A 57,671-nucleotide genomic window follows, 5' to 3' on the forward strand; every position below is an offset into this window, starting at 1 on the left:
GTGGGCACAAGCAGGGGATGCTCCTGGAGAATCCGTCCGAGCCGTCGCTCTCACTTTGGTCTTTTTCGAACGACGGAAGTCATGCCCAGCCCTCTTCGAACCAAGGCATGTCATGCGTTGCTCTGCGAGACAGAAGCGTTTGGCGTCACTCCCGAGCACACGAGCGAAAAGCGGTGTCGGGCAGGAACCTCCCTCTGTGTCTCAGGCCCGCTGGTCGTCGATCGAGTAGAGGCAGGAACAAGGGAATCGAGATGCTCAATGGGTCCTTCAGTGCATGGTGGGAGACTATCGCACAGGCGCACCAGGAGTCATGCGTGCGAGAGAAGAACGGCAACCGTCTCCCGAGCCGTGTAGGCCATTGCATCGCGTTGTTTAGTCAGGCAGTGAACGGCGCTCTCGGAGAATCCGCTAAAGCGCTTTACCCGGACTGGTCAAGCTCTGAGGAAGATCGAGAGGCAGCACAGAGTGAACAAGTCCTGTGCGTACCCTCCGTCGTTAGCGGCACAGAGCAGAGGTGGCTCAGAGCAGCAGGGCATCGGAGAGTTTGATGTCACCCTTCTTTTGTTCTATTGGCAACCCGGATTCCACTCCGTTTACAGGGGGTGGAGAGCGGGATTCGGCTTTTAATACCCATCGCGGGAATGCTCCCCTCCATTCTGGGTGAACGCCGCCGTCAGCTCTTGCACCGCATGCAGCATGCCAATGTAGGCGAAGGTGCAGGCTGGACCGATCGTCGAGCCTGGTCCGGGATAGGTCCGTCCCATGACTGAGGCCGTGGTGTTTCCAGCCGCATACAGCCCGGGTATCGGGTGTCCATCCTCTCGGAGAACACGCGCCCACTCATCGGTGAGCAGTCCTCCTTTCGTCCCGAGGTCTCCAGGATAGATCGCTGTAGCGTAGAACGGCGGTCGATCCAAGGGACCCAGGTTCGGGTTAGGTCGGACACGTGGGTCACCATAGAAGCGATCATAAGCGCTGTCTCCACGGTGAAAATCCTCATCCTTACCAGCGATCGCCATGCGATTAAAACGCTCGACCGTTCGCTGGAGCCCCACAGGATCGATGCCACAGCGCGCAGCGAGTTCGTGCAGGGTCTGGGCGCGGACAAGGAATTGCGGTCCAGTCATAGAGCGGGGGGTGACGATCGGCGGTACAAACCCAAACGGGTAAAAACGTCGATGTTTGGAGTCGATGATCAACCAGGCAGGGATGGCCGGAACCGTGCGATGACGTTCGTACTGCCAATGGCCACAGTCGACGTAGGAAGCCGACTCGTTCATGAAGCGCTGGCCGCTGGAATCGACGATGATGCCAAAGGGGAAGGATCGCTCCCACAGGACGAAGAGCGGTCGACCGTTTGGCAGAATTGCCGTCGGTCCCCACCAGGCATCATCGAGAAGCTCAACGGCAGCACCGATGGCCTGTGCGGCACGGATCGCGTCGCCGGTATCGCTCGGCGCGGCGCTTGTCCAGTCGGTCGTGATCGGGTGTGGATGATACCGCTCCCGCATCTCCGGGTTGTGGGCGAAGCCACCAGCAGCGAGGAGCACGCCACCACGCGCTCGCACGCGCACCGTGCGGCCCTGGTGGCGGACGACGGCACCGACGACCCGGTCCCCCTCGACAAGGAGGCCCTCCAGTGGACTCTCGAGCCAGATTGGGATACTCCGTTGGAGACACAGTTGTAACAACTGCCCGACAAGTGAGGCACCAAGTGTCAGCGGGACGCGACCACGCAGGCGATAGGACACAAGACGCCAGAGGACGCGCGCAGCAGTCGCTGCGCCGGCCGGCGTGCGAAGAACAAGCGCGAACTTGGACGCCTCGTTGGTATAGAGGGGTACGCTGGGAAGGTTTGGATAACGGTGGAGACGAGGCAACCATGGCCCAAGCTGCCGCCCATCGAAAATCGCTCCCTCGATTGAGCGACCAAAGGTTGAGCCACCAGGCTTCTCTGGATAGTAGTCGGGATAGCCCAACGAAGGACGCCAGCGGAAGCCTAAGCGCTCGAGAAACTCGACCATCTGCGGTCCGTACTCGAGGAAAGCGCGCCGACGTTCCGGCGATGACGCTGGCCCGACATCGCCAATTACCTCATCCATATACCGAAGTGCCGCCTCAAACGAGTCTTGTAATCCGGCTCTTCGGCTCACCGGATTGTTGGGGATCCAGAGGCCGCCTCCGGACCAGGCAGTCGTGCCACCGACGACGTTGGTCTTCTCGATGACCAGCGGCTCGAATCCATGCTCTTTGACAACGAGTGCACCAACAAGTCCCGCACCACCGGTCCCAACAATGAGGACATCCGTCTGGTAATCGAAATGCGGCATAGCGACACCCCCTGCCGAAGACGAGGTCGTCGGTTGACGCGTGAAGGAGATTTTAGTACTGTGGTTCTGGTTCATCAATCAGAGGAGTTGATGACAACAAGCGCCGAGTGCTGAAAGCCCCTATTGTCGTCCAGTGCGGCAGGGTTGGGACTGCGCCATCGGAGCGACGAGGCAACTCAGCGAGCTGCACCTCTCCGTCCGAAATCTCGAAACGTCGCTCTTGCCACCGTCGGCGACAGCCGTATACTACAGTGAGTGTATGTGGGCGGAAACGCGCCGAGACCCGAATTGAGGGAGGTAGTGGCAACAATGGACCAATACACCACCACGCGAGCCGGGCACGTTGTCACCTTCTGCACCGCGGCGGTGGGAGTCGGTTCTGGTTCCGGTTCGGGTAGCGGTCGCGGCTCCAGTAGTCCCTCCGGTTCCGGTCGTCCCGGATCCAGTTCAGCTGGGTGGGGAACGACCGTCACGTATCCGTCGAACGTTCTGAGATGTGAACCGGAGGGGAACAATGGAACGGCTCATACGACTCGCTCTCGATCTTGATGGTGTCCTCACCGAGCATCCGGCGCCGCTCGCCCAGGCGGCCAACCGGGCACTCGGGATGCAGCTTCCAGATCACGCATTTGTGGATTCGCACGGCTGCAACGTCCCTGAGGCTGTACGGCTTTGGGTCTACGGTCCAGGTGGCCCCGCAGCGTTGCTTGATCCAGCACCAAATGCGCCGCAGCTTTTGCGGCAGCTCTTGCAGGTGCTGGGAAACGACCGCGTGACCATCATTACAGCACGGCCGGATCGCTCACAGGCCACGACCGAAGAGTGGCTACAGCGTCATGGTTTTCCGCCATGCCGGATTGTCTTCACTGAGGACAAAGTCGCAGCCGCCCGCGAACTCGGCGTGACGCACGCGATTGAGGATAGCCTGCGTCACGCGACGCGATACGCGGAGGCTGGTATCACCTGCTTTCTCCTCACGAGTGAGCCCGCCCCAGCTGGAGAATCGCCGTTTGTGGTGCGTGTTCCCGATCTCACCGCTGCAGTCCAGGCGATCCTCCGCCTTGCGGGTGCATCGTTGCCGGTCGTGTCCGGAGACGGAACACTTCCGCGGCGACGGCGCATTGTAGTGAGCGATGTGATTGATCAACGGGCGCGCGAGCGGCTAGCCGCCGAGGCTGATGTGATCGAAGTGGACGGTCGGAACAAAGAAGCGCTGTACGCTGCTTTACGCGATGCCGACGCGTTGATCGTCCGCTCTGAAACCCAGGTGACACGTGAACTCCTGGCCCATGCGCCACGGCTACGAGTCGTTGCTCGGGCTGGTACCGGCGTCGACAACATCGATCTCCAGGCAGCGACTGAAGCGGGAATCTTGGTGCTCAATGCCCCGGGGGCGAATGCAGTATCGGCTGGGGAACATACCATCGCGCTTATCTTGGCCATCTCGCGGTGCCTGATCGAGGCCAATGCCACCACACACGCAGGTCGCTGGGAGCGGAAACGGTTCCGGCCGTTCGACTTAAAGGGGAAGACGGTCGGTATTGTCGGCCTCGGACGGGTCGGCTCCGTCGTTGCGCAACGACTGCGCGCCTTCGAGGTGCGGCTGCTCGGCTATGACCCGTACGTCACCCGAGAGCGCTTTGCGCAGCTCGGCGTTGAGCCGGTGGACTACGAGACGCTGCTTGAACACAGTGATATCGTCACCTTTCACGTACCGGCAACGCCCGAGACACGCCATATGCTGGATGCGCGAGCGATCGCACGCCTGAAGCGAGGGGTCATTGTCATCAACTGCGCCCGTGGTGAGGTCGTCGACGTTCATGCTTTGGCTGAAGCGCTCAAGAGCGGCCACGTGGCGGCGGCCGGTGTGGATGTGTTCCCAGAGGAACCGGCGCACGAAAGTCCTCTTTTCGGTCTGCCAAATGTCGTCGTCACGCCACATATTGGCGGCTCAAGCCGTGAGGCACTCCAGGCCGTAGGGGAAATCATTGCCACAACGACGCTCGCGGCGCTGCGCGGTGAGATTGTGCCGAATGCCGTGAACTTGCCAGCTGCATCGCTCCACGCGCCCGAACTTCTCCGACTGACCCAAGTCGCAGAAGCCGCTGGACACTTGATTGCCGTCTTGCAACCGTCGCGACCTTCAACATTCGAGGTGACGGTTCATGGCCAGGTGGCACCGGATATCGCCGAGCACGTGACTGCTGTCGCGCTGGCGTCAGCGCTCCGTCGCTGGACAGTGCGCCGTGTCACGCCAGTCAATGCGCGACTCGTGGCGCAGGAGCTCCACCTCTTTGTCGACGTGCGGTTCGATACGGGAGCCTCCACGGTGCCAGAGTTCAATTTTGAGGTGGACGGCGATCCGCCACACCATGTGATGGTGCGTTGGGATCACCGGACAGCCGGCATCATGGAGGTTGATCGCTTCTCGCTCGAACGGCCGCTCGCCGGCCACATGCTCATCACGCACCACCGAGATCGACCGGGGATTATTGGCCGCATCGGGACGATTCTTGGACGGTATGACGTGAACATTGCAGGAATGCAGGTTGGCCGGCGTCAGCGAGGCGGTGAAGCGATCATGGTGCTGAATGTTGATGACCCGATCCCTGAGGCCGCGCTGAACGAGATCCTGCAGATACCGGACGTCTGGACTGCGTATGTCGTGTCGCTGCCGGAGCCGGTCGAACCGCCTGTCATCACGCCGGCTGTTCCAGTTGATCGCTGAAGGACGAAGCTTCACACCAGGCGTCGGTAGAGCTCAAGGGTACGCCGGGCAATGACTGCCCAACTGAACTGTTGCTCCACACGGGTGCGCCCATTCCGTCCGAGCCGGTCGCGGAGCTCCGGATCGTCGACAATTCGTTGGATCGCTTCGGCCAGTGCCCGGGCGTAGCCAAGCGGATCGATCGGCTCGCCGGTCACCGGATCGATTTCGAGGTGGACGAGGAGACCAGTCTCGCCGTCAACCACCACTTCGGGGATCCCTCCGACATCGGAGGCGACGACTGGGCACTCGCAGGCCATGGCTTCGAGGTTGATTAAACCGAACGGCTCATAAATCGATGGGCAGCAGAAGACGGTCGCGTGCGAGTAGAACTGGACGACCTCGGTGCGCGGGAGCATTTCTGGGATCCAGACAATACCCCCGCGTTGTTGACGGAGTTCAGCAACGCGGGACTCCAACGCGCGCGCCAGCTCTGGTGTATCTGGCTGTCCAGCCAGCAAGACAATCTGCACATCCGGTGCGAGGTATGGGACGGCGTCAAGCAGATGGAGAATCCCCTTCTGGCGCGTGATGCGTCCGACGAAGAGGACAGAGGGATACCTGAGATCGACGCCAGCACGCTCGAGGGCGCTGGTCTCCTCGGTCTTGCGATAAAGTTCCGTATCGATGCCGTTGTGGATGACGTGCACACGCTCGGGAGGCACAGTGAAGAAACGGAGCACGTCCGCCCGTGTCGCTGCCGACACGGCGATGATCGCATCGGCCGACTCAATTGCGACCTGCTCCATCCAAGAACTTAAACGGTAGGCCGTGCCAAGCTGCTCGGCCTTCCAAGGACGAAGCGGTTCCAACGAGTGAATGGTGAGGACGTATGGACGTTCCCAGAGGAATCGACCCCAAAGCGCTGCCAAGTCGGTGTACCAGGTATGGGCGTGGATGACGTCGGCGTCAATCGGGTCTCGTACCATGAGAAGGTTTCGGGACAGCGCGTCGAGCGCGGGCCAGTGACGCCGGTCCCCACCGCGGCGAATTTCGTCCCAACCGCCATACCCGCGTACCCGCAGATTGGGCTGCTCGACTTCTTGGGCGCCGAAACAACGCACTTCCACCACGATCTCCCGGGCGAGTTCCCGGGTCAGATACTCAACGTGGACACCAGCTCCACCGTACACATGCGGTGGATATTCGTTCGTCAGGACAAGAACTTTCCGGACCATACTGCTCATTCGTTCCCCTTGCCGGGATCGTATCACGCCGTGGCCCCGGCAGGTACCTCACCACGTCTCAGCGCCGGAGTGCGGTAAGCCAGGAGGCGCAATCCGTTGAGCACCACAACAATCGTACTCCCCTCATGTCCGACAACTGCCAGCGGCAAGGGGACACCGCGAAGCAGAATACTCGCCACGAGCACGATAATGACGCCAAGGGCGATGGCGAGATTCTGGACAATGATCCGTCGTGCAGCGCGCGAGAGTTGCACCGCGTAGGGCAACTTCGCGAGATCGTCGCTCATCAACACCACGTCCGCTGTTTCGAGCGCGACATCCGTTCCAGCAGCCCCCATCGCAATGCCAACGTCAGCCGCTGCCAGCGCTGGGGCATCGTTGACGCCGTCCCCGACGACCGCGACGCGCAAGCCGGCCGCTTGCAGCTCACGGACGACGGCAACTTTGTCCTCTGGGAGAAGTCCAGCTCGCCACTCGTCGAGACCCACCTCGCGAGCGATCGCCCGCGCTGCGCGTTCGTTGTCACCCGTCAGCATGATCAGACGGCGCAGACCAAGCCCGCGGAGTTGGTCTATGACATCTCGAGCCACCGGACGCACGACATCGGCAATGCCGAACACCGCGAGCACACGTCCATCCACCACTGCGTAGACTGCAGTTCGGGCACGCTCGCGAAGTTCCGTCGCTGTGTCTCGCAGGCTCGGGGGGATCGACACTCCATGCTCTTCGAGCAGAAGCTCATTCCCCACGAGGACGGTCGAGCCAGCAAGCTCGGCCCGAACCCCACGACCCGGCAGGGCCGTCAGCGACTCAACGCGGTCGACGAGGGCACGGTCGAAAGCGCCGATCGCCTCCGCATGTGCCACAACGGCGAGGCCAAGCGGGTGTTCAGAGCGATACTCCACCGGCGCGATGAGCCGCAACGCCTCAACCGGGTCAACGCCTTCGGCTGGCACAATCTCTGTGAGGCGTGGCTTGCCAACGGTGAGCGTCCCGGTCTTGTCGAAGACAATTGCATCCACGACACCAATCGTTTCCAGCTGAAGCGCCCCCTTGAAGAGGACACCATGCCGCGCAGCGTTGGCCAGCGCTGAAAGGATCGATGCAGGTGTCGAGATCACCAAAGCACAGGGCGAAGCCGCCACCAACAGGGTCATTGCACGGTAGAAGCTGTCGGCAGGAGGAGCACCGAGTGCGACCGGCACGAGGAAGGCGATGGTCGAAGCAACGATGACGCCAACCGCGTATTTCCCTTGAAAGGCTTCAGCGAAGCGCTGGGCACGCGATTTCTGCTCTCGCGCTTCCTCGACGATACGGATGATGCGGGCAAGCGTGCTCTCGTGCACCGAGCGATCGACGCGGATGCGCAGGAGACCACTTGTGTTGAGGGTCCCGCTGAAGACGGGATCACCTGGGCGCTTGTGGACCGGTAGTGACTCGCCAGTAATGGCGGACTGATCGACGCTAGAGTCACCCGCTACCACTGTGCCGTCGATCGGAATGCGCTCGCCCGGTTTGACAATCACTTCGTCCCCCGGTACCAACTCCTCGACCGGCACGAACTCCTCGTGGTCCCCTCTCACAACGAGGGCGGTATCGGGACGCAATGAAAGAAGAGCTCGCACTGCGCGATGCGTCCGACCGAGTGCGTAGTGCTCCAGTGCGTTCCCAAGGGAGAAAAGGAAGAGCAAGATGCCACCTTCAGCCCACGCGTCAAGGAGAGCAGCCCCTGCCGCTGCCAAGATCATCAAAAGGTCAATATCGACCGTGCGCTGACCCAGGGCAAGGAGCGCTCGATACGAGGCGTACGCACCTCCGGCAACATAGGCAGCTACGTAGAGCGCGATAGCCAGCCAGTGTGGCATCCCCGTCCGGTCCGCCAACCAAGCGGCCAGTAACAGCAGAGCTGTTGCCGCGGTACTCAGGAGGAGTCCGTGCTGACGCCACCACAGGACACGCTCCTCCTCTGCAGGGCTGCGCGTGTGAGCAGATGGTCTCACTGGTACGACCAGAGTCAACAAGTCCTCGGGCGATCCCACCCCATTGGCAACGTCAACCGACTGCCGCCCATTGTCACAGCACGGACAGGGGTGTGTCCTGATTCCGTCTTGGTGTTGCCTGAGCACCTCGGCAGCGCGTACAGCAGTGGCGCGAAGTGCTTTCCTGTCTGCTGTTGGGCGGAAGCGAACCACGAGTTGGGACCGCTGAGGATCCCAGGTGACCGCCGCGATGTGTGGTTCAGAGAGGAGTTGTTGGAGGACTGCTTCACACTGGACCGATTCACGTGACAACTGCACTTTCAACCTCATTTCGAAAATGAGAATGAGTCCTATTTGCAACGCGCGTAGTGTACCCCGGCTAGTGAGGGAACGTCAACCCTGTCGGCCGTGATGCCATGCATAGTAATGCGCGAGAGCACTGTGCAGAAAGCGGACAGTCGCGGCAAAAGACGGTTGATTACCCCGCGGTCGTCCTGACCAGAACGAGTTTTTCACCGCAGCACGAGCACGCCTACCCCGTCGCATTTTGTGACGCCAGAGGACAAGTGTTTCTCTGGCCGAAGATTTGGACTGGAAACGGGGCGAGGACCGGGTCGCCCTCGGCTTTGCTGCCTCCCTTCGGCGGAGCTCGTGCCGGTGTCGACGCAGTCAAGGGAATGGTCGGACACTGAGCCGGGAGTTGGATGGGTCGGTTTTTCCCAGTGACGGCCGTGCGAGGTCGTAGGTGGGATGAAGCTCACGCGCTGTTGGCCTTGGGCGTCGTGTAGCAAGGATCTGAGGATCCGACTCCATGTAGGGGTCCAACTGCGTGTTACCTCTTCGGCAGCACGGCGATGGGCGCGACCAACTCCCCAGAGGGGAAAGGGGCGGCGACGTTCTTCACGTAGAAGCCTCAGTTCGCCACCGATCCACGCCTCTCTGCGTCGCCTTCGGTCGCATTACACATTGGCCATGACTCTTGCTCGCTGCTTGTCCCGTCTGAAGCTTCGTGCCAAGCCTGCGCTGCGCGTTGCCAAGGGCTCGGCACTGCTCTCTTTCAGTGTCGCAGACCCTCGCTGCGCTTGCCTGTGAGAAGCTCGATGGGAATTTCCTACAGGACACACCGATCAAGGAAGGGATACCCAGGCTCAACGAGGGTAGAGTCTCCATACTTTTGGATAAGCCGGTCGAAGAACCAGATCCTGGTCGGCTGACCTTTCACCATCCGCACGCGTCCCCAGGTGATGACGCTCGTGTAGACGAGGGCGGAATTGCAAGCAGACGGTCGTCCGGGATGCAGCGGACCGATTTCGGATGCTTCGACACATAGCACCAGATGGCAACGGATATTGCGCAAGAAGTGGCCATCCCCGGCACCGGTATGCCCGGATAGACGAAGACCAAAAGGATGACGTATGGCCAGCCATCCTCGTCGATCGTGGCAACGTGCAGGACGCGTTGTTTGCGAAGCCAGTTACGAGCCTCTGCATCGGGCATGAGCGGCCTTGCGGGACGTATCTTGCCACGAAAGCCTGACCGCAGATCCTGGATATTCATCGCGCCTCTCCCTTGTTACTGGTGACCGCGACAAGTGGTTTGGTATTGTGACGACACAAACTCCAGTCCGTATCTGTTCGCATCCCTCGCTCGTTGGAAGGCGACCTGACGGCGCAGGCGAGTCACGGAAAGATCCCCCGACCACCTCATGAATCTCCATCAACCACGCAGAAGGTGAGGGCAAGCGTCCTTGTATTAGGACGGAGGCGACTTCCAGCGTTGTGGAGACACAGATAGCGGACGACAGCGCTCGCTCCGCCGGAACGCGGTTCACCATGACTAGCAGATGATCGTGCCGATGCGATCAATCCGGGCGGTGAGCACAACCGTCATCGCGTTGCCCCGTGCCTCTGAGGCACTGCGCAGGAGCGGGAGTCAGCCTGGTTGTGGAGAAACGGTGCAGCGGGTGTGGATAAGTCACTGCGGTTGTCCACACCACAAGTAGGAGACATGTGGGCAGGTATGCTGGACCGTGAGGACAGCGGGTGGAGAGAAAAGCGGAGGTGCCAAGATAGCAGCAGGCTTCCCCACAGTGGTTTCAAGGAGCAGGCAACTCATCCACAGCGCGTGAGTGCCTATCTCGGCTTCTCCATGCGCTTTTTCCAACTTTCCCCATTCTCCACGATCCCGACTACGGTGACGGAGTCAATCTTCTACGATGTGCACATGCGTGAACCACAATGAAGGTGCTGGAACATGCGACAATCGTTTGCGAGGTAACGTGGGCGGTGACCGGAAGGAGTCCGACGGTGGAAAAACGATGGGACGTGATCGTTGTTGGTCTGGGAATCATGGGCTCCGCGGCAGCTGCGGCCTTAGCGCGGCGTGGTGTGCGTGTATTGGGACTCGAACAGCATGCACCCTTCCACGCACAAGGGTCATCACATGGGAAGACGCGGATTATCCGTGAAGCATATTTTGAGTCGCCGGAGTATGTCCCATTGGTTCAGCGGGCATATGTGCTGTGGCAGGAACTTGCAGAGCGGACAGGTCGGCCGCTCTTGCGGATCACTGGCGGCGTCAGCATCGGCCGCCCTGATAGTCCATTCATCACTGGCGCGCGGGAGAGTGCGTTGCGCCACGGCTTACCACACGAACTCCTGGACGCCGAGCAGGCAGGACAACGCTTTCCGGCGCTGGCGGTTCCTGGGGAGTTTGTGGCGCTTGTGGAGGGAAGAGCAGGAATTCTCTTTGCAGAGGAGTGTTGGCGTGCGTTCTCTGAGGATGCAACGCGTCACGGCGCGGAGCTGCGTTTCGGGGTTGCTGTGCGGTCATTTGGTGCGGAGGGAGACGGAGTATTTGTCGAGGCCGATGGGGAACGGCTTCTCGCCGAACGTGTGGTGATCACTGCTGGGCCATGGGCTCCGGTGGTGCTGAGCGAGCTCGGGTTGCCGCTGACGGTTCGGCGTGTCTTGGTGGTGCATGTCCTGCCGCATCAGCCAGAGCTGTGTACACCCGACCGACTCCCGATCTTTCTCCTGGACGTGCCGGAGGGGGAGTACTATGGCTTTCCGTTGTTGCCCGAGCAGGGTGTCAAATTCGGTCGGCACGACAGCGGCGAGCCGTGCACGCCAGAAACAGCGCGGCGCACGGTAAGTAATGAGGAAGTTCGGTGGATGACGAGCATCCTTGAACGATACGTGCCGGGTGCAGCAGGTTCTGTGCTGATGAGTGTGACCTGCCTTTATACGATGACGCCAGATGCGCATTTCATCGTCGATCGGCATCCGCGATGGCCTCAGGTGGTGTTCGCGTGCGGGTTTTCAGGGCATGGATTCAAGTTCGCTCCCACGATCGGCGAAGCGCTGGCCGAGCTTGCATTGGAGGGTGGGACGAGATTGCCCATCGGTTTCTTGCGAAAAGATCGCTTCGGGACGACTCAGTAGTACCGGGTGCGGGTACGGTGGTAGGGCGGCGCATGGGGTGGGAGTGCCTGCCCAAGTTTCCACAGTACCCAATCGACCTGCCATGCTGCAGCGTGGTATCCAGCGGCACGGCGGCGAGCAAGAAGTTCATCGACTGCGCAAATCGTTGCGGCACGGATCTCGACTTCCTCGGGGGAGCCTGCGGGGAGTTCTTGTCGTGCATCGATGCGGGCGGCGAGCTGGGGATGATACTCGAGGGCACCGTAATAGCGGAGAACCTGGGGGAGTTTGTAGTCGGCGAAGGCTGTGAGTGCCTCGAGATCGTCGAAGTGACCGAGATCCTGCCCCTGGAAAGCACCCGCGAGGTCGCTGCAGAGGAGTTGGGCGCGCTTATAGAAGGGCACGCGTAGGGTGCCATAAGTTGCGACATCATCAAACGAGGGGAAGACCTGGACGACGAGCCTGACGAGTTGCGTGGCACGGCGACGAGCTTGGCGGATGAGCGTTGCAAAGGTGCCGGCAGAGGCGTTGGACAGACCGTGAGCGACTTCACGGATGTGTGCGATGCGCCATTCCAGAAGAGGGATGGTACCGTCACCAGCGAAGAGGTCGGCGATCTGGCTATCGGTGAGTTGGGACAGGAAGGAAGGGTCGTAGAGGGGGAGGCCGGCATCGAGCGCGCGGCGGAGCGCGGCGGTCAGTGCCCAGTAACCGTCGTGCCATGTCCCGGCGTAGGAGACGCGCCAACGTGGTTCTCCCCAAAAGCAGAAATTGAGGGCATCGAGGAGGAGAACATAGTTGGCAGTCTGGTCGGGAGTACCGCGCCAATGCAGGGGATGATCCCAGTCCGGGAGATCGGGAAGCGGATGGGGCAGCAGAGAAGCAAGCCTGTCAAGACCCTCGGGATGGAGGCGTACCCACCGGGCGCTGGAGAGGACTTGCTGAGCAGCGGCGCGTACTCCAAGTGGATCAGCGGTCATCGACACGGCTGCGCATCCTGTCGGATTGCCAACGAGCGAGCGTACTTCTGGGAGGATTCGGCTACGCGAGGGCCGAACCCGGTTGAGTATACTGGCAGCACCATACCGGGTGAGGATAGGTGTGGAGGGGGCGATGAGCACAATCCCGCTCGCTGAGGCGGTAACCCGAGCCGAGACGGCGCTCGAGCAAGGTCGGCTGGAGGATGCACGGCTATTGGTAGAGGTCATGCGGAGGGTCGCGCCGGAAGCGGTGAGTACTCAACGGCTCTGGGGTTGGTTGTTGCTGCGGCGAGGGGAGTTCGTTGCCGCTGAGGAGATCCTGGGACATGTGGTGCAAGTGAATCCGGAGGATGCGCGAGCCTGGGCGCTGCTTGCGGAGAGCCGGCGAACGCGTGGAGAACGAGAGGAGGCCCGTGCGCTGCTCCAGGTTGCGTGGGAATGTGCACCATGGCAGCGGACGTATGCACAACGATTGGCCGAGTGGTTCGCGGAGGATGGGATTGAGGGGCAGTTGTTCCCCTCAGCAGCGTGCCTGGCGTCATGGTACATCGTGCAGGGATGGTGGGCGCGAGCGAGCGAGGAGTGTCGCGCGGCACTGGAGCAGTTGGGCGAACGATGGGACGTGCGTCAGCGGCTGTGCCTCGCCTTGTGGTGGGGAGGTGCTCGGCGCGAGGCGGTGGGAGAAGCGGAGCGAATCTTAAGCGTGCACCCAGAAATGATAGGGGCGCTCGTGGTGGCCGCACTGAGTGCGCGAGATCGTGGTGACGAAGGGGAAGCGCGACGTCATCGGGAGCTTTTGTGCGAGCTCGATCCTGTAGGAGAAGTGATCGAGCGGAGTGTGCCCATGGAGCGATGGGAAGAGCGGGCGTGGCTCGCTCTGCCGGAACCGATCGTAGTGGAAGAACACTGGCTGGTTGCACCATTGGGGGAGACGGAGCTCCTCTGGGAGTTGCCGAGTGAGGAGGAGTTGGAAGCTGCACGACCGAGTAGCGTGGTGCCAGAGGAGGAGGCTCCGATCCTGAAGGAGATTGAGCGTGCATTGAGCGGGGTTGTCGATGGGAATGAGGGCGGGGGAGAGACGATCCAGTTGATCGGAGAGGCGGCGTGGGGGGAAGAGCATGAGTTCGCGGGGCTACGCGCGGAACTGGACGTTGGATGGACTGGGTTGAGTGAAGAGTGGGGGACTGCGGTTGAGGAGGGGCCTGAGGAGTCGGGGGAGGTACCGAGCGAAGAGGAGCTATCGGGTGTCGTTTCCGGATGGGGTGAGGAGAGGACGGAAGAGAAGGTTGTTGGGGCGAGCGGAGAGGCGGTGAGTGCAGGGGGAATGAGCGAGACCAGTGGGGGTGGCGAGTCCGTGGGATGGGGAACTGGAGAGGAAGTTGGTGGAGCGCGGGAAGATGAAGGGACGGAATCAGAGACGGTATCTGCCGCGGAGAATCGAGGGGACGAGGAAGTAGAGCGAGTTCGCGAGCTCCTGGCGCGCGGTGAAGTCCGGGAGGCCGTACGACGAGCGCAGGTGATGGTGTACCAAGGCAGCGCCGTGGATGAGTTGATTCCGGTGTTGGAACGAATCGTGGCAGAGGGCGGGGCAGGGGCCCGACAGGCAGCGATGACGCTTGGGGCAATTTATCGTCGGCGGGGTGAGGGAGGATTGGCGGCACGATACTATGAGTTGGCGCTGCGGGTGCGTAGCGAGTAGGCTCTGTGTCGAAAAGTGGAGACTGGCAGGCGGGCGCGCGGGCGCCCGCGTCTCGTGACTGGAGGGTAGGAGCGTGGAGCGATCGTTGATCATCGTGAAGCCGGACGCGGTGCAGCGTGGGCTGATTGGGGAGGTGCTGCGGCGCTTGGAGCAGCGGGGCCTGCGGTTCGTGGGCTTGAAGTTGATGCAGATCGACCGCAAGTTGGCTGAGCAGCACTATGCAGAGCACCGGGGAAAGCCGTTTTTTCAGGAGTTGCTGGAGTTTATCACGTCGGGGCCAGTGGTGGTTGGGGTGGTGGAGGGGCCGCGCGCGATTGAGGTGACGCGGAAAACGATGGGCGCAACGGATCCCGCAAAAGCGGAGCCGGGAACAATTCGCGGCGATCTGGCACTGACAATCGGACAGAACGTCATCCACGGGTCCGATAGTCCGGAAAGGGCAGCCTACGAGATCGGGCTGTTTTTCCGTGATGACGAACTGGTGAGCTATGAACGAGCGATCGACCGGTGGATCATGAGCTGAAGGAAGTGTTTCACGTGAAACACACTGGGGGACGCTGCGTCCGTCCCCCAGTGTGTTTGGGTGCACCGTCTCAGCTATCGCTCTGGCGAATGATGAGCGGATGCTTGTGCCATGCGGCGAGCAGTCGTGCAACCTCGTCACGGAGCTCGACGTCGCTGATGCTGAGATCGATTTCCTCAATCTCCTCGTACGGCTCGCCACCGAACCACTCCCGACCGGCTGCCGTATGGACCAGTGTCCGGTGGAGAATCCGTTCGCGCCGCAGTACCAAGCGTTCCCCATCACGCAGAAGATACAGGCCAAATCCAGGTGCCAAGGAAATGCCAACAACCTCCTGTTCCGGATCGTCCAGCAAAACTGGGTAACCCGGCACAGTCCGATCCTCCAGTTGCTCGACAATCCGTCGCAGCATCGGCAACAGCCGCTGTCGCAAGACCGCAAACCCGTCCGGTGTACTCACGCGCCACGCTCCCCACGTTCTCGCCGATATCCCTGTCCGCCAAGCCCAAAGAGGCGAACTCCCCAAGGCACTGCTGGGCCGACTGTGAGGGCCACGATGATCGTGCCAATTCTAAAGGATCCACCCAAACCAATCCCGAGACAGGTGACCTCCACTTCCATTGCCCAGCGGAACCAGCCCACCGACCAGTGTGTCCGTCGTGCCAGATGGAGCCTTACGCTGTCGCACGGCCCCGCCCACAATTGGCCTCGATGTACGTACCGCTTACGATGCCGAGCAGCATCACTGATGCCGTGACTTCGAGTGCGCCACAACCGGTTGCGAGGTCGGAGGTACCGAATTCATCCAACGGATGAGGTCCGTAAAAACGCCAGTAAGGAGAAAATTCGCAATTGTCCCAACACCAGGTGCCACACCCAAAAACCAGCTACCTCCTACCGCAATGATGCTGACCGCGATACTCGCTTGCCCAACCGTGAGCGGTGTGTCACGAGCAATCCCATCGTGCAGGACCATCCCCAAGTACGCTCCGAGTCCGCTCTGCAACGCCAAAACGAGTGCCAGCGCAAACAGGAACAATCCAACAACAAGCAGAGCCCAACGCTGGATCGTCGCGACCCTTTGCTGGCTTGTGCCCGCCCAAACTGCCATCGCTCCCTCTCCAACGCCAACTCTACTGAGCGGCAGTCATCTTGGAGCATCGTCGCATCGCGGCCCATCCAGTCCGCCGTTCGCGAACCGCGCTCCTCGAATACACCCGGCCTGTGATGGCTGCCGAAGACCTCTTGTCTCCTCCTGTCCCCACGCGGGTTCCGTCGTCCGCCGCTTTCCAGGATAACCACTCCCGGCACCGCAATAGCTGCACGCTCCTACAATGACCGTGCGATATTTCCCTCCTACTACATCGGATGAGGCCCACACGGAATTCACAACCTTCCCTTGTGCCCTACCCCGCGCCCCTACTACCTGCACCACCTCGCTCAACTTCACAAACGGCACAGGTCTGAACGCGAAGAACCCTCACGGTGGCGCACCCGTACGGAAGCGGCACGCTTTGGTCAACACAGGAACAAGCTGCTTCACAACCAAATGCCTCCTGCTGGCCAGAAGAGTGGACCCACGTCATGACGGGTGCCGTTTGTTGAGATGAACACCCCAACCATTGGCGGCGAGTGTCCACGTCCCGACAATCGCTCCGTATGCCCCATCGCTCACAGCTGCGACTTCTCCAACCTCTCTAGTTCTCTCGGGCTTCTGTTATCACGGCAACCGCGGGGTACTTTGGGCACTTCCCACTGGTCGTTCAAGCAACCCGTCGGGCACACTCGAGGATCGCGCAGGAACGGGGACACGCGACGTCGCCCGCTCCCGCAACGAAGTCGAGAAGAGACGTTTCATGAGGTCGAAAGGAGGCCGTGTGCGCGATCGACCACTACGGATCCTTGGTATTCCGGGTTCGCTGCGCCGTCAGTCCTACAACCGTGGACTCCTCCTGGCCGCACAAGAACTTGCTCCCCCTGACGTCACGATTGAGCTCTACGAGCTGCATGACCTTCCACTTTACGACCAGGACTTGGAAGAGGCTGGGCCGCCTGCGACGGTGCTGCACTTCAAACGTACCATCGCCGAAGCGGATGCCTTGCTCATCGCGACACCGGAATATAACTGGAGCGTTCCTGGGCCGCTGAAGAATGCAATCGACTGGGCATCACGACCGCCGGCCACCAGTCCACTTCGCCGCAAGCCGGTCGCCCTCATGGGTGCCGCTACTGGGGTCTCCGGGACCATGCGCGCCCAGCTCGCTCTGCGACAGATCTTCGCTTCCACCGAGTCCTATGTCCTACCAAAGCCGGATGTCTTTGTCCGTGAGGCAGCGGGCCTGTTCCAAGAGGGACGTCTCGTCGACCAAGAAACGCGCGAACGCATTCGCCAACTTCTTGAGGCGCTCGTCGCCTGGACGCTTCGCTTTCGCGAGTAGCCCTGGCGAGAGCACAGAGCTCGCATGGGTCATACGAGAAGGCGTACTGGCCCTGAACTCACAGCTCGCGCTGTGATCTCTGAGAATGATCATCGACAGCTGAACAACGGGAGCTGGAGCCCTGAGTCGAACGACGCACCGACCCGCATACCCAGCAGACGCCCCAGCTCCCGCCCCTCCACGACATTGTTTTGGGAAACTCTTTGCTGCCTCTCTGGTTCCCGCTCCGGCTGTGCACGCGACAGGCAGCACGTGAAGCGCGCTCAGGATCCAAGAACAACAGAACGCTCGTTCCGCCTTACCACCGAGGTATCTCTCTTCCCTCTGCGAGCAGCTCCGCTCATTACCGACCGACTTACAGTGCTGCAGCGTGCTGCCGGCGGGCGCATTGACCAGGAATGGGTGTTATTGCCAGACCTCCTGAGGAGATCCACAGACTATGGCGACTTGCGACTCGTCAGTCCCTTGGGCATTGATTGACGGCAAACGGCCGTCCATTGAATACACACTGAGCGGGACGCTCCGAACCCCCTCGCCGACAAGGCTGGTGCTTTCGTAGCCAGTGCTCGTGATTGGCGACCTGTATCCGAACCGCTGCTTGGAAATCTCGCGGTGAGGAATGCAGGTACCGAACCGCTTCTCTTCTCCTGCCATCCCTCAGGAGCGCCTCGGGAGCTACGCTCGCCCCAGTCTGATCTCCGACTGCTCACTCCCGTATCCACTGTAGTGGTGAGGAGCGCGTGTGCAAGGCACCGAGTGGCGCAGTACGACAACAACGTCGAAGGACTTCCGGTCCAGCCCGGCGTAACCAAAACATGAGGAGCCCCCGCACCCTTCAGGCCAGGTCCCTCGGGCAGTGATCGCCTCCATGAGCCACTGAGACTGCGGCAAGGACTCGTGCCCAGTGACGTATCTCGCTACCATGCCCGTCCCCGGCATCAACGACGTGCTACGTCGCTTGTGAACACGATGCACACTGCTGCTTTTGTGGTGGCCACCGATACACGCATCGCTCTGTCCGGGACAGCGGCGCGTGACACTCGCGAAGCTCGTCGCGTAATCCACCCCGCATTCGTGGGGGAGTCGCAGCGTCCCACCGCTGCTCTCCTCATCTTCTTCCGGGCCGGCACACTCCACCATGAACTGCTCTTCCGGGTGTTTCTATGGCCACCGTGGCTCCCCGTGCACTCACGAGAGGTCTGGTACCGTTTTCCCCACTCGTGCGTCTGCACTCACAAACCCGCATCTCCCCCAAGGTCAGACCGCAGGTCCCACGCGGGCTAGCATGACAGAACTAGCCCCGTACTCCTCCACCTCCCTATCCACGCCTCCCCTCATCGTCTCTCTATCCGTGGCTCCCACGAGGCCGATCACTCTTGTTGCTGGTTGAACGAGACCAGCACAGAAGAAAGGCTCGAACATGGTGCATCGCTCCTTGTCACGTGCAGTGTGGATTCCGTTGTTCCTCGGGCTTTTGGCGCTGCGGCCTAGCGCCGCTGTCGCCGCGAGCCCGACCGGTTACGATGTCGCACCTGTCTTTCAGGACTTCTACGAGCGCTACGGTGGCGTGCGCACCTTCGGCTATCCAATCGGGCCAGCCATCTTCGAGAGCGCCTATCTTGTCCAGTACTTTGAGCGTCAACGCTTTGAGTATCACCCCGAACTGGCGGGGACTGACTACACCGTTCTCCTTGGTCTCCTGGGCAAAGAGATCGCTGAGCGTGAGGGGCGCGACCTCCGCCCGGTTGCGCCGCTCCCGGGTCGCCGCTATGTCCCCGAAACTGGACACCACATCGCACCGGAATTTCTCACGTATTGGGAAACACGAGGCGGTGTCCGCATCTTCGGATTCCCGATCACTGAACCCTTCTGGGAAGGTGGGATACTGGTACAGTACTTCGAGCGAGCTCGCTTCGAGTATCATCCGGAGTTCGCCGGAACCGAATGGGCGGTACTCCTGGGCCGGCTCGGCGCCGTCGTCTGGGCAGAGCGAAATCGAGACCTCAATTACCAAGAAAATACGCTTGCCAACCAGCTTACTCAGCTCATCAATCGGACCCGTCAGGAGAACGGACTTGCACCGCTCGTCCTCGATCCGGTGCTCACTGCGATCGCCCAATACCGGAGCAACGACATGGCTCGTCGTGGTTACTTCGCTCACGCCTCACCAGAGGGGCAGACTGCTATCGACCTCATCACCGTAACCGGTATTCCGTGGCGCCTTGCTGGTGAGACGCTCCAGCGCAATAACTACCCGCTGGAGCGTACTGCTGCGGAAGCTGCGCGGTCACTTTTCGCCAGCCCCTCACATCGTGCCATCCTGCTCGACGGTCGCTTCACCCACTTCGGCGTTGCCCAGGCGACCGCATCCGATGGGATGCATTACTACACAGTCGTTCTCGTGCAACGATGAACATGCTCCGGCGAAAGGCTCAAATACACATGGTCTTCCAATGACGCCTGACGGAGAACCATTCGGGCAAACACTTGTGCGATACATATCACTCCATGCGGCGAACAGTTTCTCCGTCCTTGTCCTGCCTGTGATCGAAAGCTGATGCCCCGTGTTGCTCAAAAAGCCGGATCTTCCGTCCCCTGGTCTCTGGCTAGCTACGGAGCGTCCTGGGATGTCCGTATTGCTCCAAACGCCGGGCCTCGCTTCTCGAGAAATGCCCGCACCCCTTCTCGATATGCGTCGCTTTCATAAACGCTGGCCATTAGTGCCCGGTAGCGCGGGTCCTCTGGGGTAATCCCACTCGTGGCCAGGCGTACCAGCTCCTTGGTCGCCCGTAGCGTCTCGGGAGAGAGTGTAAGCAGACGGTCGATCCACCGCTGAACTGCAACCTCCAGCTCTTCGACAGGGGCAACCTCTGTCACGAGCCCCATCCGTTCCGCTTCTCCTGCAGTGATGAGTTCGCCACGCATGACCAACTCCACGATCTTCCCCGGTGGGAGAAGCCGGAGTAGCGTCCGCGTCTCGGCCAGTCCCGACATAACGCCCAGCCTCCCGATGGGCAGCCCGAGCCGAGCATCGTCACTTGCGATGCGCACATCGCATGCGGCGGCAAGTTCCAAGCCGCCACCAACCGCAAGCCCGCGAAGAACTGCAAGGACAGGCTGCGGAGCCTCCTGGACGGCTTCCAGTGCCGCGCTCACGAGTCGGTCGTAGGCCCACGCAGCCGTGAAGCCAGTCCGACGCTCCGGAAACTCGCGGATATCGGCACCGGCGCTGAACGCTCGGTCACCTGCGCCACGGATGACGATCACGCGGATCGTTTCCTCCACGCTCAGCTGCCGCACCGTCTCTGCCAGGTCGCGCCACATTGCTGCTGTGAGCGCGTTGTGTGCCTCTGGACGATCCAAGACGACCGTGGCCACCGCGTCGGCGCGGTGAAGCCGGATACGTCCGTTCCTCATCGCGCTGCCCGCTCTCGCGTCACTGGTCCCAAAACCACTGCGCCGCGTTCAGCAAGTGCGGCGATCCCCTCCTCACTGTACCCAAGTTCCGCAAGGATCTCCGCCGTGTGTTGTGCCAGTAGCGGTGGAGCACGACGGATCACTGGCGGAGTGCGTGAGAGTTCGACCGCTGGACCAACGAGCCGGATCGGCCCGGCGAGCGCATGCTCGATCGTCTGCACAATCCCCAAATACTGCACAGGCTCGCTCTCCAGTGCCTGACCGACTGTCCAGATTGGTCCACAAGCGACTCCCGCTCGGCTCAAGCGTTCGACCCAATTTCCCACGGTGTCGTTTTGAAGTGCTGCTTCGAGCGCTGCGTTCATGGCTGCGCGGTTTGCCACGCGGTCCGCGTTCGTTCGGAAGCGAGGATCATCAAGCCACTCAGGGTGACCCACCTCTTCGGCTAAACGGCGCCACATCTGCTCGTTCGCGATGGCGATATTGATAAGCCCGTCAGCGGCCCGAAATGCCCCGTAGGGAGCAGCGACTGGGTGGTCGTTCCCTTCCAAGCCCGGTTCACCACCCCCAGCGAGGTATCGTCCTGCTTGGAACGTGAGGACGCCGATCACCGCTCCCAAAAGCGATGTATCAACCCGTTGCCCAACGCCGGTTCGCTCGCGTTCATAGAGCGCTGCAAGGACCCCGTATGTCGCGAATAGTGCTGCCAAGATGTCAGCGATGGCAATCCCAACGCGCACCGGACCGCTCTCCGGCTTCCCAGTGACGCTCATCAATCCCGACATCCCCTGTGCCACCTGGTCGAATGCCGGGACGTCTGCCCACGGTCCACGTGGCCCGTATCCAGTGACCTGACAGTAAATGAGACGCGGGTTGTCCGCACGTAGCGCCGGCTCATCCAAGCCGAGTCGTCGCATGGCGGACGGGCGAAAGTTCGTCACCAGGACGTCAGCGCGAGTTGCAAGCTGTCGTGCCAGATGAGCACCGTCCGGGTGCTTCAAGTCGATCACGACACTTCGTTTGTTTCGGTTCACCGAGAGAAAGTAGGGACTCTCTCCGGCGACGAAGGGTGGCCCATAACCTCGGGCTGGATCGCCCTGGGGAGGCTCAATCTTGATCACATCAGCTCCAAGATCTCCAAGAAGCATAGTGCAGAGGGGGCTCGAGACTGCCTGGCCAAGCTCGATCACAGTCAGCCCCTCGAGCGGAAGACGCGGGGTCGCCTCAGCGCTCATGCTCTTCTCCTTCCTCTGCTGTCGCCAGAACAGCATGCTCCCAACGTGTCGCCACAGCGATCCGGTACAGTTCGCGACGTGGGAGTCCCGTTACACGTGCTAGCTCTCGTGCCACAGCACTCGGTGCCAGTCCAGCCGCCAATCGCTCCGCGATGAGGCCCCGAATCGCTGTTTCGTCCCACGTCGTGGGCGTTGGTTGCTCGGCTGCGATCACCAGGACGAACTCTCCTCTGGGTTCTCGCTGCTCGAAGAGCGACAGTGCCCCGCGGAGTGTTGTCCGCTGCACTTCCTCAAACTGTTTCGTCAGCTCTCGGCAGACGGCGACCGACCGATCTCCCAGTACTTCCAGTGCATCAGCCAGCATCTCTCGTAACCGGTGCGGCGCCTCGAAGACGATCAGCGGATATGGCACCGACCGCACTGCAGCCAGCTGCTCGCGTCGTTCACTGCTGCGCCGCGGGAGAAACCCGAGAAACAGAAAACCATCAGTCACCATCCCCGAGACCGCAGCCGCGGCCGTCACGGCAGAGGGGCCGGGTACCACAACGACGCTATGGCCAGCCGCGGATGCTGCCTGAACCAGTTCTGCTCCTGGATCCGAGATTCCCGGCATACCAGCCTCGCTGACGACAGCAACGTCACCTTCTTGGAGTGCTGCCAAAAGCTGTCGGAGGCGTGCAGGCCTGCTGTGGGTATGGTAACTGACGACTGGCGTTGTGATGCCGTAACGCCCGAGCAACTTCCGTGTCTCGCGGGTGTCCTCGGCTGCGATCAGCTGGACCTCGCGGAGGACACGCAGTGCTCGCAGCGTGATATCCTCCAAGTTGCCAATCGGTGTTCCAACAAGGTAAAGCGTCCCCATTGCCTGCCAGGCACGTCCCCACGTATGCTTAGCTGTACGGACGCTTGCGCTGCGTCACCACTTGGAGAGGCCCCAGATCATGAGTTCGTCCCGCGAGGCCAACATGCAGTCCGGGTCATTGTACCGGAAGTACCGTCCTCAGACGTTTGAAGAACTTGTCGGACAGGAGCCGATCGCTCGTACCTTGCGGAATGCAGTCGCGTTGGGGCGGGTCGCCCATGCCTATCTTTTCTGCGGCCCGCGCGGGACAGGGAAGACGAGTACGGCTCGACTCCTCGCCAAGGCGGTGAACTGTCTTGAGCCGGATCCCTGGCAGCGACCGTGCAACCAATGCCAAGCCTGCCGGACGATTGCGGGTGGAGCCGCTGTCGATATCGTCGAGATCGATGCCGCGTCGAACCGCGGTGTGGACGATATTCGCGATTTGCGCGAGAAGGTCAAGTATGCACCAGTCGAGCTCCGCACAAAGTTCTACATCATCGACGAGGCGCATCAGCTCACGCGTGATGCCTTCAATGCCTTCCTCAAGACGCTCGAAGAGCCGCCTGCGCACGTCGTCTTTGTCCTTGCCACAACGGAACCGGACAAGCTCCCCGAAACTGTTGCCTCTCGCTGCCAGCGATTCGACTTCCGCCGCCTCTCGGTGGATCGGGTCGTCGAACGACTCCGTGCTGTCTGTGCACAGGAAGGAATCAGGGCCGACGACGAGGTGCTGGCGCTTATCGCCCGACGGGCCACAGGGAGCCTGCGAGATGCGCTGGGTCTTTTGGAGCGTCTCGCCGTCTTCGCCGGTGAGCATTCCGCAAATCACGTCATTACTCTGGAACTCGCGCGCGAGGTTCTTGGCGGTAGTCGCAATGAGCGACTCGTCGAGGTGGTGACGGCACTCGCTGAACGCGATCCTGGCCGAGCACTCCGAACGGTCGCCGATGTCGCTGATGCTGGAGATGACTTGCAGCAGTTTGGTCGCGACCTGATCGCGTTCGTGCGGGCCTTGCTTCACCTGCGGGCAGGCGGTCGCGAACCGTTGCTCCCTGAGCCTGCCACCGAGTTGGCCCAACGGTTCTCGTTGGCCGAGCTCACCACCGTGTTGCGACGCTTGGCTGGGCTGGACGCGCCGCTGCCTCGTTCCGGTGTGGATCCGCAGCTCCTCCTCGAGCTTGCGCTCGTCGAATCAATCCTCGCGCTGCAGCAGCCGACCACGGCAGTCGCACCGACGACATCACTGCGACCGCCCCAACCGGCTCCAGCTGCTTCCCCTGCTCGTTCTCAGCCGGTGCGCCTGCCCAACGATGGATCGGCGTTGCCCACTGTTTCGCGCCCGCCGCAGGCTGCGAGCGGAACCCCAGAGACACTGGAACAATCAAACGAGGCGTTGCTCGAGCAGCTGCTGCTTCGATGGGCGGCGATCCGCCGTGAGCTCCGCGCTGCCAACAGCAAGGCGGCCGCACTCCTCGCTGACGCCGAGCCGCGAGTCGTCCGGGGTGAGGAAGTTGTACTTGTCGCGCCATATGAGTTCCACCGCAAGCGTCTCAACGAAGAAACCGAGCTCCGCCGTGTGATCGAACGGGTGCTGGCACGGCATCTTGGACGGCCATGCCGCATCGTCTGTGTTGCGCCCGAGGACATTCCAGCGCTTCAGCCCGCCAGCACTGCTGACGGAACGGAGAAGGAAGAGCCGGTCGACCCAAAAGAGTCTGAGAAGCAGAATGCAGATTCCCAGACGGGCACACCTTCCCTGTCCCCAGATGATCTCCGTCGGCTTGAGGCAGCCAAGGCAATCTTCGATGCGGTCGAACTCTCTTGAGCGTGTCATCCTGCCGGGTGCGCATCGCTCAATGGGAAGGGAACTGAAGGATGACGGCGGGACGCTTTCCGGATGGGTTTCTCTGGGGCACGGCAACAGCAGCGTACCAGATTGAGGGAGCAGTCCACGAGGACGGGCGTGGTCTGTCGATCTGGGATACCTTCAGCCATACCCCGGGCAAGACGTTCGAGGGGCACACCGGTGATCTCGCTTGTGATCACTACCGCCGTTGGCCTGAGGATGTGCGCCTAATGCAGGAACTTGGCACGCCGGCCTACCGCTTCTCGATTGCCTGGCCACGCGTGTTCCCGAAAGGTGCTGGCGTCGTCAACGAGCGTGGCCTTGCGTTCTATGATCGCCTCGTCGATGCGTTGCTCGAGGCGAAGATTACGCCATTTGTGACGCTCTATCACTGGGATCTCCCGCAAGCCTTACAGGATCAGGGTGGGTGGGCAGAGCGTGCGACGGCGGAGGCGTTTGCGGCGTATGCGGATGTTGTCGCCCGCCGACTTGGTGACCGAGTCCGCTACTGGATCACGCACAATGAGCCTTGGGTTGTCGCCTACCTTGGCCACTATCAAGGGGTTCACGCACCGGGGATTCAGGATCTCGCCACGGCGGTGCGTGTGAGTCATCACTTACTGCTTTCACACGGCCTGGCAACTCAAGCAATCCGTGCTGCCAGTCGGCAAGCTCAGGTTGGTATCACTCTGAACCTTTCACCGGTCATGCCGGCGAGCGAGGAAGAGCTGGATCGTCAGGCGGCGCAGCGCTTTGACGGGTTGCTCAACCGCTGGTTCTTAGATCCAGTCTTCGGGCGTGGCTATCCATCCGATGTTCGTGAACTCTTGGCTTCATACTACGAGCCGCCTGAGCAGGACGTGCCGGTGATTGCCCAGCCGCTTGATTTCCTTGGTGTCAACTATTACGCTCCGGCATTTGTCCGAGGGGTTAGACTTGAGGAGCAACCACTCGGGATTCAGGCATTGACCCCAGCGGAACTCCAGGAACGCGGCTACGAGTTGACAGACATGGGCTGGCCAGTGGTTCCAGAAGGTCTTGAACAACTCTTGCTGCGCCTCTCCCGCGAGTATGGCCCTCCAGCACTCTACATCACCGAGAACGGCGCAGCCTATCCCGATGAACGAGTGGACGGGGAGGTGCGGGACGAGCGGCGGATCGCCTATCTTGCGGCGCATTTCGCTGCAGCGCATCGGGCGATCGCTGCCGGTGTGCCGCTCCGTGGCTACTTTGTTTGGTCGCTCCTGGACAACTTTGAATGGGCCTACGGGTACAGCAAACGGTTCGGCATCGTCTACGTCGATTACGCGACGCTCGCTCGCCTTCCCAAGGCAAGCTACTACTGGTATCGGGAGGTCATCACGGCCAACGCGCTACCGGAGCGTGAATGACCGGCGTGGTAGACTGCCACCTGGTGCAAAGATGGAGGATGAGATGCGACTGAGCCGGGAGATCGTTGATCACGTGGCGATGCTCGCACGCCTCGGGCTCAGTGAGGAGGAGCGCGAGCGGATGCGTGAGCAGCTCTCCTCAATCCTCGAACATGTCAGTCGGATTCAGGAGTTGGACACCGAGGCGATTCCGCCGACGGCGCAAGTGATTGCGCTGCAGAACATTTGGCGTGAGGACGAGGTTCGTCCCTCGTTGCCGATCGAAGCGGTGCTGGCGAATGCACCGGAAAGCGAGGACGGATTCTTCCGCGTCCATGCGGTTCTCGAGCAGAGTTGAGGGGGAAGGGTGGCCACCGAACTCATTCGTCTGAGCGCAGGAGAAGCGCGGAGGTTGCTCGACCGACGCGAGATCAGTGCAGTGGAGCTCCTCGACGCGCATCTGGCACAGATTGAGCGTGTGGAACCGCACATCCATGCCTTCATTACGCTGACACCGGAAATCGCGCGCCGGCAGGCTGAAGCAGCCGATGCCCGGATCGCCCGTGGGGAAGGCACACTCCTCACGGGTATTCCGATCGCGCTCAAAGACAACCTCTGCACGGTCGACGCGCCGACAACCGCTGGCTCGCGCATCCTGGAGGGATTCTATTCGCCGTATGACGCGACGGTCGTCGCGCGCTTGCGGGCACAGGATACGGTATTCGTCGGCAAAGCAAACACCGACGAGTTCGCCATGGGTTCGTCCACGGAAAATTCGGCCTATGGGCCGACACGGAATCCGTGGGATCTGGAACGAGTACCCGGGGGCTCAAGCGGCGGCTCGGCAGCGGCAGTCGCGGTTGGCGAGGCCATGCTCGCGCTTGGTTCGGACACCGGCGGCTCGATTCGCCAGCCCGCTGGATTCTGCGGCATTGTGGGGCTCAAGCCCACCTATGGCCGCGTCTCACGCTACGGGCTGATCGCCTTTGCCTCGAGCTTGGATCAGATTGGCCCCTTTGGCCGAACGGTCGAAGATGTCGCGCTACTGCTTCGGGTCATCGCAGGGCATGATCCTGCCGATTCGACATCGGTTGATCTGCCCGTTCCTGACTACCGTGCTGCCTTGATTGGAGACATCCGCGGACTCCGGATCGGGATTCCTGCCGAGTATCGTGTCCCGGGTATGGATTCCGCAGTTGAAGAGGTAATCGAGGAGGCACTGCGGACGCTGCAGGAGCTCGGTGCGGAACTGGTGCCAGTCTCACTGCCGCACACCGAGTACGCACTGGCTACCTACTACATCATCGCACCCTCGGAGGCGAGCGCGAACCTGGCCCGCTACGACGGAGTAAAGTACGGCCTCAGTCTTCCCGGTGAAACGCTGCTCGAGCGTTATCTTCGTACCCGTGGCGAGGGGTTTGGCCCGGAAGTGAAGCGGCGCATTATGCTCGGTACCTATGCGCTCAGTGCTGGGTACTACGATGCCTACTATGTGAAGGCCCAAAAAGTGCGCACGCTTATCAAGCGCGATTTCGACCAAGCCTTCGAACGCGTCGATGTTATCGCTGCACCGACCTCGCCGACCGTCGCGTTCCGACTCGGCGAACGGACAGCCGATCCGCTACAGATGTACCTCTCTGACGTCTTTACCATTCCCGCCAACATGGCTGGCCTGCCGGCGATTGCGTTGCCGTGTGGCTTTGCGCACGGTTTGCCCGTCAGCCTCCAGTTTATGGGACGTCCGTTCGACGAACCGACGCTGTTGCGGGTTGCGCATGCCTACGAGCAGGCGACGCCGTGGCACACGATGTGGCCAGCTCTCGCTGCGCAGGTGTGAGTAATGCGACTGACACTTGCCTGGCTCCGCAATGTGGTCGTTGTGGCTCTGAGCTTTGCTCTCGCGCTCTACTTCGTTGTCGCGTTCGGACAACAGGCCTGGCGTGCCCGTCAGCTGGAAGCACAGGTGGCCGAACGGCGAGCGGCACTTGCGGAGTTGGTGGCTGAACGCGATGCCCTGGCTCGTCAATTGAGCCAGCTTGAAGGTGATGCCTACCGGGCCTACGTCGAGCGAACGGCACGACGAGAACTCAACCTCACGTATCCAGGGGAAACTGTTCTCCTTGTGCAATGGCGGGAAGCAACACCAGCAGCGCTCGTGCCCACCCCAACTCCACTCCTAACTACCGAACCGAACTGGGTGCGTTGGTTGGAGGTCCTTCGTCTTCCGCAGCCGTGAGACGTTAGGCCTCGGCGAGTGTCTCTTGCTCAAAGGCAAACGGCTGCTGCAGAACGCCATTGGCGAGCGCGAAAATCGCGGCCTGCGTGCGATCCTTGACCCCTAACTTGTCGAATAGCAGTGAGAGACGATTCTTGACCGTGCTCTCGGCCAGGCAAAGTACCTCCGCAATTTCCTTGTTGGAGAGGCCAGAGGCAACCAGCTGCAGGAGCTGCGTCTCGCGGCGGGTCAAGCGAACGCCAGGCTGACCCTCTTGCAAGACACTCCATCGTTGGAGCTCGCGGAGCAGAAGACCACCATACCGTGCGCTCACATAGCTCTTGCCGCTCAATACCAGCCGAATTGCCTCAAGGAGTTCCTCGAGGCTCGCGTCATCTGCCACTAATCCATCTACCCCCGCTCGGGCGAGTGCGAGGACGAGTTCCCGATCACCACCGAGCCCATAGACCACCACGCGAAGTGCTCGACTTCTATCGAGCGCCAATGTCACAGGCCCGCGGCGGACAATTCGAATGAACCGCGGCAGACTCATCCCGAAGTGGCCGGAAAGCAGCAGGATCTGCGGTGGCTGCCATTCAAGCAGGCTTGCCAGCTGCGCTAGGTCTCCGGTCTCGGCGAGAACGCGGACAGCACCAGTCGATTCTAAATAGAGGCGCAGGCTCTGCCGGACCGCTGCCTGCGGATCGGCAATACTCGCAGTCGGAAGATCGGCCCGACGCTGCACACTCGTTTGGAATGCCATTGTTTCCCGCCTCACGTAACAGCTGCAATGTTCTCTTCGGAGACACTCGGGCGTTACTCGACTATCCGGCATAGGAAATTGGGGCTATGTATGGCCGAGGCTCCAGCAGTAGCCGGCTTCCTGGCCTACTCGATTCTCTCCCTGCCAGGTAAGTGCCTGTATTGAGGTGAACCGGTCTGTGCCGACGGAGTGGCAGAGCTCGGCCCCTTCCGGGAGCATACAACCACGATGACCCCAAAGTCGGCCGTCAGGCGGGACTGCCCGGCTGTCCCTCTGCGAGGACTTCGCTTGGTCGTCACTGGCAGGGTTACTACCCAACTTGACAGAACCAACGGAGCACATGGTGCCCTGACTTTTTGGTGCTCGACACAGGCAGCGATGTTCGGTACCGTTCCGGCAGGAGAGGAGCAGCAGCTGGCGATGGGCACTGGTGACCCTGACTCCACACTGGTTGCTGCAGCACGAGCCGGTGATCACGACGCCTTTGCCGAGTTGGTGCGGCGGTATCAGCGGCTGGTTTATGCTGTGAGTTATCGTCTCCTCCGTGACCAGTCCTTAGCGGAAGATGTCACCCAGGATGCGTTTCTGCGAGCGTATTTATCGCTCGATCGATTTCGTGGCACGAGCTTCCGTGCCTGGGTGCTGCGTATCGCCCACAATGCAGCACTCGATCAGCTACGATCCCTGGCTCGACACCGTCACGTGCCGTTGGAGGCTGTGCCAGAGCGACCAGAGCCGTTCAACCCGCCAGCGTCGGTCGAGCACCAGGGGCTTGTTGCTGCTCTGGAAGCGGCGATCGCCGTATTGCCACCTGACCAGCGTGCGGTCGTGTTGCTCGCTGATGTCGAAGGGCTTCCCTACGAAGAGGTGGCCGAGGCTCTTGCCATCCCGCTCGGCACCGTTAAATCGCGGCTTGCCAGGGCGCGTATGCGGCTCCGTGCGCTCTTGGAAGCTGATCCCCGTGCGCGGGAACTTTTAGAGTTGAGCGGACGTCTGGCTAGTGGAGAGTCTGACCCGCGCGACCTCGCGACCTGGACACAGGAGTGAGGACGGGCTCTTGATGACGCGCGAGGCGCCACATCTCAATGAGGAGCAACTAGCGCTCTTGGCGAGCGAGGTGCCGAACCCGCTGGCTGAGGAGCACCTCGTATCCTGCGAGCGGTGCCGACGCCGCTGGCAACAGTATGTGGCGATTCGCGAGGCGATGCGTGCGCTGCCATCTCCGGCTCTGCCGAGGGATTTCACCTTCGTGCTGGAGCGAGGTGTTACCCCGCCATCGATACCATGGTGGTGGAGACATCGCTTCTCAATCCGTGTTGGAACGCTTTTGGCAGCAACGCTGCTGGTGATGCTCTTGTCCACCGCTCTCGTACTTCCAGGTCCTTCGGAGAAGCGCGCGCTGGAGCAGCCTGCGCCAACCGCCATCGCTGTGCTCTCGTCTCAGGAAACGCCCACCGGACCTGGTGCGGGCGGTGAAGTCTTGCCTCCGTCGGCAGCACTCGAAGGAACACCGATGGGCGAGGATACCGCGACTTCGGTGTCGGCTTTCGCTGCCCCAGCTGAAACGCCTTCCCGCGTTACCCCTGAGCATGAGCAGGAAGTGATCCAGCCAACTGGTGGCTTTTCGCGCCTTGGTCTCCTTAGCTTTACAGTCCTCCTGGGCATCATCACGCTTTTCGGTCTGATTTTCGGTTTTGCGCTCCCCATGATCCATCGCATCCGCAGCAAGAACGTTCTGCAGTAAACGTGGGAACCAAAGAGCTCTCTCACTCGTCCACCATATGAGAGGGTCGGCCTTCTTGGAGGAGGGTTCATCGATGCGACAGAGCTGGCTTGCCGGCGGTATTGCACTCGGGATGATTGCACTTCTGGGATCACTGCTCGTCGCTTTTGCCTCCATGCGGAATCCTGGTCCTGCCGCAGCACAGGAGCCAGCGACGCAGCGTGTCATTAGTGTGAATGGTGAGGGGCGTGTGTCTCTCCCACCTGACACGGCAGTCATTACGCTTGGTGCGGAACTTTTTGATCCTGACCCTTCCACTGCACAGCGTGAAGTTGAGCGGCGAATGGATGCAATCCTAGCGGTCTTTCGCCAGGCTGGGGTTCCAGACCAGAACATCACCACCGTCACCTATACCATTTGGGTCGAACGCGATTGGAACCAACCGGGCGGTCCGGTGGTCGGTTATCGAGTGACACATCTTGTGGAAGTTCGGTTCCAGCCGGTCGAGCGCGTGGGAGAAGTGCTTAGTCGATCGGTCCAAGCGGGAGCGAACACGATCCAAGGAATCTCATTCACATTGTCTAACCCCGCTACCGCGTTGCGACAGGCGCGCGAGCTTGCAGTTCGTGATGCACGGCAGAAGGCCGAAGAGCTCGCTCAGTTGACTGGCGTTCGTCTTGGTAGTCCCCTTCGGATTTCGGAATCCTTGAGCAGCCCGCCAATTCCTGTTTCTGTCGGGCAGGGAGCAGAGGCGAGGGCTGTACCGGTCGGTGAAACGACCGTCACCGTGTCGGTCTCGATCGACTATGCAATGCAGTAATGTTGTACAGTAGCCTTGCGGGAGCGAGCGTGGGAGTCCCACGCTCGCACGTGTGTCTTGCGCCTCGTGCGAACAATCTCTCATGGTCCTTGAAACGTTTGGGATGTTGACTCGGCGAAGATTTCTTGCAGGCGCTGTTGTGGCCTTCATGGGAGGCTGCCAGCAGGATCGCAGCCGTCCGTTGCCGCTCGCTTCTGCGACGAGCTATCCGGGCGGTCAGCTTTTGATCGAGCCCCGCGAGCTCGCCGAGCGGCTGGGCGACCCGCACCTTCTCGTGCTCGATGCGAGCTCGCTCCGCGACTACAACACCGGACACATTCCGGGAGCGCTCCATGTCTGGTGGCAGGACACGATCGAACTGCACAACGACGTCTACGGCATGCTGGTGGGTGAGCCGCGTCGGACCACACTTCTCCGTGACATTGGCCTCCATCCAGAAGACGAGGTCGTTGTCTATGAGCGAGGGGATGGTCGTGGAGCTTGCCGCTGGCTCTGGTTTCTGCACGCTGTTGGGTTTGAACAGGTGCGCCTGCTCCACGGAGGGCTCGCCGCGTGGGAAGCCGCAGGCTACCCGACGACCCGTGCGTTGCCTCCAAGACCGTCTCCAGGAACGTTTGGCCCTTCACTCCGCTATGAGGTACTGGCGGAACTCCCTGACGTGCTAGCTGCACTCGGTGACCCTTCAGCACGTGTCGTCGACAACCGTACAACACAGGAACTCGCCGAGACGTGGCAAGGTCGTTTGCGCCGCGGGCGTATCCCTGGTGCTGTCTCGGTCCCCTGGCCGTCACTCCTGATGGGCAAGCCACCACTCGCCTTTCGCCCGCCCGAAGAACTTGCTATGCTCTACCGCTCAGCAGGGATTCTCCCTGAGCTGCGAATCCTCGTCTACGGCTTGCACAGTCCGAGTGCAGCCATTAGTTATGTCTCGCTACGGTTGCTTGGCTATCCGAATGTTCGGGTGTACGACGGATCATGGGCACAGTGGGGCGCATCAGACGAGTTGCCAATCGAGACATTGGCTGCATCGAGGCCGTGATTGAGGATCCGGCTGGCTCGACAGTTCGGCACGTCTACGACCCCACTACGGGAACCTGGCGCACCTTTCCGCACCCCTTCGCCCGTCGCGCCTGGTCTGCCAACTACGGATTTCTCGTCGGCACGTACAATCCGTCTGACGATGACGCACTCGATGTCATCGTCCTTGCGAGTCGACCATTCGTGACCGGGACGCGTCTGCTCGTGCGCCCGGTCGGGCTTGTGCGACGACAGAACGGAGACGACAAGGTGCTCGCAGTGGCTTGCGCAGATCAGCGGTATGGAGCAATCTGTCGGCTTGCCGAGGTGCCGAGGGAGGACATTGAGCGGATCTTGGCGTGGTTTGCCGATTGGGAAGCGGTACCGGAGCTTGCTGACGAGACCGCGGCATGGGAGGCGGTCGCGCTGGCGCGGCGAAATGAGGAGGAGCACGATCAATGAGCCGACCGCTGACGGTCTTGGTGACCGGCGGAGCCGGCTATGTCGGATCGTTCACCGTCCGAGCGCTCCAGGACGCTGGTCATGAGGTCGTTGTATTCGACAATCTTCGTCAGGGACATCGCGCGGCCGTTCAGGCACCGCTTGTGATTGGCGAACTTGTCGATCGCGAAGCGGTTTTCGCCTGCTTTCGCCGCTGGCGATTTGACGCTGTCCTCCATCTCGCTGCCTATACCTCAGTGCGAGAGTCTGTCGTCGATCCCAACAAGTATGTCGTTCACAACGTTGGTGGTGCCATCGTTCTCCTTGAGGCCTGCCTTACCTATGGTGTCCCGCATGTTGTCTTCTCGTCCACTTCGGAAGTCTACGGCGAGGCGCGCTATCTTCCGCTTGATGAGGAACATCCGACCGAACCGGCAAACCCGTATGGCGCAACAAAGCTCCAGGTCGAGCACTACTTGCGTTGGTATGACACTGCCTATGGACTGCGCTCCATCAGTCTCCGGTACTTCAACGCTGCCGGTGCGGCGCTGGATGGTTCCATGGGTGAAGACCACCGTCCTGAAGAGCACCTGATTCCGAATGCCATCCGCGGTGCACTCGGTCTCCAACCCTTCCGGCTGACCTCGCCACCGGTGGAGACGCCCGATGGGACGACGATCCGAGACTACGTGCACGTTCTCGACTTGGCGGAGGCACACCTGTTGGCGCTGGAGGCGCTGCGGCGTGGCCACCCCACTGATGTCATCAACCTCGGAAGTGGCGTTGGCTATTCGACTCGCCAGATTGTGGAGCTCGTGCAGGAGATTACTGGCGTGCGCTTCCCGATCGAGCGAGGAGAGCCGCGTCCTGGTGAGCCACCAGTGAAGTACGCGAGCTATACCAAGGCAGCACGTGTCCTCGGTTGGCGTCCGCGTTACGGGATTGAAGAGATTATCGCTTCGGCTGTCGCCTGGCACAGCCGCTTTCCGCACGGTTATCCCGACTGACCGGGTGCGCAGATGGGTATCCGTCTCACACGTCTCACCGTCCTTGGTTTTAAGAGCTTCGCTGACCCTGTTGAGCTCGTCTTCGACCACGGTATCACCGCGATCGTGGGTCCCAATGGCTCGGGGAAGTCGAACCTGGCAGATGCCATCGCGTGGGTACTCGGCGAGCAGAGCGGCGCAGCGATGCGGAGTCGCCGTGCCGAGGACGTCATCTTCGCCGGCGGCCCCGGACGCGCGGCGCTCGGTATGGCTGAAGTAACGTTAGTCCTTGAGCAGGACGGGGAAGAGCTCGGACTTCCTTTCCACGAGGTCAGTCTGACTCGGCGTGTCTTTCGCGATGGCGAGAACCAGTATCTGATCAACGGTGCTCGGGCGCGTCTCCGCGATGTGGCTCAGATCGCCGCTGCCCTTCGGGCCGAGTGGGTCATCGTCCGTCAGGGTGCCGTCGATCACGTGCTCGACCAGCGTCCCAGCGAACGTCGCGATTTCTTGGAGCATGCAGCTGGACTGGCGACTTTGCGTCTGCGTCAAACCGAGGCACGCCAACGATTGGCTGAGGCCGAGCAGCACGCGCAACGCTTGGAAGACCTTTTACGGGAACTCGAACCGCACATTGCGACGCTCGCCGAGGCAGCTGAGCGTGCACGCGAAGCGCTGACCGTGCGCGAGGCGCTCCGAGAGACGACGCTGCATCTTTTTGCTGCACGCTGGCGGCGCGCCCGTGACGAGAACGAACGTGCACGCTGTCGTGCTGCGGAGTATGAGCGTGCTTATGAAGATGCGGTTGGAACGGTACGACAGGCGCGGGAATCACTGGAGCGCGAAGAAAATGAACACCGTGCCCTCGCCGCGCAGCGTGAGCTGCTGGTCGAGCGCCGACGAGTTCTGGTGCGTGACGCTCAGTTCGCGGCGCACCGGGCTCACGTGGCACGAGAACGTGCTGCAGTGCTCATGCGACAACTCGACTCACTTGACCGTGACGCGGCCAGCACTCACCATGAGGCTGTTGCTCTGCAACAGGAGCTCGAGCGCGTCGCAACCCTGCACGCTACGACAACGAACCAACTCGCTGCAGTAGAGTCGGCGCTTCAGCGAGCCGAAGCTGCTGCAGCCGAACGCGCAAGCCGCGCTGCACAGCTTCGCCGTGACCTCGAAGAGCTTGAGCGTCAGCTCACCCAGTGCGAGCGTGAACGCCAGCGCCTCGCGCGTGCGCGCGCGACATTGGCTGCAACGACGGAGGCACGACGTCAGGAACTTGCGCAGCTGCATGCTCTTGCGGTCGAGCGGGCTCGGGAGCGTGCTGCTGCAGAACGCGAGCTGGTGACGCTCACGGCACGCGAGGCTGAACTGGCCGAACAGCTCACCGAGGCAAAGCTTGAGGCCGAGCACTGTTCCGCGTTGCTGCGGCGAACGGGCTCGAAGCTGGAGCGCCAAGTGCACGTCGTGCGTGAACTGGAGCGTGAGCTGATCTTGGCGCGCGCACGTCTCGACGCGTTGTCTCGAGCACTCGAAGGCGAGCTTATAGCCGGTGCGACGCGAGCCGTGCTCGCCGCAGCGCATCGTGGCCAGCTGAGTGGTGTCCTCGGGACGCTTGGTGCACTCATCGATGTTCCACCGGAACTCGAGCTTGCGGTCGAGGCTGCGCTCGGTGGGCACCTCCATGATGTCGTGGTAGAACGCTGGACCGATGCGGAGGCAGCCATTGCCTTTCTCAAAGAACACCGTGCTGGCCGGGTGACTTTCCATCCCCTCGACAGTGTCCGCACTTTTCCGCCGACCCGACTGCCGCTCGCCATAGGTGGACCTGGTGTCATCGGGGTGGCAGCGGAACTCGTGTCCGCTTCTCCAGCACTGCGCCCTGTCGTGCAGTCCTTGCTTGGGCGGGTCCTCGTTGTCACTGACCTCGCCACAACCCGGCGCTTGCTCCCGCAGCTTCCTCCTGGCTGGGTGATCGTGACGCGGGAGGGTGAACTTGCTCGTCCAAGCGGCTCCGTCACCGGTGGAGCAGCAAAGTCCCGAGAGCGAGGGGTTCTGTCTCTGGCTCGGGAACGCCGCGAACTCGCCGCTCGGTCAGAGCGTCTAGAGCAGCTGGTGGCTCAAGGGCGACAGGAGCTCGAGTCCACGCGCGTCGAGTACGAGCAGGCGCGAATAACGGCGGACGAGGCGCAGCGCAAACTGCGTGCGCTCGAGACAACCCATGCCGAACTCCTCGCAGAGCGGCAGCGGGCAGAACGAGCGTTGACGATGCTCGTCGAAACGCAAGCCCGTGAGACACAGGCCATCGCGCATCTCGAGCGTCTTCTTACCGAGGCAGAAGAGCAAGAACGAGCGCTCGCTGCCCAAGAGGCAGAATGGGAGTCAACGCAGCACAAGATCGAGGAGCAGCGGACGCAACTCGTCGATGAACTGGCTGCGCTCGAGCGAGTTGATCCGGAGCGAGAACGATTAGCTGCTCGTGTCGCCGTCCTGCGTGAGCGTACTCATGCCCTCGAACGGGAACGAGCTCAGTTTGAACGTCAGTTCGAACTCCTTCAACAGCGGGCCGCAGAGTTGGCGAGTCGCCGGGCGCAACTGGTTGCTGACACTGAGCGGGCACTCGCAGAGGCTGAAGGAGCCGAGTCTGAAGCCGCGTCACTTTCTGCAGCGGTTTCGGAACTCGAACGAGAGGAAGTGGCTCTCGCCACGGCGCTCGAGGAACGGGCGCGTTGTCTCAGCGCTGCTCGCAGCGCGCTGGCAACGGCCGAGGAGCATCTGCGACAGACAGAACGGGAGCGAGCTGCGGTGCGGGCCGCGCTGGAACGTGCCGAAGAGCTCCAGCGGGCAGTGCTGGAGAGTGCGGCTTGGGAACTCAGCGGTGCCCAAGAGTTCCAGTGGGTGTCGGAGACGTTGGCTCAGTTGGCCGACCAGGTCAGCGAGCCGCCGGAGCGACTTGAGCGTCGCATCGTGGACCTGCGGCGGCGCTGGCAGGAGCTGAGCCGCTTTGGTGAGGCAGCGATCGCGCAGTACGAGGCCGAGCGGGTGCGGTACGAGTCGCTCCGGTCCGAACTCCAAGACGTGCGGGCGACGGTACAAACGCTGCGCACACTTCTTGCTGAACTCGACCGACAGATCGAGCGTCGCTTCGCACGGTCACTCCGAACGCTTGACCGTGCGTTTGCGGCGACGTTTAGCGAGCTCTTCGGTGGAGGCCGGGCACGGCTGATCGCGCGTGACGGAACTGGCTCTATCGAAGGGGTGGAACTCGTTGTCCAACCGGCTGGGAAGCGCGTTCGTTCTGTGCAGCAACTGAGTGGTGGCGAGCGTGCGCTCACCGCGGTGGCGCTTCGCTTTGCGCTGCTGGAGTCGAGCCCGCTGCCGTTCTGTGTCCTCGATGAGGTCGACGCTGCACTTGATGAGGCGAACGTGTTGCGCTTCCGAGCGGTGCTCGAACGTCTTGCTGAACGGACGCAGTTTCTTGTCATCACGCACAACCGTGCAACGATCGAAGCAGCAGGAACCCTGTATGGTGTCACAATGGGAGAGGATGGCGTCTCGCGGGTGGTCTCGCTCCGTTTGGCCGAGTACGCGTCGGAGTGAGGTCAAGCGAGGTCGAGCGGCCAGATTGGCCGGCGGATGTTGCGGAAGGGGAGGCGAGTCAGGTCGCTCCCTGTGATCCCTGGGCCTTCCACGAGCACCACCCGCTCGGCAATCGGCTCGAAGGCTGCGCGAAAGTGTCCCTTGCCCTTCAGTGCGAGGATGCGTTGCTCGGTCGGCTCAATCCCGTGCGATCGGAAGACATTGAGGTCAATCGGCGACTCGGCACGCTCTGTCACGATGACGGCGATTCCCTCGACCTCGAGCACAACTGTTCGGCCCAGATCCACCGTCACTCCAGCGTGCATCGGGCCGGCATTCACATACCGTCCGTCCGAGAGCAGCCGGACCACTCCCCGGACGGCCAGCGGTGGACCATGCAAGTTGTCGGTCTTCCCACCGAGCAAGACGTCCATCGTCGCGCGCACGCCCGCCTGACAGCAGGAGGCTACAACCTCGGGGTCTCGCACCAGCGCGAGAGCAGCTGGTCGTGCCTCTTGCCGGAGCAAGAAGCGCAAGAGCTCTACGCTGTCGCCAGGACCGCCAGTCCAAGGGTTGTCGGCGATATCAACCAGCACGAGTGGCCCACGTTCGATCGCACGGATAGCTGCCGCTGCTTCGTCCCACGTTGCTACTCCCCCGAGAAAGCCATGGCGGAGTTCCCAAGCGAGCGCGGCCAACTCGTCAGCGAGCTGTCGTGCGAGCGCTGGGTCCCCATCGGTTGTAACCAAGATACTCAACCCGGCTTCCGGAACGTCGGCGGGCGGGAAACCGCCGGCGATCGTCACGTCCAGCACACGCGGATCATCTTCCATCGCCTCAGCTCGGTCGAGAAGCGTGCGCATTGGTGGGCGATCGGTCGTCATCCGTTGGGACGTCGGCAGCATCGGCGGCTTGACCAACACGGCAGTCGGACGAACGTTACCACGTAGCAAGCGAAAGAGAAGCTGACCAGCTTGCCGTCCGCGCTCTCGCTGATCAACATGCGGGTAGGCATGGTAACCAAGGAGAATGTTGGCCTGCTCGACCATGAGAGAGCTGATATTGGCGTGTAGGTCGAGTACGGCAACGATCGGGACACGTGGCCCAACCAGCTCCCGCAGCCGACGGAGAAGTTCTCCATCACCGTCGGATACGTGTTCGGCGACCATCGCACCGTGCAGTGAGAGCAGGATGCCGTCGAGCGGCTGCGCGTGCTCGATACCCGCGAGAAGCTCTGCGACCAGTGTCTCGTATGCCTCACGGGTGACTTTTCCCGCGGGCGTGATCCACACGGAAAACAGGGGCAGGAGCTCTAGTCCCAGTTCTGCGGCGGCGTCGATGAAGCCGGCGAGCACTGTCGCGGTGTCGCGTGCCTGTTCAAGGACAGCAGCTCCGCGGGCAATCCCGCAACGCTCGATGAAGGCCAGGTCGACCGGCACGCTGGAAAAGGAGTTCGTCTCGTGAGACAGTTCAGCGATCGCAATGCGCAGGCGAGCCATACTTCCTCACCCGGCGAATGGTGGGAGCCCCAGCAGTTGCCGTGCCTCGCTCGGCGTCGCAGGTTCGCGGCCGAGTTCGCGGGCGATGCGAACGATCCGGGCCACAAGCGGTGCGTTTCCCTCGGCGAGGACGCGGTAGGAATAGTAGATGTTGTCTTCAAGTCCCGTTCGCACGTGCCCGCCCATCACCAAGGCCGCCACGTTCATTGGCAGCTGGTGTCGGCCAATTGCACAGACTGACCAGAGCGAACCTGCTGGGAGTTGTCGCACCATATGTGCAAGTTGCTCGACCGTCGCTGGTGCTCCACCACGAACGCCAAGCACCATCTGGAACCAATAGGGAGGCTGGATTAGTCTCCGCTCGATGAAACGTTTGGCCGTTTCGATGAATCCGCTATCGAAGCATTCGATTTCCGGCTTGACGCCGTGTGCCTGCATTTCCTGGGCAAGTGCTTCGAGGAACTGTGGCGAGTTGACGAAGACGCGGTCACCGAAGTTGACTGATCCGGCGTCGAACGAGGCGATGTCCGGGCGCAAGCGCACCGGTGCGATCCGTTCCTCGTCCGGAACGATACCCGCACCTCCGCCGGTCGAGAAATTGAGCACGATGTCACAGCCCTCCGCGCGAATGAGGTCGCGCACGCGTGCGTAGCGCGCGGGATCACTCGTCACGCGGCCGTGTTCGTCACGGACATGGATATGGACGATCGCGGCACCCTCACGCCAGCAGCGGATTGCCTCGGCCGCGATCTCCTCTTCGGTAATCGGGACGTAGGGGGTTTGCTCTCGTGTCGTCCAGCTGCCAGTCGTCGCGACCGAGATGATCACCTTCTCCATCGCCTGCCTCCTTGGTCACGCGAGCGGGATCCGCTCGAAGGCGACACGGCAAGGCGCACCAGGGGCGACCCAGAGTTCTCGCCTTGTCACGTCGATCACGAGCCCGGCGATCGTCCGGCTTGCATGATCCGCTGCTGGGTCGAGGTGCTTGCAGAGAGCGTTCGGCTGATTGGCGTGGTCGCGGAGCAGTGCTTGAAGTGTCTCAACGGTGTGTTGGCCTGCAGCCAGTGTCAGCAAGCGCTGCGCACGATTGCGTCGAAGTTGGGAATCGAGTGTGTCGCCCTCCTCCAGGCTGCGTAGTTCTGGGGCGAGGACGTGATTCGCGTGCGAGAACGGCTCGTTCCCTACATAGTGAAGCGCGTACTGTCGTCCAGTGACCTCGATGTCGTAGATCTCTCCATCAGCGGTTGCGATGAGGTGGTTGTTCCCATTAGCACGCTCTGGTAGGAGCGCGGCCTGGATTGCTCTGGCCAGTGTCGAGGCGCGCAGTACCTCACGGTAGAGGAACAACTTTGGAACACCAATCCGGAGGTCCGTTACCTGCAACGCGTTGCCCGTCGAGCCGATCCCGACCTCGTTGACACCCTGATAGAGGAAAAGGCCGCCGTAGGCAAAGGCAACAAAGGCCGGCTCATCCGCTGGTCGCACGCGAACCACAGAGACTCGCTCATGGCGGCAGGGAAGAGCGTCCTCGTTGTGGGCGAGGAGCACACTGCCGTCATTCGACGCTTCTGCTGGGACGGCAAGACTGGTGCACCCCTCTTTCATGCGGATACGGCGGGCCAGGAACAGCGTCTCCTGGAGCGCGTTCAGGCTGACGAGCGCATCGACATCCACACCGGCAGCGCGTGCAAGCGCAGCGAGTTCCTCGGCAGTCTTTGGAAGGTTCCCCTCAAGGTCGTCACGGAGACGTCGAGCCAGATCGAGTGCCAGATCCCAGGAGATCCCGCGCCTTGCGAGTTCCTGGCGATGCCGCGTGATTGCCTCGGGCAGTATCACCTCAAGAGCGCGGCCGATTGTCTCTCCAATCGCCGCCGGTGAGCCGCTCGCCTCGATGACCTGGACCGAGGACATCGTCACCCGTCTCCTGTCAGGGCCTGCTCACGTGCTCGTCGGGCCTGAGCAGGATCCCAGTAGGCTGGTTGTCGGCTAATCCGCTCTTGGCCACCCATGTATGGTCGGAGCACAGCAGGGATCTCGATTGATCCGTCCGGCTGCTGATAGTTCTCCATGATCGCGATGAGCGTCCGTGGCAGTGCCAACCCGGAACCGTTCAAGGTATGGACAAACTGCGGCCGCGCACCTTCGCTCGGGCGGAAGCGGATGTTGGCGCGGCGTGCCTGGAAGTCGCGGAAGTTCGAGCAGGACGACACTTCAAGCCACTCCTGGGAGCCGGGTGCCCAGACTTCCAGGTCGAACTTCTTGGCAGCAGTGAATGACAGGTCGCCGGTACACATCTGAACAACGCGATAGGGTAACTCGAGGTGACGCAGCACGTCCTCGGCATCTGCGACGAGCCGCTGCAACTCCTCGTCCGAGCGTTCTGGCTCAACAAACTTGACCATTTCGACTTTCTCGAACTGGTGCACGCGCTTGATGCCGCGCACATCACGGCCAGCGGAGACCTTTTCTTTGCGGAAGCATGGAGTCGCGGCCACAAGATAGATCGGCAATGAGCCAGGTGGCAGGATCTCGTCACGGAAGAGGTTCGTGACCGGGACTTCTGCTGTCGGGATCAGCCAGAGGTCGGTTTCTTCGTCGTGGTAGAGGTTATCGCCAAATTTCGGAAGGTTTCCGGTGCCGACCATTGCCTCACGCCGGACGAGGAATGGTGGGTAGACCTCAAGATACCCGTGCTTGGTGACATGCAAGTCGATCATCCACGTGATAAGTGCCCGCTGCAGCCGGGCCAAGTCTCCCCGTAGGACGTAGAAGCGGCTACCAGCGATCTTGACCCCTCGTTCGAAGTCGATCAACCCAAGTTCTTCGGCCAGTTCCCAGTGCGGCTTGACCGGGAAGTCGAACTGGCGCGGTTCGCCCCAATGTCGAACAACCACGTTAAAGCTTTCATCCGGGCCGACCGGGACATCAGGGTCAGGTAAATTTGGTACCTCAAGCAAGAGTGCTTGGAGTCGCTCCTCGACCGCTGTGAGCTCACGATCCAGTTCCTCGATGCGGTCACCAAGCGCGCGCATTGCGGCAATCGCTGCCTCCCGTTCTGTGCCGGGTGAGAGCCCAGCGATGCGCCGCGACTCCGCGTTCCGTTGCGCTTTCAGTTGCTCCACCTCGGCAACGAGCCTGCGGCGTCGTTCATCGAGTTCGAGAATCTCGTCAATTGGCGCCTCGGTGTTCAGCTTCCGCAGCGCCTCGCGGATCGTCTCCGGATGCTCGCGAATAAGCCTGAGGTCGAGCATGTCCCCCCCTTCGGCAGTGTGTCCCGCCCGAGCATGGATCGCCCGCGCGATCGTTCGAGTTATCGACTGCGCTGGCCCTTGACGTCAAGATCGGGGAGGAATTTCAGCCAGCTCTCATGCACTGGTGAGCGGAGCACGCGTTGGACGAGGTAGTACCGTCCTGGGCGTGGCTCGAAAGGCTGGCGCAAGAGCTGCATTCGCGCTTCGGCAAGCGACTTGCCTCCCTTGCGATGGTTACAGGTCCGGCAGGCACTGACGACGTTCTCCCAGGTGTGCGGACCGCCGCGGGAACGCGGCACGACATGGTCGATCGTCAGGTCATGGGTGCGTACGCCGCAGTACTGGCAGGTGTAGTTATCGCGGAGAAAGACCTCGCGGCGGCAGAGTTTCACGCGCACCGGGGGACGCTTGACCAAGCTCAGAAGGCGGATGACAGACGGTGCTGGGAAGCACCGTTGTGCCGAGGCCACCTCATGCTCGTAGGTCTCCAGGATCTCTGCCTTGCCGGAGAGCCAGAGGACGAGCGCCCGACGCACCGTTGCGACATGCAGCGGCTCGTAGTTTTGGTTGAGCACGAGAACTGGTCGGTGGCCATTGAGGGACACAAGGCCATTACCTTGGGAAGAGAAGTCCAAGGCAACGTGACCGTTGTGGCGTTGGAGAGGATCGGTGTCCGACACGTCTACGTTCCGTTCGACCGTGTTACAGACTGCCGGTGCTGGTCGTGCCCGCCGCATCTTACCAGCACTGCGCCCAACGATGGGTCGCTTTCAATCATACCGAGCGCAAGCGCCGTCGGCCATGTATCAGAAGGCGGGGGAGTGCTGTACCTTCTTGCAGCGCGATTCACTCAGCACTGGAGTCACCATGCTGGGAAGACGGGTGTCTGGTGCCCACATTGGTCCTACTGCCTGAGGGAAGCCACTGCGGGTAATACCCGCCGCAACGCTTGCCCCGTGTAGGAATGCTCGACGGTCGTCAGCTCCTCCGGCGTTCCAGTCGCGACGACATACCCGCCAGCCGCACCACCCTCCGGACCGAGATCGATGACGTAGTCGGCGCACTTGATCACGTCGAGGTTATGCTCGATCACGATGACCGTGTTTCCAGCATCGGTAAGCCGTTGCAGGACCGCGAGGAGCCGCTCGATGTCGGCGAAGTGCAGCCCGGTCGTCGGCTCGTCCAGGATATAGAGGGTGCGACCGGTTGCCCGGCGGCTGAGTTCCGTCGCCAGTTTTACCCGTTGCGCTTCTCCTCCGGAGAGCGTTGTGGCCGGCTGTCCCAGCTTGATATAGCCCAACCCAACGTCGGAGAGTGTCTGCAGTTTGGCGCGGATTGCCGGGAATGCCTCGAAGAAGACAAGTGCCTCATCGACCGTCATGTCCAGGACATCGGCGATACTTTTGCCGCGATACGTGATCTCCAGCGCTTCGCGGTTATAGCGCCTGCCATGACAGACCTCACAGGGGACATAGACGTCTGGCAGAAACTGCATCGAAATTTGAATGACGCCTTGTCCCTCGCAGGCCTCGCAGCGTCCGCCCTTCACGTTAAACGAGAAGCGGCCTGGTGCATAGCCACGCGCCTTTGCCTCTGGCAGCGAGGCATAGAGTTCGCGAATCGGTGTGAAGGCGCCGGTGTACGTCGCTGGATTCGAGCGAGGTGTCCGCCCAATCGGACTTTGGTCGATATTGATCACCTTGTCGATATGCTCAAGCCCCTCGATTGCATCATGCGCTCCTGGCCGCTCCTTCGCTCGGTAGAAGAGCTGCGCAAGTCGTCGGTAGAGCGTATCGACGACGAGCGTACTCTTCCCGGAACCCGAAACGCCAGTGACGCAAATGAAGCAACCGAGGGGGAAGGCCACGTCGATGTTCTTCAGGTTGTTCTCGCGGGCACCTCGAACGATCAGCCACTTGCCGTTACCCGGACGTCGTCGCTCGGGGACCGCGATTCGGCGGGCACCGCTCAGGTACTGTCCGGTGATCGACTCTGGCGTGTTGACGATCACCTCCAACGGACCGGCTGCGACAACCCGACCCCCGTGCTCTCCAGCACCCGGCCCGATATCAATGATCCAGTCGGCTGCGCGAATTGTCTCCTCGTCGTGCTCGACGACGATCACCGTGTTCCCAAGGTCGCGCAGGCGCAGCAGTGTCCGGATAAGCCGCCCATTGTCGCGCGGGTGCAGCCCGATACTTGGCTCGTCCAGCACATAGAGTACGCCCATCAGCCGACTGCCAATCTGCGTTGCTAGCCGGATCCGCTGCGCTTCACCACCGGAGAGGGTCGCAGTCGGACGGTCAAGCATCAAGTAGTCGAGTCCAACGTCGACCAAAAAGCTTAGCCGTTCGCGGATCTCCTTGAGAATCTGGTGGGCAATCCGTCGCTCTCGTTCGGTGAGTGGCGTCCGTGTCTCGTCAGCGAGCTCGTCAAAGAACGCGAGCGCCTCCCCGATCGCCATCCGTGTGACTTCGACGATGGACCGGCCAGCGACCGTCACCGCCCGGCTCTCCGGTCGCAGTCGCGACCCTCCGCACGCTGGACATGGGTAGGCTGCCATGTATTGCTCGATCTCAGCGCGGACGTAGTCCGAGTTCGTGCTCGCGTAGCGGCGACGCAGGCTTGGGATGACCCCTTCAAAGGTCGCGACGTATGTCCGTTCACGGCCGCTCTTCCCAGCGTAGCGGAGGGAGACCGAGCGCCCGCCGTCCCCATACAGGATGAGGTGCTTGATACGTTCAGGGAGCTCGCGCCAGGGAACGTCTGTACGGAATCGTTCCGTGCGAGCCAATGCGCGCAAGAGGGCAAGGTACCACTCGTTACTCTCGCGTCCTTCCTTGAACCACGGGGCGATCGCCCCCTCGTCTAGTGAGCGATCCGGATCGGGAATGATGAGATCGGGATCGAACTCCAGCTTACTGCCGAGCCCGTCACAGGCCGGACAGGCGCCATGGGGACTATTGAACGAGAAGCTCCGTGGCTCCAGTTCTGGCAAACTGATACCGCAAACGACACACGCGTTCCGCTCCGAAAAGACAATCGGTTCCCCTTCGAGCGGCTGGACGATCGCAATACCGCCGCCGAGCTTGACTGCCGTCTCCAGTGCCTCGACGACGCGAAGGTGGAAAGCGTGCGCGTCGTCCGGCTCACGTGCCCGCACAATCAAGCGGTCAACGACGACCTCGATCGTATGCCGCTTGGTCTTGGCCAGCGTGATCGGCTCCTCCAAGTCACGGAGTTCCCCGTCGATCCGCACACGGGTAAAGCCGGCACGACGGAGCTCCTCCAGGACGCCCTGATGCTCCCCCTTGCGATCCTTCACCACCGGCGCGAGGATGAAGAATCGCGTGCCCTCGGGAAGCGCCTCGACCTGTTCAGCCATCTGCTGGACTGTTTGCGCTTGAATCGGACGCTCGCACTGCGGGCAGTGTGGCTTGCCGATGCGAGCGTAGAGGAGCCGCAGGTAGTCGTAAATCTCCGTTTGTGTCCCAACAGTTGAACGCGGGTTGTGACTCGCGGCCTTCTGGTCAATGGAGATCGCCGGCGAAAGTCCCTCGATCTGATCGACGTCCGGTTTCTCCATGAGACCGAGGAACTGGCGAGCGTAGGCGGAGAGTGATTCCACGTAGCGGCGCTGCCCCTCGGCGTAGATGGTGTCGAAGGCCAGACTCGACTTGCCGGAGCCCGAAAGCCCCGTGATGACCACCAGCTTGTCGCGAGGGATCTCGACGTCAATGTTTTTGAGGTTGTGCTCGCGAGCGCCGCGGACGATGATCTTGTCGCTGGCCATGGAACTCCCCCGCCCGTGTCCGGACACGGGCACCGGACTATTGTAGCAGTGGGTGGGACACGCGTTTGACCAACTGGCACGGGTGGGTAGTTTGGCTAGGAATGAGCAGGATGTACTCACACGTCAACTGGCGATTGGCAATGAGTATTGCTGTGGGGCTTCTGGGAGCAGCGAGTGCGCTCGCGTTCGTCTGGCTGCTCGTCGTCCTCCGCGATCTGGTCGTGCTCGGTTTCCTCTCCTTGCTCGTCGCCGCGACACTCAGCCGGCCGGTGGCCTGGCTGGAGCGGCATCGCGTTCCTTCGGGGGTTGCCGTGCTGCTCGTCTTCATTTTGGTTGGATGTGTAGCGGTAGCACTCACGTTCCTCATCGTGCCGCCGCTCGTCGTCCAGGCGCTCGGGTTGCGTAACGAACTCCCCGTGTTGGTGCAGCACCTCGAGCACCTGCGCGCACTCTACGAGGAAATCCGTACGACCTATCCGGAACTTGTGCCGCTCGAGCCGCAGCTGGAAGCGACGATCGCGCAGGCACTCTCTGGGCTCGCACGTTGGCTGATGCTGCTTCCACAGCGTGTTTTCGCGACATTGCTTGATCTGGTGGCGGTCATCGCGCTGAGCAGCATGATTGTTGTCCATCGGCGGCGCCTTCTCGCGACGCTCCTCGCGATTTCGCCACCGGCACAGCGCGAGACAGTCGCTGCTATGGTTGTGGAACTCTGGCGCCGACTCGGCTCGTATATCGGGGCGAAACTGACGGTGATGGGGATCGTCGGTGGAGCCACGGCGCTGGCCCTGTGCCTGCTTGGTGTTCCCTCTCTATTGCTCCTTGGGCTTTTCGTCGCGCTTGGTGAACTGATTCCTCGCATCGGTCCTTGGCTAGCGCGGCTGCCACTCTTCACGATCGCTGCTCTTGTTGGATGGGTGCCCCTGGTGATGACGGTGATTACGTCGGTCGTCATCCAGAACCTCAAAGGGCTTGTAATTGCCCCGTTGGTCGAAGGTGAGCGTCTAGACGTCCATCCACTCGTCGCGCTTTTCTCGCCGTTCTGGCCGGCGCGAAGCTCTTCGGTGTCGCCGGAGCTGCGTTACCGCTGCCAGCCGCGGCAGCGCTGGATGTGATTGCCGACCACATCCTTGTACCCCGGCTGCAACAGTGGAGCGCAAGCATAGGAGCCCAGGCGTCTTGTGAGTGTAGCCAGGAGACCACCAATTGAAGCAGAGACCGCTTTCATAAGTGGGGGCACCGGCGACTGCCGGTGCCCCGTACTGAGAGCAGATGAGCTGCCAGTAAGGGTCAGGGTGTCCAACTCATCGTTTGTGTTACCTGGGGTTCTGTGGGTTGACATGTACCATTTGTGTTGAGATCCCAGCAGACGGTCACGGGAACCGTGGTGTTTGTGCCCCAGATCTCGACCGTGGCGATGCCGAACATGGACGTGTTCACGATCTGCGGGCTCGGCCCACCATTGATCATCAACCCTGGACCGCTGACGATCAACTGCTGGGCTGATATCTGCACCCCGTTCTCGTCCACCGTCTGGGCAACGAGAAAGGTATGCACTCCGTTCTTAAAGCCTGGTCCAGGACCATAGTCCACCCGCAGTGCACGGTCGGCTGTCGCCACGTTGAACGCCGCTGAGCCGTCGTTCTGGACGTCATAATTGACGTTGTTCGTGATGGCCACAACTTGACCGCTTCCTGGTGCCTGGCTTACTCGTACCTGGCCTTGGAAATTGTTGGGCAGTGCACCATAGTTCGGCGCGTACACAGTCACGGCGCCTCGTGGGGCGATCACCGCCAAAGTCAGCGGCGACGGTGGTTGCGCCGTGCCAGCGGCGTCAAAAAAGTCGACAGTTACCGTGGCCGGTGTTGTGGCGCTGATGTTAAAGATCTGGACACCGCTGTTGTCGTTCCCACTGACCCCCTGTTTCTGATAGAGCGGTACGCGGAGCACGGGCGCGCTGACCGGGTCATTGATGCCCATCGAGGTCAACGCTTGCCCGACGTCTTGACCACCACCAGTGTACTTGACGGCATCCACCGAGACGACAATTGGCGCACTGCTCGTCAACACGGCTTGTGCCAGCTGGCCACCACTTCCCGACAAGTAATCGAAGTTCATGCTGTTGCCTGGTATGGTGAGGTTCTTCGTCCCAAGCAGGCTCCCGGTGGTACTGTAGTAGTTGATCGTCACGTTTGCTGGTCCCCCACCGACATTCGTCACCGCGATCCCCGTGTTCCAGTCAAAGTAGGCCTGGAAGACAAGCGGGATGTACACCGTCGGGCTCAAGCTGGTCACAGGCAGTGCCACGTTCGTCAGCGCCATGTTGACCGGTGTGCCCCACGGCTGCGTCGGCTTGACCCGATCGACCGAAGCTGCCAAGAAGCAGCCAGGTCCTTGGATGCGCGCGGTGCCCAACCAGCCGGTTGGGAGCCCGGCGGCTTGCAGGTCGAGGTTCCAGGTTGCTCCGGCAGCGATCGACTGAGACAGGAGGTGCGTCTGCGCACCGCTTGGATGCTGGTAGAAGAGAGCGGTCGCTGCACAGGGGCCACCGCCGAAGTTGGTAATGTGGATCACAGTCTTCCAACCGTTGTAATTGGCTTGGGCAATTGGCACAGCGAGGTCGCTCCCCAATCCCTGCTGCTGACTCAGACCGCTATAGCCACTGACCATGACATGACTGTTGCTGGTGCGGCCGTTCGTCGATGGGGCAGGAGCAACCAACTTCACTGCGGCGCTCAAGCGCGCTGGCCGACAGGGAAAGTCGTAGGCGACGACGACTTGATAGGTTGAGTTAGTCGCCGGTTCAGCGCCGCCTGGTGTCCAGTCGATGTTGAGTGTTGTCCCGACCTGATTCCAGGCATAAACGACTGGTGGATACCAGGTCGATCCCTGACTGACCGAGACATGTGTCACGTTGACGCCACCGGGCACGGTGAGCGTGACGGTGTCCGCGGAGTTGGCTGGTGCTTGGCGCGTCACCGTGTACTGCTGAACAGCCTGGCTAGCACAGGCGCCTACCTCGTGCCCGAAGAGCAAAAGCCCGCCGCCGGGGTTGGTGCCAAACAGGGCGGCAGCAGCAAGTGCGGTCGAGCCGTTCCCTGGAATGTTCACCGTGGTGATTGGTGTGCCATCAGCTTTGGCAATATCGACGGCGACGGCGAAGGAACTCGCATTGGCGATCTGCACCACGCCATGCCACGGACCAGTCCCAGCCAGTAGCTCATTGTTCGGCACATAGGGAATGATCAGCTGGTCGTTCACTTGCCATGTGCTGCTGACCGGGGTCATCGGTGTCCAGAGGGCCGCTGCTGGTGCCAGCTGGGCAGCAAAGGCCGCGGCAACGAGTATGAGTGCGAGAAGGAGTCGTCTCATTCGCTGTGGCATCGTTCGTCCCCCTTCTGTGTCACGTCCGGTACTCATCCGGTCATGATGACTTGCCCGCTGTTGGTTGCCCCACCTCCCTCCTGCAAGGTCTTTCGATAGTCCAGTGACCTCGCGACGACTTGCAGGTCCTACCGTATGCTCTTCAGGGCACTTCACGGTATCCATAATGTTCCCACTTCGTATGACATGCGTCAACTAAAAGAGGCATGTATCGGTACGAGTCAGATCGATCATCGGTGCAAGGAGGGCTGGCCACCGCGTCGTGTTGCCATGACACATGCCTCGTTCCCTTGTGGATTCTTGGTGCATTGCGTCGTCTCCTTTTCGTGATGAGAGGTACTTGCTGCGCCGACAACCAAAAGGTCTATCGTTGCGAGTGTGTAGCGTGTCGTCTTCTCCCACTTCCGTCGTGTCTCTCCCCACTCTTGAGAACGTGGAAGCCCGCCCTGGTGTTACAGCACCTTGGGCGGGCTGGACGGTGAAGGTGACCAACAGGTTCAGCGTACGAGGAGCAACATTGGGTGCTCAAGCAGGTGCTGCACCGCTGCAAGAAAGCGTGCTGCTGCCGCACCGTCGGCGACCCGGTGATCAGTGGAAAGCGTCATCCGCATGCGACGCACCGGAACCGGCTCATCGCTTCCCTCTCGGTAGACCGGCTCGCGCACGATACTTCCGACAGCGAGAATCGCCGCCTGTGGCGGGTTGATGATGGCGGTAAAGTGTTCCACGAGACCAAACATCCCAAGGTTGGAAATGGTAAAGGTGCCGCCCTGATACTCCTCGGGCCGGAGCCGCTCTTCTCGGGCACGGGCAATCAAGTCTTTCGTGAGGCGTGCGATCTCCCCCAGAGGTTTATGGTCAGCGTCGGGAATGAACGGCGCAATGAGACCATGTTCGGTTGCAACAGCGATATTGATGTCGATCCGCTTGTAGATGCGAAGCTGGTTGGGCGGGACAAAGCTGGCATTAAGCGTCGGAAAGTCGCGGAGTGCTAGCGCACAGGCTTTGATCAAGAGATCGGTCACCGAGACCCGTTCCTCTTCTGGGACCTGTGCGTTGATCTGCTCCCGCAAGTTCAGGAGCTCGTCGACCTCGGCGACTGTGGTGACAAAGAAGTGCGGAGCCTGCTGGAAGCTCTCGGCCATGCGCCGAGCGATCGTCTGGCGCATGCGGCTGAGTTCGACAAGTTCGAATTCCGGCAAACCTGGTGGTGCGGGTGGTGCAGCCGGTGGTGCGGCAGGTGGTGCAGGTGGGGCGGCTGGTGGTGGCGGCGGTGGGGCAGCTGGCGGTGCAGCTGGAAGTTCTGGTGCCACCGGAGCGCGCGGTGCAGCAAGAAGCGCCAAGATGTCTTCCTTGACAATGCGCCCACCGGGACCGCTGCCACGCACTTTCGAGAGATCGATGCCATGCTCGGCTGCGAGCCTCCGGACGAGGGGTGAGGCGCGGACTCGTTCACCAGGTACGAGGATCGCTTCCTCGGCAGGTGCAACGGTCGCGCTGGGGGGTGGCGGAGCTGCTGGTGCAGCGGGCGCTGCAGCACCGACGGCTGCTCCGGCTGGTACCGCTTCCTCTTCGAGCTTCTCCCCCGGTTCTCCGATGATCGCGATCGGCTGGCCGACCGGAACCGTTTCTCCTTCCTTGGCAACGAGTTTCAAGAGAACGCCTGAGGCGAACGATTCAATTTCAAGATTGACCTTGTCGGTCTCGATTTCGGCGATCGGCTCGCCGCGCTCGACCCGATCGCCCTCGTGCTTGAGCCAGCGGAGTATTGTGCCTTCTTTCATGTCATACCCCATCTGGGGCATGACGAGTGGTCGTGCCATCTGGTTCCCTCCGTCCCCAGCTCGCTCGCGCTAGCGAGTTAGTGGCGCCGGCAAGCGCTGATAGAGCACCTCCCGAACCGCTTCAATAACTCGATCCTTGTTTGGTACCACAAGACGCTCCAAATTACGGGCGTACGGCATCGGTACTTCGACGCTCGCCACGCGCAGGATCGGGGCATCGAGGTAATCCAGCGCTCGCTCTTGAACCGCTGCTGCGATCTCGGCACCAACACCGAAGGATTTCCATCCTTCCTCGACGATCACGAGGCGGTTCGTCTTCTGCACTGAGCGGACGATCGTCTCGACGTCGAGCGGGCGTAATACCCGTAGGTCGATGACCTCACACTCGATCCCCGCCCGGGCGAGTTCCTCGGCTGCCCCGAGCGCGAGGTAGTATCCGCGCAGCCAGGAGACGATGGTCACGTCCTGACCCTCGCGTCGGACTTCGGCCCCTTCCAGCGGCAGGACGAAGTCTTCTCCGTCCGGCACCTCACCGCGATTGCGATAGATGAGCGAATGTTCGATGAAAATGACCGGGTCATTGCCACGGACGGCTGCCTTGAGAAACCCTTTCGCGTCCTTTGGAACAGCCGGTGCCACGACACGAAGCCCCGGGACATAAGCGAAATAGTTCTCAAAGAACTGCGAGTGTGTCGCGGCGAGCTGCCCGAAGCCCTCGACTGTCCGTACCACCACCGGCGCGGTGAACTGCCCGTTAAACATGTAGTAGATCTTCGCCAGATGGTTCACAATCTGGTCCATGGCCAGGAGGGAGAAGTTGATGGTCATGAGCTCGACGACTGGTCGCAGACCGCCAATGGCAGCACCGACGCCCAATCCCACAATCCCGAGCTCAGCGATCGGTGTATCACGGACGCGTTCCGGACCAAACTCCTGAAGAAAGCCTCGCGTGACGGCGTACGATCCGCCGTACGCTCCAATATCCTCACCCATCAGGAAGACGCGCTCATCGCGATACATCTCCTCGCGCAACGCCTCGCGCAGCGCGTCGCGGTATGTGATTTCGCGTGCCATCCTCTACCCCTCTCTAGCTGACCGTGATCGGGTCGGCATAGACAAACTGGGTGAGCGTCGCGGGATCGGGGTCTGGGCTCTCATCGGCGAACCGCACTGCTTCGGCGACTGCTTCCTCAACAGCTCGATCGAGCGCTGCGAGTTCCTCGATCGTTGCCACGTTGTGCGTTAGGAGCTGCTCGCGCAAGCGCGTGATCGGGTCACGGTGTCGTCGCCACTCCTCGACTTCTTCCTTGGAGCGATAGGTCTCGGGGTCGGCCATCGAATGGCCGCGATACCGGTAGGTCAGGGCTTCCAGAAAGTAGGGGCCGTTGCCGCTGCGGCAGTGGTCGAGCGCCCGCTTGGTTGCCTCGTAGACGGCAATGACATCCTGTCCGTCCACTTGCTCCGCCGGGATGTCGTAGGCACAAGCCTTGCGATACATCTCGCGAACCGCTGAAGCATATTGCACTGCCGTACCCATGCCATACTGGTTGTTCTCACAAAGGAAGAGGACGGGGAGTTTCCAGAGCGCGGCGAAGTTGAGCGCCTCGTGGAAGGCGCCATTGTTAGTCGCGCCGTCACCGAAGATTGCGACGGCGACCCGACGCTGGTTCAAGTACTTGCTGGCCAGCCCAAGCCCCGCGGCAATTGGTAGCAAGCCTGCCACGATGGCGTAGCCGCCCCAAAAGTGTTTCGAGGCATCAGCAAAGTGCATTGACCCGCCACGACCCCCAACGAGTCCAGTTGCCTTGCCAAAGAGTTCGGCCATACAGCGCCGTGGATCCAGTCCCAGCGCCAGTGCATATCCGTGATCCCGGTAATGTGTTACGAGGTGGTCTTCCGGGTCCATCGCCCGGATCGCCCCTACCGCCACCGCCTCTTCACCGATATAGAGATGCAAGAATCCAGCGATCTTGCCGAGCGCATACTGTTCAGCTGCCACTTCTTCGAAACGCCGGATCAGCACCATCAGACGGTACATCTCGAGGAGTTCGCTCTTGGGGAGGGCTACCCCAGGCAGCTGACCATCAACTGTACTGGTCATCACATCCCTCCTGTCTTCAATCTCCTTGGTCGCAATCGGCCCGCTGTGTTCGACGGGCCCCACTGCACTGTGGTGCTTGCGACCTCCGCTGCGACGGTATCCCGGCACAACCGTCGCTTATGATACCCCAGGGTGGAGCTTATACCCAATCTGCCGCAGGAAGGTCATCCGCTTTGCGATATCCTCTTCCCCTTCGATCCCCAACGGCTTAAAGCCGTCCGCCACACCGAGCACGGCGCGTTGCTCGCCGAGATCGGCCAGGACGACTTCGGCCGGATTGGCGGTAGCGCAGAAGATGGTGCAAACCTCAACGACGTTGCGAACAGCTGGCAGCACATTGATTGGATAGACATTGCCGAGCATGATCAGAAAACAGTGACCAGCCGCAATGTTCATGACATTGCGTCGCGCCAGCTCGGTGAGTTCCGGATCGGTTCCGCTCCAGCGCACCAGCCGTGGTCCTGAGGCCTCACTGAAGGCGAGCCCGAATTTGATGCCAGGCACGGCATTCACGAGTGCTTCGTGTAAATCTTCTACCGTCTTGATGAAGTGGCTGTGCCCGAAAATGATGTTGACGTGATCAGGCTTTTCGATCCGCACTGTGACGAGTTCAATCGGCATGTTCGTCTCCTTTCCTGTCTTACGGCACCACGACTGCACGTCCCTTGACACGTCCGTCGCGCAGATCGCGTAATGCCTGGTTGATCTGCGTGAGCGGGTAATAGGTCACTGCGACCTTGATCCGTCCCTCCCCGACCAACTCCATCAGTTCCGCCAGCTCGGCATACGTGCCGACCAGATTCCCAAGAATTGCCTTCTCCTGGTTGACGAGCTCCATCGTCGGGACCTCCAGCCGTCCGCCATAGCCGATGACGAAGTAGGCTCCACCGCGTCGGGTCATGGCGAGTCCTTGGGCAGGAGTCAATCCTTCCCCAACGAAGTCCAGCACTACTGCTGCGCCGCGTTCGCCAGTCCGCTGCCGCACTTCGCTGACCACATCAGTCTCCGTGCCCGCCTGGATCGTCCACGTTGCGCCGAGCTCGTGTGCCAGGTGGAGTGCCAATTCGGAGCGATCGATGACGATCGTGCGTACACCCGCGAGTACCTGCAGGAGCTGGAAGGCGATGTGTCCCAGGCCCCCAAAGCCGATCAGTACCACCGTGTCTCCTGGATCGAGCCAGCGCAATGCTCGCTTCACTGCGTGGTAGGCCGTTAGGCCCGCATCGGCGTGGGGGGCAACCGCCCGCGGCGAGACACCATCCGGCAGTCGCACAAGATTTCTCTCCTTTGTCAGGAGAAATTCGGCAAAGCCACCATCGCGCGTGAGTCCTGGGAATTCGCCGTTCTCGCAGTACATATCTTGGCCACGTCGGCAGGCGAGGCATGTCCCATCGGTTACTTGCGGGTAGACGATTACCGGATCGCCAGGTTTGAAACGCTGGACGCCGGAGCCGACTGCAGCGACAAATCCAGCGTTCTCGTGGCCTAAGGTGTAGGGTAGCCTCATGGGGATATGGTCGCGGAACTGTCCCTCGATAATGTGGAGGTCAGTCCGGCAGACGCCAGCGCCATCAATGCGGACGATGACATCGTCCGGCTCGACAATGGTTGGATCAGGTAGCTCCTCCAGCACCAGGTACTCTGGCCCTTCCAGGCTCGTGTCGTACCGGTGCAAGCGCGCGGCGCGCATTGTCCTTGTCCTTCCCACGAATTCGTGCCGGTACATCAGAGATCGTAACACGCATGCGCGACTCGGTCGAACGCTCCGAAAGGAGCGAGCGGTTCCTTCAGTCGAGTTCGTACTGCAAGAGCAGCCATTCCTCCCGGTGGCCTTCCCAGGCGAAGCCCATGTGCTCTCGGAAGACTCGGCCGAACCTCATAAGGCATGCCCATCACAGTGATGGGAGAAAGTAACGTGACTGCACCCGCCGTCGCGGACGGACGATGCGTCTTCATGAGGAAGGCTCTTGAGGCTCCGACTGATCCCTCGACCATGGGAAACCGCAGGCTCTGTTCTCCTGGTAGGGGCGCTTCGGCGCGTTCTGTTCTCGCGCAGTCGGCGAGTGCTGTATGGAGAGAGTCCTCCTTGTGACCGGAACGGGCAGCTTCGTGGGGGGCACGAGGATCCTGATGGGCGAGGGTGAGGCGATCGCCCTCGTGCACGGTCCACGTTGCGTGCCACAGGCGAGGGGACTATGCTGATCTGCTCGTCAGAGCAGCGAAGCACAGGGGGGATGATGGGAGAAAGTCGCAAGAGTCCGTGTCAGCGCCGGGCGAAGATCGTGGCCACGATCGGCCCTGCTTCCTGGGACGAGGCGATTCTCCGGGAACTGATCGCCGCTGGCGTTGATGTCTTTCGGGTCAATGCCGCGCACAATGCACCAGAAGAGCGTCGTGCCATCGTCGCACGCCTGCGTGCTGCCGCGGAGGCTGCTGGCCGGCCGATTGCAATCTTGCAGGATCTGGCGAGCTGGAAGCCACGTACCGGCCCTCTTGGGGGGGAGCCGTTTCGGCTCCTTCGAGAGATGCGTATTCGGCTTGTACCAGGGAACGAGCCGATTACGCCGGATCGGATCAGCATCGACGATCCGGAACTCGTGGCGTGCCTGCAGCCTGGCCACCGCGTGTTGATCAGTGACGGCCTGATCGAACTCGTCATCGAGGCGCGTGAAGGAGAAGAACTGATTGCGCGAGTTATGCGGGGTGGACAACTCCGAGGGCGCCAAGGCGTTGCCGTTCCGGGCGTGCTAGGGCGGCCGTTCAGGCTGAGCGAGCGCGATCGTGCAGATATTGCTTTCGCGGTCGAGCACGGGCTGGAGTACATCGGCGTGAGCTTTGTGACTGCACCGGAGGACGTTTTGGCTGTACGTCAGGTGGTGCAGGAACTCGGCGGTCGGGTGCGACTGGTCGCCAAGATTGAACGACCGGAAGCCTTAACAGCCATCCGAGAGATTGCGCGGGTCAGTGACGCGCTCATGGTGGCACGCGGTGACCTTGGAGTTCAGCTGCCGCCAGAGGAAGTGCCAGTCGCGCAGAAGCGCATCATCCGCGTGGCCCGCGCGTCCGGCATTCCCTCCATCATCGCGACACAGATGCTGGAATCGATGACGATGCAGCCGATCCCGACACGCGCCGAAGTGAGTGACGTGGCCAATGCCGTGCTGGAGGGAGCCGATGCGCTCATGCTCAGTGCGGAGACCGCGACCGGACAATATCCGGTCGAGGCGGTCACGATGATGCACCGGATTATTGTCACAACAGAGCAGCATCTTGCCCCGATTCCTATTCCAGAGGAAGAAGAACCGACGACGATCGCAGCGACCATCGCTCGCACGGCGACGGACCTTGCACGCCGCTGGCGCGCCGTACGGGTGATTGTGGCCATCACCCGCAGCGGCTTCACTGCCCGTGAGGTGGCGCGTGAGCGACCGGGTGTCCCGATCGTCGCCGTGACGTGCGATCCATTCGTTGCCCGCCAACTTGCGCTTGTTTGGGGTGTCTCGCCGATTGCTGTTTCGGCGTTCGCAGAGACGAGTGAGGAGTTGATCGAGCAAGCTGCCCGTGCCGCGCGCACAACCGGCCTTGCTGCGCCACCGGATCATGCGGTCTTCATTGCTAGCTTGCGGTACTTCCCAGAGCCGGGACACGCCGATACTCTCCATCTCCGGCAGCTTTGATCAGGCCGGGTATGCCTTGATCGCATCGTCCGACTGTCAGGAGCGAACGCCGTGAGGAGAAGGTGGCGAGCCGCGGACTCTACGAGACCGAAGCTGTGGCGAAACGACAGAGAACTTTGCTTCACACCCATTCGCCTATGTGGACGGAACCAGCAGGAGTGGAAACACTCGAGCGACTGGAGAGAAAGCAACGCTGCGCGTTCTTCTCAGAGGATTGCCCTGCGGCACACTATCCTGGTTTGCTTGTGGCCCAAACCTTTGGGTGGACGGTGAGCACGGGGGTCAGGGAGGGCGTCCTCGGGTGCTTGGATCGCTTCAAAAAGTCGCCTGATATTGTGGGGCAGCAGAGATTGGACCGGTGGGGGAGCAAGATCCTCTGCCTGATTGGGAGGCAGAGATCCGCGAGTGCTGTTGCCCTTGCGTATGGATACGAGGCGTGTTATAGTGAAATTAATAGCCGAGGGTACCGCGCGCGTGGTCGAGGCGACAGTGAGGGCCTGTCTCCCCGAACTCATCTCGGCGGCGAATCCCCAAGGCTAGAGTGAGTACTGGTTCCGGAGGCGAACAGCGTGAGCTGTTCGCCAAGAAGAGTTCCTAAGGAGAC

43 protein-coding genes are annotated in these 57,671 nt (G+C 61.4%); 20 read left to right on the top strand and 23 right to left on the bottom strand.

Going from position 1 to position 57,671, the window contains the following annotated elements; translation table 11 throughout:
- Positions 1 to 623: 623 nt before the first annotated feature.
- Positions 624 to 2,330, bottom strand: a complete 1,707-nt coding sequence (locus NET03_RS06400) for an FAD-binding protein (RefSeq protein WP_252128068.1) — start codon at positions 2,328 to 2,330, stop codon at positions 624 to 626.
- Between the two features lie 514 nt (positions 2,331 to 2,844).
- On the opposite strand from NET03_RS06400, the gene serA reads away from it, so the two are divergent.
- Complete coding sequence (gene serA, locus NET03_RS06405; RefSeq protein ID WP_252128069.1) at positions 2,845 to 5,058, top strand: phosphoglycerate dehydrogenase; 2,214 nt, start codon at positions 2,845 to 2,847, stop codon at positions 5,056 to 5,058.
- Between the two features lie 11 nt (positions 5,059 to 5,069).
- On the opposite strand, the gene glgA is transcribed toward serA, so the two are convergent.
- Positions 5,070 to 6,284, bottom strand: a complete 1,215-nt coding sequence (glgA, locus tag NET03_RS06410; RefSeq protein WP_252128070.1) for a glycogen synthase — start codon at positions 6,282 to 6,284, stop codon at positions 5,070 to 5,072.
- A gap of 23 nt (positions 6,285 to 6,307) precedes the next feature.
- Positions 6,308 to 8,149 carry a heavy metal translocating P-type ATPase gene (locus NET03_RS06415; protein ID WP_252128071.1) on the bottom strand — a complete coding sequence of 614 codons (1,842 nt, stop codon included), beginning with the start codon at positions 8,147 to 8,149 and terminating at the stop codon, positions 6,308 to 6,310.
- 2,420 nt (positions 8,150 to 10,569) lie between these two features.
- Between NET03_RS06415 and solA the strand changes: the two genes are divergently transcribed.
- A complete protein-coding gene (solA, locus tag NET03_RS06420) occupies positions 10,570 to 11,706 on the top strand; it encodes an N-methyl-L-tryptophan oxidase (protein ID WP_252128072.1) in 1,137 nt (378 codons plus the stop codon).
- Here the strand turns inward: solA and NET03_RS06425 are convergent.
- On the bottom strand, positions 11,700 to 12,665 hold the full coding sequence (locus tag NET03_RS06425; protein WP_252128073.1) for a queuosine 5'-phosphate N-glycosylase/hydrolase: 966 nt from the start codon (positions 12,663 to 12,665) through the stop codon (positions 11,700 to 11,702). The two genes, solA and NET03_RS06425, sit on opposite strands and share 7 nt — an antisense overlap.
- A gap of 133 nt (positions 12,666 to 12,798) precedes the next feature.
- Between NET03_RS06425 and NET03_RS06430 the strand changes: the two genes are divergently transcribed.
- Together NET03_RS06430 and ndk are read left to right on the top strand one after the other, a co-directional pair.
- Entirely contained in the window at positions 12,799 to 14,364 is a 1,566-nt protein-coding gene (locus NET03_RS06430) for a tetratricopeptide repeat protein (RefSeq protein ID WP_252128074.1), read from the top strand.
- 73 nt (positions 14,365 to 14,437) lie between these two features.
- Positions 14,438 to 14,887: a nucleoside-diphosphate kinase gene (gene ndk, locus NET03_RS06435; RefSeq protein WP_252128075.1), complete on the top strand. Its 450-nt coding sequence runs from the start codon at positions 14,438 to 14,440 to the stop codon at positions 14,885 to 14,887.
- A 70-nt stretch (positions 14,888 to 14,957) separates the two neighbouring features.
- Here ndk and NET03_RS06440 read toward each other — a convergent pair whose 3' ends face one another.
- The 3 genes from NET03_RS06440 to NET03_RS06450 are packed head-to-tail and all read right to left on the bottom strand — an operon-like array spanning position 14,958 to position 15,998.
- On the bottom strand, positions 14,958 to 15,347 hold the full coding sequence (locus tag NET03_RS06440; RefSeq protein ID WP_252128076.1) for a hypothetical protein: 390 nt from the start codon (positions 15,345 to 15,347) through the stop codon (positions 14,958 to 14,960).
- Positions 15,344 to 15,661, bottom strand: a complete 318-nt coding sequence (locus NET03_RS13900) for a DUF6198 family protein (protein ID WP_503008054.1) — start codon at positions 15,659 to 15,661, stop codon at positions 15,344 to 15,346. Before NET03_RS13900 ends, NET03_RS06440 begins: the two co-directional genes overlap by 4 nt.
- Positions 15,630 to 15,998 (bottom strand): DUF6198 family protein, encoded by a 369-nt coding sequence (locus NET03_RS06450; protein WP_252128078.1) that lies wholly within the window; start codon positions 15,996 to 15,998, stop codon positions 15,630 to 15,632. Before NET03_RS06450 ends, NET03_RS13900 begins: the two co-directional genes overlap by 32 nt.
- 766 nt (positions 15,999 to 16,764) lie before the next feature.
- Here NET03_RS06450 and NET03_RS06455 point away from each other — a divergent pair.
- Entirely contained in the window at positions 16,765 to 17,325 is a 561-nt protein-coding gene (locus NET03_RS06455) for an NADPH-dependent FMN reductase (RefSeq protein WP_252128079.1), read from the top strand.
- A 1,435-nt stretch (positions 17,326 to 18,760) separates the two neighbouring features.
- Entirely contained in the window at positions 18,761 to 19,738 is a 978-nt protein-coding gene (locus NET03_RS06460) for a CAP domain-containing protein (protein ID WP_252128080.1), read from the top strand.
- 197 nt (positions 19,739 to 19,935) lie between these two features.
- On the opposite strand, the gene NET03_RS06465 is transcribed toward NET03_RS06460, so the two are convergent.
- From NET03_RS06465 to rsmI, 3 genes are read right to left on the bottom strand one after another with little or no spacing between them, the layout of a single operon-like run.
- On the bottom strand, positions 19,936 to 20,742 hold the full coding sequence (locus NET03_RS06465; RefSeq protein WP_252128081.1) for an enoyl-CoA hydratase/isomerase family protein: 807 nt from the start codon (positions 20,740 to 20,742) through the stop codon (positions 19,936 to 19,938).
- Positions 20,739 to 21,977: a CaiB/BaiF CoA transferase family protein gene (locus NET03_RS06470; protein WP_252128082.1), complete on the bottom strand. Its 1,239-nt coding sequence runs from the start codon at positions 21,975 to 21,977 to the stop codon at positions 20,739 to 20,741. The genes NET03_RS06465 and NET03_RS06470 overlap by 4 nt, the downstream gene beginning before the upstream one ends.
- On the bottom strand, positions 21,967 to 22,839 hold the full coding sequence (rsmI, locus tag NET03_RS06475; protein ID WP_252128083.1) for a 16S rRNA (cytidine(1402)-2'-O)-methyltransferase: 873 nt from the start codon (positions 22,837 to 22,839) through the stop codon (positions 21,967 to 21,969). Before rsmI ends, NET03_RS06470 begins: the two co-directional genes overlap by 11 nt.
- Before the next feature lie 103 nt (positions 22,840 to 22,942).
- Between rsmI and dnaX the strand changes: the two genes are divergently transcribed.
- From dnaX to NET03_RS06500, 5 genes are read left to right on the top strand one after another with little or no spacing between them, the layout of a single operon-like run.
- Entirely contained in the window at positions 22,943 to 24,646 is a 1,704-nt protein-coding gene (gene dnaX / locus NET03_RS06480) for a DNA polymerase III subunit gamma/tau (protein WP_252128084.1), read from the top strand.
- A 50-nt stretch (positions 24,647 to 24,696) separates the two neighbouring features.
- Complete coding sequence (locus tag NET03_RS06485) at positions 24,697 to 26,058, top strand: GH1 family beta-glucosidase (protein ID WP_252128085.1); 1,362 nt, start codon at positions 24,697 to 24,699, stop codon at positions 26,056 to 26,058.
- Positions 26,059 to 26,101: 43 nt separating this feature from the next.
- Positions 26,102 to 26,395 carry an Asp-tRNA(Asn)/Glu-tRNA(Gln) amidotransferase subunit GatC gene (gene gatC, locus NET03_RS06490; RefSeq protein ID WP_252128086.1) on the top strand — a complete coding sequence of 98 codons (294 nt, stop codon included), beginning with the start codon at positions 26,102 to 26,104 and terminating at the stop codon, positions 26,393 to 26,395.
- Positions 26,396 to 26,404: 9 nt separating this feature from the next.
- On the top strand, positions 26,405 to 27,874 hold the full coding sequence (gene gatA, locus NET03_RS06495) for an Asp-tRNA(Asn)/Glu-tRNA(Gln) amidotransferase subunit GatA (protein ID WP_252128087.1): 1,470 nt from the start codon (positions 26,405 to 26,407) through the stop codon (positions 27,872 to 27,874).
- Positions 27,875 to 27,877: 3 nt separating this feature from the next.
- Positions 27,878 to 28,273 (top strand): FtsB family cell division protein, encoded by a 396-nt coding sequence (locus tag NET03_RS06500; RefSeq protein ID WP_252128088.1) that lies wholly within the window; start codon positions 27,878 to 27,880, stop codon positions 28,271 to 28,273.
- A gap of 4 nt (positions 28,274 to 28,277) precedes the next feature.
- Here NET03_RS06500 and NET03_RS06505 read toward each other — a convergent pair whose 3' ends face one another.
- On the bottom strand, positions 28,278 to 29,015 hold the full coding sequence (locus tag NET03_RS06505; protein WP_252128089.1) for a response regulator transcription factor: 738 nt from the start codon (positions 29,013 to 29,015) through the stop codon (positions 28,278 to 28,280).
- 420 nt (positions 29,016 to 29,435) lie between these two features.
- On the opposite strand from NET03_RS06505, the gene NET03_RS06510 reads away from it, so the two are divergent.
- The 7 genes from NET03_RS06510 to smc all read left to right on the top strand — a co-directional run bounded on the left by NET03_RS06510 (position 29,436) and on the right by smc (position 37,599).
- Positions 29,436 to 30,062, top strand: coding sequence for an RNA polymerase sigma factor (locus NET03_RS06510; RefSeq protein WP_252128090.1), 627 nt, complete (start codon positions 29,436 to 29,438; stop codon positions 30,060 to 30,062).
- A 13-nt stretch (positions 30,063 to 30,075) separates the two neighbouring features.
- Positions 30,076 to 30,759 (top strand): anti-sigma factor family protein, encoded by a 684-nt coding sequence (locus NET03_RS06515; RefSeq protein ID WP_252128091.1) that lies wholly within the window; start codon positions 30,076 to 30,078, stop codon positions 30,757 to 30,759.
- A gap of 73 nt (positions 30,760 to 30,832) precedes the next feature.
- A complete protein-coding gene (locus tag NET03_RS06520) occupies positions 30,833 to 31,558 on the top strand; it encodes an SIMPL domain-containing protein (protein WP_252128092.1) in 726 nt (241 codons plus the stop codon).
- A 148-nt stretch (positions 31,559 to 31,706) separates the two neighbouring features.
- Positions 31,707 to 32,597, top strand: a complete 891-nt coding sequence (locus NET03_RS06525; RefSeq protein WP_252128093.1) for a sulfurtransferase — start codon at positions 31,707 to 31,709, stop codon at positions 32,595 to 32,597.
- Positions 32,594 to 33,037 carry an inorganic diphosphatase gene (locus NET03_RS06530; protein ID WP_252128094.1) on the top strand — a complete coding sequence of 148 codons (444 nt, stop codon included), beginning with the start codon at positions 32,594 to 32,596 and terminating at the stop codon, positions 33,035 to 33,037. The genes NET03_RS06525 and NET03_RS06530 overlap by 4 nt, the downstream gene beginning before the upstream one ends.
- Positions 33,034 to 34,023: a UDP-glucose 4-epimerase GalE gene (galE, locus tag NET03_RS06535; RefSeq protein WP_252128095.1), complete on the top strand. Its 990-nt coding sequence runs from the start codon at positions 33,034 to 33,036 to the stop codon at positions 34,021 to 34,023. The genes NET03_RS06530 and galE overlap by 4 nt, the downstream gene beginning before the upstream one ends.
- Positions 34,024 to 34,035: 12 nt before the next feature.
- The gene (gene smc, locus NET03_RS06540; RefSeq protein ID WP_252128096.1) at positions 34,036 to 37,599 is read left to right on the top strand and encodes a chromosome segregation protein SMC; all 3,564 of its coding nucleotides are present in this window, start codon (positions 34,036 to 34,038) and stop codon (positions 37,597 to 37,599) included.
- Positions 37,600 to 37,601: 2 nt separating this feature from the next.
- Here the strand turns inward: smc and NET03_RS06545 are convergent, their stop codons facing one another.
- From NET03_RS06545 to uvrA, 6 genes are all read right to left on the bottom strand, one after another.
- Positions 37,602 to 39,077 (bottom strand): M81 family metallopeptidase, encoded by a 1,476-nt coding sequence (locus tag NET03_RS06545; protein WP_252128097.1) that lies wholly within the window; start codon positions 39,075 to 39,077, stop codon positions 37,602 to 37,604.
- Positions 39,078 to 39,083: 6 nt separating this feature from the next.
- On the bottom strand, positions 39,084 to 39,914 hold the full coding sequence (locus NET03_RS06550; RefSeq protein ID WP_252128098.1) for a beta-keto acid cleavage family enzyme: 831 nt from the start codon (positions 39,912 to 39,914) through the stop codon (positions 39,084 to 39,086).
- Between the two features lie 15 nt (positions 39,915 to 39,929).
- Positions 39,930 to 40,988 carry a C45 family autoproteolytic acyltransferase/hydrolase gene (locus NET03_RS06555; protein ID WP_252128099.1) on the bottom strand — a complete coding sequence of 353 codons (1,059 nt, stop codon included), beginning with the start codon at positions 40,986 to 40,988 and terminating at the stop codon, positions 39,930 to 39,932.
- Positions 40,989 to 40,990: 2 nt separating this feature from the next.
- Positions 40,991 to 42,328 (bottom strand): serine--tRNA ligase, encoded by a 1,338-nt coding sequence (gene serS / locus NET03_RS06560; RefSeq protein ID WP_252128100.1) that lies wholly within the window; start codon positions 42,326 to 42,328, stop codon positions 40,991 to 40,993.
- Between the two features lie 59 nt (positions 42,329 to 42,387).
- Entirely contained in the window at positions 42,388 to 43,008 is a 621-nt protein-coding gene (locus tag NET03_RS06565; protein WP_252128101.1) for an HNH endonuclease, read from the bottom strand.
- A 224-nt stretch (positions 43,009 to 43,232) separates the two neighbouring features.
- The gene (uvrA, locus tag NET03_RS06570) at positions 43,233 to 46,121 is read right to left on the bottom strand and encodes an excinuclease ABC subunit UvrA (RefSeq protein ID WP_252128102.1); all 2,889 of its coding nucleotides are present in this window, start codon (positions 46,119 to 46,121) and stop codon (positions 43,233 to 43,235) included.
- A gap of 110 nt (positions 46,122 to 46,231) precedes the next feature.
- Between uvrA and NET03_RS06575 the strand changes: the two genes are divergently transcribed.
- Positions 46,232 to 47,236: an AI-2E family transporter gene (locus NET03_RS06575; protein ID WP_252128103.1), complete on the top strand. Its 1,005-nt coding sequence runs from the start codon at positions 46,232 to 46,234 to the stop codon at positions 47,234 to 47,236.
- Positions 47,237 to 47,411: 175 nt separating this feature from the next.
- Here NET03_RS06575 and NET03_RS06580 read toward each other — a convergent pair whose 3' ends face one another.
- From NET03_RS06580 to NET03_RS06605, 6 genes are all read right to left on the bottom strand, one after another.
- A complete protein-coding gene (locus tag NET03_RS06580; RefSeq protein WP_252128104.1) occupies positions 47,412 to 49,505 on the bottom strand; it encodes a DUF4815 domain-containing protein in 2,094 nt (697 codons plus the stop codon).
- 497 nt (positions 49,506 to 50,002) lie between these two features.
- Entirely contained in the window at positions 50,003 to 51,328 is a 1,326-nt protein-coding gene (locus tag NET03_RS06585) for a dihydrolipoamide acetyltransferase family protein (RefSeq protein WP_252128105.1), read from the bottom strand.
- Positions 51,329 to 51,358: 30 nt separating this feature from the next.
- Complete coding sequence (locus tag NET03_RS06590) at positions 51,359 to 52,363, bottom strand: alpha-ketoacid dehydrogenase subunit beta (protein ID WP_252128106.1); 1,005 nt, start codon at positions 52,361 to 52,363, stop codon at positions 51,359 to 51,361.
- A gap of 13 nt (positions 52,364 to 52,376) precedes the next feature.
- Entirely contained in the window at positions 52,377 to 53,390 is a 1,014-nt protein-coding gene (gene pdhA / locus NET03_RS06595) for a pyruvate dehydrogenase (acetyl-transferring) E1 component subunit alpha (protein WP_252128107.1), read from the bottom strand.
- 117 nt (positions 53,391 to 53,507) lie between these two features.
- A complete protein-coding gene (locus NET03_RS06600) occupies positions 53,508 to 54,005 on the bottom strand; it encodes an adenosine-specific kinase (RefSeq protein WP_353655791.1) in 498 nt (165 codons plus the stop codon).
- A 25-nt stretch (positions 54,006 to 54,030) separates the two neighbouring features.
- Positions 54,031 to 55,080 carry an NAD(P)-dependent alcohol dehydrogenase gene (locus NET03_RS06605; protein ID WP_252128109.1) on the bottom strand — a complete coding sequence of 350 codons (1,050 nt, stop codon included), beginning with the start codon at positions 55,078 to 55,080 and terminating at the stop codon, positions 54,031 to 54,033.
- Positions 55,081 to 55,624: 544 nt separating this feature from the next.
- Here NET03_RS06605 and pyk point away from each other — a divergent pair.
- On the top strand, positions 55,625 to 57,067 hold the full coding sequence (gene pyk, locus NET03_RS06610; RefSeq protein ID WP_252128110.1) for a pyruvate kinase: 1,443 nt from the start codon (positions 55,625 to 55,627) through the stop codon (positions 57,065 to 57,067).
- The last annotated feature ends 604 nt before the right edge of the window (positions 57,068 to 57,671 follow it).

Origin of the sequence: Thermomicrobium sp. CFH 73360 (assembly GCF_023806465.1) — a bacterium.
Classification (GTDB): domain Bacteria; phylum Chloroflexota; class Chloroflexia; order Thermomicrobiales; family Thermomicrobiaceae; genus Thermomicrobium.

Coding starts and splice junctions, on each gene's coding strand:
- NET03_RS06400 (WP_252128068.1), bottom strand. CDS start 2,330: ATGCCGCATTTCGATTACCAGACGGATGTCCTCATTGTTGGGACCGGT.
- serA (WP_252128069.1), top strand. CDS start 2,845: ATGGAACGGCTCATACGACTCGCTCTCGATCTTGATGGTGTCCTCACC.
- glgA (WP_252128070.1), bottom strand. CDS start 6,284: ATGAGCAGTATGGTCCGGAAAGTTCTTGTCCTGACGAACGAATATCCA.
- NET03_RS06415 (WP_252128071.1), bottom strand. CDS start 8,149: ATGCCACACTGGCTGGCTATCGCGCTCTACGTAGCTGCCTATGTTGCC.
- NET03_RS06425 (WP_252128073.1), bottom strand. CDS start 12,665: ATGACCGCTGATCCACTTGGAGTACGCGCCGCTGCTCAGCAAGTCCTC.
- NET03_RS06430 (WP_252128074.1), top strand. CDS start 12,799: ATGAGCACAATCCCGCTCGCTGAGGCGGTAACCCGAGCCGAGACGGCG.
- NET03_RS06450 (WP_252128078.1), bottom strand. CDS start 15,998: ATGGCAGTTTGGGCGGGCACAAGCCAGCAAAGGGTCGCGACGATCCAG.
- NET03_RS06465 (WP_252128081.1), bottom strand. CDS start 20,742: ATGAGGAACGGACGTATCCGGCTTCACCGCGCCGACGCGGTGGCCACG.
- NET03_RS06470 (WP_252128082.1), bottom strand. CDS start 21,977: ATGAGCGCTGAGGCGACCCCGCGTCTTCCGCTCGAGGGGCTGACTGTG.
- rsmI (WP_252128083.1), bottom strand. CDS start 22,839: ATGGGGACGCTTTACCTTGTTGGAACACCGATTGGCAACTTGGAGGAT.
- dnaX (WP_252128084.1), top strand. CDS start 22,943: ATGCAGTCCGGGTCATTGTACCGGAAGTACCGTCCTCAGACGTTTGAA.
- NET03_RS06485 (WP_252128085.1), top strand. CDS start 24,697: ATGACGGCGGGACGCTTTCCGGATGGGTTTCTCTGGGGCACGGCAACA.
- gatC (WP_252128086.1), top strand. CDS start 26,102: ATGCGACTGAGCCGGGAGATCGTTGATCACGTGGCGATGCTCGCACGC.
- NET03_RS06500 (WP_252128088.1), top strand. CDS start 27,878: ATGCGACTGACACTTGCCTGGCTCCGCAATGTGGTCGTTGTGGCTCTG.
- NET03_RS06505 (WP_252128089.1), bottom strand. CDS start 29,015: ATGGCATTCCAAACGAGTGTGCAGCGTCGGGCCGATCTTCCGACTGCG.
- NET03_RS06510 (WP_252128090.1), top strand. CDS start 29,436: ATGGGCACTGGTGACCCTGACTCCACACTGGTTGCTGCAGCACGAGCC.
- NET03_RS06515 (WP_252128091.1), top strand. CDS start 30,076: ATGACGCGCGAGGCGCCACATCTCAATGAGGAGCAACTAGCGCTCTTG.
- NET03_RS06520 (WP_252128092.1), top strand. CDS start 30,833: ATGCGACAGAGCTGGCTTGCCGGCGGTATTGCACTCGGGATGATTGCA.
- NET03_RS06525 (WP_252128093.1), top strand. CDS start 31,707: ATGGGAGGCTGCCAGCAGGATCGCAGCCGTCCGTTGCCGCTCGCTTCT.
- galE (WP_252128095.1), top strand. CDS start 33,034: ATGAGCCGACCGCTGACGGTCTTGGTGACCGGCGGAGCCGGCTATGTC.
- smc (WP_252128096.1), top strand. CDS start 34,036: ATGGGTATCCGTCTCACACGTCTCACCGTCCTTGGTTTTAAGAGCTTC.
- NET03_RS06545 (WP_252128097.1), bottom strand. CDS start 39,077: ATGGCTCGCCTGCGCATTGCGATCGCTGAACTGTCTCACGAGACGAAC.
- NET03_RS06550 (WP_252128098.1), bottom strand. CDS start 39,914: ATGGAGAAGGTGATCATCTCGGTCGCGACGACTGGCAGCTGGACGACA.
- NET03_RS06555 (WP_252128099.1), bottom strand. CDS start 40,988: ATGTCCTCGGTCCAGGTCATCGAGGCGAGCGGCTCACCGGCGGCGATT.
- serS (WP_252128100.1), bottom strand. CDS start 42,328: ATGCTCGACCTCAGGCTTATTCGCGAGCATCCGGAGACGATCCGCGAG.
- uvrA (WP_252128102.1), bottom strand. CDS start 46,121: ATGGCCAGCGACAAGATCATCGTCCGCGGCGCTCGCGAGCACAACCTC.
- NET03_RS06575 (WP_252128103.1), top strand. CDS start 46,232: ATGTACTCACACGTCAACTGGCGATTGGCAATGAGTATTGCTGTGGGG.
- NET03_RS06580 (WP_252128104.1), bottom strand. CDS start 49,505: ATGCCACAGCGAATGAGACGACTCCTTCTCGCACTCATACTCGTTGCC.
- NET03_RS06585 (WP_252128105.1), bottom strand. CDS start 51,328: ATGGCACGACCACTCGTCATGCCCCAGATGGGGTATGACATGAAAGAA.
- NET03_RS06590 (WP_252128106.1), bottom strand. CDS start 52,363: ATGGCACGCGAAATCACATACCGCGACGCGCTGCGCGAGGCGTTGCGC.
- pdhA (WP_252128107.1), bottom strand. CDS start 53,390: ATGACCAGTACAGTTGATGGTCAGCTGCCTGGGGTAGCCCTCCCCAAG.
- NET03_RS06605 (WP_252128109.1), bottom strand. CDS start 55,080: ATGCGCGCCGCGCGCTTGCACCGGTACGACACGAGCCTGGAAGGGCCA.
- pyk (WP_252128110.1), top strand. CDS start 55,625: ATGATGGGAGAAAGTCGCAAGAGTCCGTGTCAGCGCCGGGCGAAGATC.